55 protein-coding genes, 1 tRNA gene and 1 other RNA gene (2 of these 57 only partly in view) are annotated in these 56855 nt (G+C 70.9%); 44 read left to right on the top strand and 13 right to left on the bottom strand.

Annotated elements, in window-relative coordinates:
* The 8 genes from prfB to NIE79_RS06690 all read left to right on the top strand — a co-directional run.
* On the top strand, positions 1 to 852 hold the 3' portion of the coding sequence (gene prfB / locus NIE79_RS06725) for a peptide chain release factor 2 (RefSeq protein ID WP_238677721.1). 270 nt of this gene lie to the left of the window's left edge; the window shows 852 of its 1122 coding nt (coding positions 271-1122); its start codon lies off the left edge, out of view; it ends in the stop codon at positions 850 to 852.
* Positions 853 to 970: 118 nt separating this feature from the next.
* Positions 971 to 1651: a cell division ATP-binding protein FtsE gene (ftsE, locus tag NIE79_RS06720; protein WP_030331491.1), complete on the top strand. Its 681-nt coding sequence runs from the start codon at positions 971 to 973 to the stop codon at positions 1649 to 1651.
* A 67-nt stretch (positions 1652 to 1718) separates the two neighbouring features.
* Positions 1719 to 2594: a permease-like cell division protein FtsX gene (ftsX, locus tag NIE79_RS06715; RefSeq protein WP_238677720.1), complete on the top strand. Its 876-nt coding sequence runs from the start codon at positions 1719 to 1721 to the stop codon at positions 2592 to 2594.
* A gap of 149 nt (positions 2595 to 2743) precedes the next feature.
* Positions 2744 to 3223 carry an SsrA-binding protein SmpB gene (gene smpB / locus NIE79_RS06710; RefSeq protein ID WP_124854050.1) on the top strand — a complete coding sequence of 160 codons (480 nt, stop codon included), beginning with the start codon at positions 2744 to 2746 and terminating at the stop codon, positions 3221 to 3223.
* Between the two features lie 104 nt (positions 3224 to 3327).
* Positions 3328 to 3703, top strand: a transfer-messenger RNA (tmRNA) gene (gene ssrA / locus NIE79_RS06705).
* A gap of 71 nt (positions 3704 to 3774) precedes the next feature.
* Positions 3775 to 4452, top strand: a complete 678-nt coding sequence (locus NIE79_RS06700) for a hypothetical protein (protein ID WP_238677719.1) — start codon at positions 3775 to 3777, stop codon at positions 4450 to 4452.
* Between the two features lie 172 nt (positions 4453 to 4624).
* Positions 4625 to 5134, top strand: coding sequence for a hypothetical protein (locus tag NIE79_RS06695; protein ID WP_238677718.1), 510 nt, complete (start codon positions 4625 to 4627; stop codon positions 5132 to 5134).
* A gap of 45 nt (positions 5135 to 5179) precedes the next feature.
* Positions 5180 to 6133 (top strand): hypothetical protein, encoded by a 954-nt coding sequence (locus NIE79_RS06690; protein ID WP_238677717.1) that lies wholly within the window; start codon positions 5180 to 5182, stop codon positions 6131 to 6133.
* Positions 6134 to 6139: 6 nt separating this feature from the next.
* Here NIE79_RS06690 and mdlC read toward each other — a convergent pair whose 3' ends face one another.
* A complete protein-coding gene (gene mdlC, locus NIE79_RS06685) occupies positions 6140 to 7735 on the bottom strand; it encodes a benzoylformate decarboxylase (protein WP_238677716.1) in 1596 nt (531 codons plus the stop codon).
* A 321-nt stretch (positions 7736 to 8056) separates the two neighbouring features.
* Between mdlC and NIE79_RS06680 the strand changes: the two genes are divergently transcribed.
* Positions 8057 to 8647: a YqgE/AlgH family protein gene (locus NIE79_RS06680; RefSeq protein ID WP_112582369.1), complete on the top strand. Its 591-nt coding sequence runs from the start codon at positions 8057 to 8059 to the stop codon at positions 8645 to 8647.
* An 88-nt stretch (positions 8648 to 8735) separates the two neighbouring features.
* A tRNA-Ala gene (locus NIE79_RS06675) sits at positions 8736 to 8808 on the top strand.
* Between the two features lie 71 nt (positions 8809 to 8879).
* On the opposite strand, the gene NIE79_RS06670 is transcribed toward NIE79_RS06675, so the two are convergent.
* Positions 8880 to 9566 (bottom strand): helix-turn-helix transcriptional regulator, encoded by a 687-nt coding sequence (locus tag NIE79_RS06670; RefSeq protein ID WP_238677715.1) that lies wholly within the window; start codon positions 9564 to 9566, stop codon positions 8880 to 8882.
* Between the two features lie 479 nt (positions 9567 to 10045).
* On the opposite strand from NIE79_RS06670, the gene NIE79_RS06665 reads away from it, so the two are divergent.
* The 6 genes from NIE79_RS06665 (at position 10046) to NIE79_RS06640 (ending at position 15437) form a co-directional block, all read left to right on the top strand.
* On the top strand, positions 10046 to 10753 hold the full coding sequence (locus tag NIE79_RS06665; protein WP_238677714.1) for a LuxR C-terminal-related transcriptional regulator: 708 nt from the start codon (positions 10046 to 10048) through the stop codon (positions 10751 to 10753).
* Positions 10754 to 10987: 234 nt separating this feature from the next.
* Entirely contained in the window at positions 10988 to 11647 is a 660-nt protein-coding gene (locus tag NIE79_RS06660) for a sporulation delaying protein family toxin (protein ID WP_238677713.1), read from the top strand.
* A 31-nt stretch (positions 11648 to 11678) separates the two neighbouring features.
* Complete coding sequence (locus NIE79_RS06655) at positions 11679 to 12320, top strand: SdpA family antimicrobial peptide system protein (RefSeq protein ID WP_238677712.1); 642 nt, start codon at positions 11679 to 11681, stop codon at positions 12318 to 12320.
* The gene (locus NIE79_RS06650) at positions 12317 to 13429 is read left to right on the top strand and encodes a sporulation-delaying protein SdpB family protein (protein ID WP_238677711.1); all 1113 of its coding nucleotides are present in this window, start codon (positions 12317 to 12319) and stop codon (positions 13427 to 13429) included. The genes NIE79_RS06655 and NIE79_RS06650 overlap by 4 nt, the downstream gene beginning before the upstream one ends.
* Before the next feature lie 73 nt (positions 13430 to 13502).
* Positions 13503 to 13841, top strand: a complete 339-nt coding sequence (locus tag NIE79_RS06645; RefSeq protein WP_238677710.1) for an SdpI family protein — start codon at positions 13503 to 13505, stop codon at positions 13839 to 13841.
* An 81-nt stretch (positions 13842 to 13922) separates the two neighbouring features.
* Positions 13923 to 15437: a phytoene desaturase family protein gene (locus tag NIE79_RS06640; protein WP_238677709.1), complete on the top strand. Its 1515-nt coding sequence runs from the start codon at positions 13923 to 13925 to the stop codon at positions 15435 to 15437.
* A 73-nt stretch (positions 15438 to 15510) separates the two neighbouring features.
* Here NIE79_RS06640 and NIE79_RS06635 read toward each other — a convergent pair whose 3' ends face one another.
* Positions 15511 to 15633, bottom strand: coding sequence for a 50S ribosomal protein L36 (locus tag NIE79_RS06635; RefSeq protein WP_030490864.1), 123 nt, complete (start codon positions 15631 to 15633; stop codon positions 15511 to 15513).
* Between the two features lie 124 nt (positions 15634 to 15757).
* Between NIE79_RS06635 and NIE79_RS06630 the strand changes: the two genes are divergently transcribed.
* On the top strand, positions 15758 to 16666 hold the full coding sequence (locus NIE79_RS06630; RefSeq protein ID WP_238677708.1) for a lytic polysaccharide monooxygenase auxiliary activity family 9 protein: 909 nt from the start codon (positions 15758 to 15760) through the stop codon (positions 16664 to 16666).
* Between the two features lie 27 nt (positions 16667 to 16693).
* Here NIE79_RS06630 and mgrA read toward each other — a convergent pair whose 3' ends face one another.
* Entirely contained in the window at positions 16694 to 17689 is a 996-nt protein-coding gene (mgrA, locus tag NIE79_RS06625; RefSeq protein ID WP_238677707.1) for an L-glyceraldehyde 3-phosphate reductase, read from the bottom strand.
* Between the two features lie 70 nt (positions 17690 to 17759).
* On the opposite strand from mgrA, the gene NIE79_RS06620 reads away from it, so the two are divergent.
* The 8 genes from NIE79_RS06620 (at position 17760) to NIE79_RS06585 (ending at position 26300) form a co-directional block, all read left to right on the top strand.
* Positions 17760 to 18740 (top strand): aldo/keto reductase, encoded by a 981-nt coding sequence (locus tag NIE79_RS06620; protein ID WP_238677706.1) that lies wholly within the window; start codon positions 17760 to 17762, stop codon positions 18738 to 18740.
* 5 nt (positions 18741 to 18745) lie between these two features.
* Positions 18746 to 19243 carry a hemerythrin domain-containing protein gene (locus NIE79_RS06615; protein WP_167493680.1) on the top strand — a complete coding sequence of 166 codons (498 nt, stop codon included), beginning with the start codon at positions 18746 to 18748 and terminating at the stop codon, positions 19241 to 19243.
* A 55-nt stretch (positions 19244 to 19298) separates the two neighbouring features.
* The gene (locus NIE79_RS06610) at positions 19299 to 20543 is read left to right on the top strand and encodes a sensor histidine kinase (protein ID WP_238677705.1); all 1245 of its coding nucleotides are present in this window, start codon (positions 19299 to 19301) and stop codon (positions 20541 to 20543) included.
* On the top strand, positions 20540 to 21190 hold the full coding sequence (locus tag NIE79_RS06605; protein WP_238677704.1) for a response regulator transcription factor: 651 nt from the start codon (positions 20540 to 20542) through the stop codon (positions 21188 to 21190). Before NIE79_RS06610 ends, NIE79_RS06605 begins: the two co-directional genes overlap by 4 nt.
* Before the next feature lie 76 nt (positions 21191 to 21266).
* Positions 21267 to 22334 (top strand): hypothetical protein, encoded by a 1068-nt coding sequence (locus NIE79_RS06600; RefSeq protein ID WP_238677703.1) that lies wholly within the window; start codon positions 21267 to 21269, stop codon positions 22332 to 22334.
* Between the two features lie 57 nt (positions 22335 to 22391).
* The gene (locus tag NIE79_RS06595; RefSeq protein ID WP_238677702.1) at positions 22392 to 23852 is read left to right on the top strand and encodes a sigma 54-interacting transcriptional regulator; all 1461 of its coding nucleotides are present in this window, start codon (positions 22392 to 22394) and stop codon (positions 23850 to 23852) included.
* A gap of 2 nt (positions 23853 to 23854) precedes the next feature.
* The gene (locus tag NIE79_RS06590; RefSeq protein ID WP_112641981.1) at positions 23855 to 25807 is read left to right on the top strand and encodes a VWA domain-containing protein; all 1953 of its coding nucleotides are present in this window, start codon (positions 23855 to 23857) and stop codon (positions 25805 to 25807) included.
* 28 nt (positions 25808 to 25835) lie between these two features.
* Positions 25836 to 26300: a hypothetical protein gene (locus NIE79_RS06585; protein WP_238677701.1), complete on the top strand. Its 465-nt coding sequence runs from the start codon at positions 25836 to 25838 to the stop codon at positions 26298 to 26300.
* A 109-nt stretch (positions 26301 to 26409) separates the two neighbouring features.
* Here the strand turns inward: NIE79_RS06585 and NIE79_RS06580 are convergent, their stop codons facing one another.
* On the bottom strand, positions 26410 to 27417 hold the full coding sequence (locus tag NIE79_RS06580) for a GlxA family transcriptional regulator (protein ID WP_238677700.1): 1008 nt from the start codon (positions 27415 to 27417) through the stop codon (positions 26410 to 26412).
* 1 nt (position 27418) lies between these two features.
* Here NIE79_RS06580 and NIE79_RS06575 point away from each other — a divergent pair, with 1 nt between their 5' ends.
* Positions 27419 to 28774, top strand: a complete 1356-nt coding sequence (locus NIE79_RS06575) for an MFS transporter (RefSeq protein ID WP_274523691.1) — start codon at positions 27419 to 27421, stop codon at positions 28772 to 28774.
* 22 nt (positions 28775 to 28796) lie between these two features.
* Here the strand turns inward: NIE79_RS06575 and NIE79_RS06570 are convergent, their stop codons facing one another.
* Both NIE79_RS06570 and NIE79_RS06565 read right to left on the bottom strand, forming a co-directional pair.
* Positions 28797 to 29510, bottom strand: coding sequence for an RICIN domain-containing protein (locus NIE79_RS06570; protein WP_238677698.1), 714 nt, complete (start codon positions 29508 to 29510; stop codon positions 28797 to 28799).
* Positions 29511 to 29574: 64 nt separating this feature from the next.
* Positions 29575 to 30045 (bottom strand): aminoacyl-tRNA deacylase, encoded by a 471-nt coding sequence (locus tag NIE79_RS06565; RefSeq protein ID WP_238677697.1) that lies wholly within the window; start codon positions 30043 to 30045, stop codon positions 29575 to 29577.
* A gap of 93 nt (positions 30046 to 30138) precedes the next feature.
* Here NIE79_RS06565 and NIE79_RS06560 point away from each other — a divergent pair, with 93 nt between their 5' ends.
* The 8 genes from NIE79_RS06560 (at position 30139) to NIE79_RS06525 (ending at position 39038) form a co-directional block, all read left to right on the top strand.
* Positions 30139 to 31536, top strand: a complete 1398-nt coding sequence (locus NIE79_RS06560; RefSeq protein ID WP_238677696.1) for an FAD-binding oxidoreductase — start codon at positions 30139 to 30141, stop codon at positions 31534 to 31536.
* Positions 31533 to 32876, top strand: a complete 1344-nt coding sequence (locus NIE79_RS06555; RefSeq protein WP_238677695.1) for a class I SAM-dependent methyltransferase — start codon at positions 31533 to 31535, stop codon at positions 32874 to 32876. The genes NIE79_RS06560 and NIE79_RS06555 overlap by 4 nt, the downstream gene beginning before the upstream one ends.
* A 100-nt stretch (positions 32877 to 32976) precedes the next feature.
* Positions 32977 to 33534, top strand: coding sequence for a winged helix-turn-helix domain-containing protein (locus NIE79_RS06550; protein WP_238677694.1), 558 nt, complete (start codon positions 32977 to 32979; stop codon positions 33532 to 33534).
* Positions 33527 to 34396: an SRPBCC family protein gene (locus tag NIE79_RS06545; RefSeq protein WP_238677693.1), complete on the top strand. Its 870-nt coding sequence runs from the start codon at positions 33527 to 33529 to the stop codon at positions 34394 to 34396. The genes NIE79_RS06550 and NIE79_RS06545 overlap by 8 nt, the downstream gene beginning before the upstream one ends.
* 179 nt (positions 34397 to 34575) lie before the next feature.
* Positions 34576 to 34809, top strand: a complete 234-nt coding sequence (locus NIE79_RS06540) for a zinc-ribbon domain-containing protein (protein ID WP_030331435.1) — start codon at positions 34576 to 34578, stop codon at positions 34807 to 34809.
* Positions 34810 to 35149: 340 nt separating this feature from the next.
* Positions 35150 to 37405, top strand: coding sequence for a putative bifunctional diguanylate cyclase/phosphodiesterase (locus NIE79_RS06535; RefSeq protein ID WP_238677692.1), 2256 nt, complete (start codon positions 35150 to 35152; stop codon positions 37403 to 37405).
* A 50-nt stretch (positions 37406 to 37455) separates the two neighbouring features.
* Positions 37456 to 38214, top strand: a complete 759-nt coding sequence (locus NIE79_RS06530) for a MerR family transcriptional regulator (RefSeq protein WP_238677691.1) — start codon at positions 37456 to 37458, stop codon at positions 38212 to 38214.
* 53 nt (positions 38215 to 38267) lie between these two features.
* A complete protein-coding gene (locus NIE79_RS06525; RefSeq protein ID WP_238677690.1) occupies positions 38268 to 39038 on the top strand; it encodes a hypothetical protein in 771 nt (256 codons plus the stop codon).
* A gap of 7 nt (positions 39039 to 39045) precedes the next feature.
* Here the strand turns inward: NIE79_RS06525 and NIE79_RS06520 are convergent, their stop codons facing one another.
* On the bottom strand, positions 39046 to 40362 hold the full coding sequence (locus tag NIE79_RS06520) for a serine hydrolase (RefSeq protein WP_238677689.1): 1317 nt from the start codon (positions 40360 to 40362) through the stop codon (positions 39046 to 39048).
* Between the two features lie 157 nt (positions 40363 to 40519).
* Here NIE79_RS06520 and NIE79_RS06515 point away from each other — a divergent pair, with 157 nt between their 5' ends.
* A complete protein-coding gene (locus NIE79_RS06515; protein WP_238677688.1) occupies positions 40520 to 40804 on the top strand; it encodes a putative quinol monooxygenase in 285 nt (94 codons plus the stop codon).
* Positions 40805 to 40826: 22 nt separating this feature from the next.
* Here NIE79_RS06515 and NIE79_RS06510 read toward each other — a convergent pair whose 3' ends face one another.
* On the bottom strand, positions 40827 to 42368 hold the full coding sequence (locus NIE79_RS06510; protein WP_238677687.1) for a gluconokinase: 1542 nt from the start codon (positions 42366 to 42368) through the stop codon (positions 40827 to 40829).
* A gap of 170 nt (positions 42369 to 42538) precedes the next feature.
* Between NIE79_RS06510 and NIE79_RS06505 the strand changes: the two genes are divergently transcribed.
* The 7 genes from NIE79_RS06505 (at position 42539) to NIE79_RS06475 (ending at position 48612) form a co-directional block, all read left to right on the top strand.
* Complete coding sequence (locus tag NIE79_RS06505; RefSeq protein WP_238677686.1) at positions 42539 to 43690, top strand: DUF3761 domain-containing protein; 1152 nt, start codon at positions 42539 to 42541, stop codon at positions 43688 to 43690.
* A 45-nt stretch (positions 43691 to 43735) separates the two neighbouring features.
* Positions 43736 to 44269: a WapI family immunity protein gene (locus tag NIE79_RS06500; RefSeq protein ID WP_238677685.1), complete on the top strand. Its 534-nt coding sequence runs from the start codon at positions 43736 to 43738 to the stop codon at positions 44267 to 44269.
* Positions 44270 to 44317: 48 nt separating this feature from the next.
* Positions 44318 to 45592: an RNA polymerase sigma factor gene (locus tag NIE79_RS06495; RefSeq protein WP_238677684.1), complete on the top strand. Its 1275-nt coding sequence runs from the start codon at positions 44318 to 44320 to the stop codon at positions 45590 to 45592.
* Positions 45593 to 45707: 115 nt separating this feature from the next.
* Positions 45708 to 46376 (top strand): DUF998 domain-containing protein, encoded by a 669-nt coding sequence (locus tag NIE79_RS06490; protein ID WP_238677683.1) that lies wholly within the window; start codon positions 45708 to 45710, stop codon positions 46374 to 46376.
* A gap of 32 nt (positions 46377 to 46408) precedes the next feature.
* The gene (locus NIE79_RS06485) at positions 46409 to 46789 is read left to right on the top strand and encodes a YciI family protein (RefSeq protein ID WP_238677682.1); all 381 of its coding nucleotides are present in this window, start codon (positions 46409 to 46411) and stop codon (positions 46787 to 46789) included.
* 93 nt (positions 46790 to 46882) lie between these two features.
* The gene (locus NIE79_RS06480; protein ID WP_238677681.1) at positions 46883 to 47344 is read left to right on the top strand and encodes an alpha/beta fold hydrolase; all 462 of its coding nucleotides are present in this window, start codon (positions 46883 to 46885) and stop codon (positions 47342 to 47344) included.
* Positions 47345 to 47475: 131 nt separating this feature from the next.
* Positions 47476 to 48612 (top strand): epoxide hydrolase family protein, encoded by a 1137-nt coding sequence (locus NIE79_RS06475; protein WP_238677680.1) that lies wholly within the window; start codon positions 47476 to 47478, stop codon positions 48610 to 48612.
* 71 nt (positions 48613 to 48683) lie between these two features.
* On the opposite strand, the gene NIE79_RS06470 is transcribed toward NIE79_RS06475, so the two are convergent.
* The gene (locus NIE79_RS06470; RefSeq protein ID WP_238677679.1) at positions 48684 to 49391 is read right to left on the bottom strand and encodes a hypothetical protein; all 708 of its coding nucleotides are present in this window, start codon (positions 49389 to 49391) and stop codon (positions 48684 to 48686) included.
* Between the two features lie 153 nt (positions 49392 to 49544).
* Between NIE79_RS06470 and NIE79_RS06465 the strand changes: the two genes are divergently transcribed.
* A complete protein-coding gene (locus NIE79_RS06465) occupies positions 49545 to 50765 on the top strand; it encodes a hypothetical protein (RefSeq protein ID WP_238677678.1) in 1221 nt (406 codons plus the stop codon).
* Between the two features lie 39 nt (positions 50766 to 50804).
* Here NIE79_RS06465 and NIE79_RS06460 read toward each other — a convergent pair whose 3' ends face one another.
* Positions 50805 to 51242 (bottom strand): VOC family protein, encoded by a 438-nt coding sequence (locus NIE79_RS06460; RefSeq protein WP_238677677.1) that lies wholly within the window; start codon positions 51240 to 51242, stop codon positions 50805 to 50807.
* 247 nt (positions 51243 to 51489) lie between these two features.
* Here NIE79_RS06460 and NIE79_RS06455 point away from each other — a divergent pair, with 247 nt between their 5' ends.
* Positions 51490 to 53616, top strand: a complete 2127-nt coding sequence (locus tag NIE79_RS06455; RefSeq protein WP_238677676.1) for an MMPL family transporter — start codon at positions 51490 to 51492, stop codon at positions 53614 to 53616.
* A gap of 26 nt (positions 53617 to 53642) precedes the next feature.
* Here the strand turns inward: NIE79_RS06455 and NIE79_RS06450 are convergent, their stop codons facing one another.
* Entirely contained in the window at positions 53643 to 56726 is a 3084-nt protein-coding gene (locus NIE79_RS06450) for a DEAD/DEAH box helicase (RefSeq protein ID WP_238677675.1), read from the bottom strand.
* Between the two features lie 54 nt (positions 56727 to 56780).
* Positions 56781 to 56855, bottom strand: the end of a protein-coding gene (locus NIE79_RS06445; RefSeq protein WP_274523704.1) for a phosphotransferase family protein. The gene runs 840 nt beyond the window's last position; only the last 75 of its 915 coding nucleotides appear in the window; its start codon lies off the right edge, out of view; it ends in the stop codon at positions 56781 to 56783.

Here is a 56855-nt window from a genome sequence, read left to right as displayed (position 1 = left end):
GACCCGGGTGTGCTGACCGAGGTCGAGTCGGAGATCACCGGGCTGACCAAGGCCATCCAGGAGATGGAGATCCGCACCCTCCTCTCCGGCGAGTACGACTCCCGGGAGGCGCTGGTCGCCATTCGGGCCGGCGCGGGTGGCGTGGACGCCGCGGACTTCGCCGAGATGCTGCTGCGGATGTACCTGCGCTGGGCGGAGCGGCACGGCTACCCGACCGAGGTCTACGAGACCTCGTACGCCGAGGAGGCGGGCCTCAAGTCGGCCACCTTCGCGGTCAAGGTGCCGTACGCGTACGGCACGCTCAGCGTCGAGTCGGGCACGCACCGGCTGGTCCGGATCAGCCCGTTCGACAACCAGGGTCGTCGGCAGACCAGCTTCGCGGGCGTCGAGGTTCTGCCGGTCACCGAGCAGACCGACCACATCGACATCCCGGAGAACGAGGTACGGGTCGATGTCTACCGTTCCTCCGGGCCGGGTGGGCAGAGCGTCAACACCACCGACTCGGCGGTGCGCCTGACGCACATCCCGACCGGCATCGTGGTGACCTGTCAGAACGAGAAGTCCCAGTTGCAGAACAAGGCCTCCGCGTTGCGGGTGCTCCAGGCCCGGCTGCTGGAGCGCAAGCGCCAGGAGGAGCAGGCCAAGCTCGAGGGGCTCAAGGAGCACGCGGCGGGCTCGTGGGGCGACCAGATGCGCTCCTACGTCCTGCACCCGTATCAGATGGTGAAGGATCTCCGAACTGAGCAGGAGACCGGCAATCCGAGCGGGGTCTTCGACGGCGATCTGGACAGCTTCATCGAGGCGGGCATCCGTTGGCGCAAGCGACGGCAGCTCGCCGGCGACGGTGCGTGACGGCGCGCGGGCGGAGCGCGTCGTCGATCTCCAGGTAGGAGCCTGATTCGACGACTCGTGCCGGATCGGCGGGGCGTGGGGCTTGGCTCAGTTGTTACACCGCGTAGACTCACCACCCGTGATTCAGCTTGAGCAAGTGACGAAGACGTACCCGAAGGCGTCCCGGCCTTCGCTCGACAACGTGTCCGTCTCGATCGAGAAGGGCGAGTTCGTCTTCTTCATCGGTCCATCCGGCTCCGGCAAGTCCACGATCATCAAAATGCTGCTGCACGAGGTGGCCCCCAACAAGGGCCGCGTCGTCGTCAACGGCAAGGACGTCACGTCGATGCGCTCGTGGAAGCGACCCCACTTCCGGCGTTCGATCGGCTGTGTCTTCCAGGACTTCCGGCTGCTGCCCAACCGCACCGCCTACGAGAACGTGGCGTTCGCCCTCGAGGTGATCGGCAAGACGAAGGCGGTTGCCCGCCGGGTCGTGCCGGAGGTGCTGGAGTTGGTCGGGCTCGGTGGCAAGGAGCACCGCTATCCGCACGAGCTCTCCGGTGGTGAGCAGCAGCGGGTCGCCGTCGCCCGGGCGTTCGTGAACCGTCCGCTGATCCTGCTGGCGGACGAGCCCACCGGAAACCTGGACCCGGACACTTCGATCGAGATCATGCGCCTGCTGGACCGGATCAACCGCACCGGCACGACCGTCGTGATGGTCACCCACGACTCCAACATCGTGAACCAGATGCGCCGCCGCGTCGTTGAGATTGAGAGCGGTCGCATCGTGCGTGACCAGGCCCGCGGCGTCTACGGGTGAGCCGGCGCTCCACCCCTGCGCAGCCTGACGACGAACACCTCATGCCGGAGACCCGGAGGAAATCCCGATGCGCGTGAAATACGTCCTGTCCGAGGTACTGGTCGGACTGTGGCGCAACGTGACCATGTCCATCGCGATGATCATCACGATGGCGGTCTCGCTGACCATGCTCGGCGCCAGCGGTCTCATGTACCGCCAGGTCGACGACATGAAGGACCTCTACTACAAGAACATCGAAGTCTCGATCTTCTTGACCCAGGAGGTGACCGAGCAGGAGCGCACCGACCTCCAGACCAAGCTCGATGGCGACCCCCTGGTCAAGGACGTCTTCTACGTCAACAAGGACGAGGCGTACAAGCGCTTCAAGGAGATGTACCAGGACGCGCCGGACCTGGTGAACGCCGTGAAGCCGGACCAGCTGCCCGAGGCGTTCCGGCTCAAGCTGAACAACCCGGAGCAGTACAAGGACGTCTACGACCAGTACAAGGACACCGCGGGCGTCGAGGAGATCATCGACCAGAGTCGACTGCTCGACAAGATCTTCAACATCCTCACCTCGATCCAGAACATCGCCCTGGCTGCCGCCATCGTGATGGCGGTCGCCGCCCTGCTGCTGGTCGCGAACACCATTCAGGTGGCCGCGTACAGCAAGCGGCGTGAGGTGGCGGTCATGAAGCTGGTCGGCGCGTCCAACTGGTTCATCCAGGCGCCGTTCGTGCTGGAGGCCGTGGTGGCCGGCCTGATCGGTTCACTGCTCGGTCTGGTGGCCCTGGTCGCGGCGAAGTATCTGCTCTTCGACGGGTCGTTGAGCGCGTTGCAGGGCCTGCTCTCGCCGATCACCTGGGGCGACATCCTGTTCATCTTCCCGCTGATGGCTGGCGTCGGTGGTCTGGTCAGCGCGGGCACCGCCTGGATCACCCTGCGCTTCTACCTGCGGGTCTAGGCACCGTACGGGTCGTCCCGTCGTCTCCCGAGGACCCTCCCGCAGCCGGAAATAAACGGCGCGGGAGGGTCCTTGTTGTTCGGGTAGCATGATCGGTTGTCCGGCCGGGGTGAGCCCGGCCGCGAACGCCAGGAGAGGGGGTGGCACCGATGCCACGGGAAAAGGGGCGCAAGGTCGTCGCCTCCAACAAGAAGGCGCGTCACGACTACGCCATCTTCGACACGTACGAGGCGGGCATGGCGCTGACCGGCACCGAGGTGAAGTCGCTTCGGGCCGGGCGTGCGTCACTCGTCGACGCGTTCGCGCAGGAACGTGACGGCGAGTTGTTCCTGCACGCGATGCACATCCCGGAGTACACCCAGGGCACCTGGACCAACCATGAGCCCCGGCGTACCCGCAAGCTGCTGCTCAACCGGGGCGAGATCGACAAGCTCCTCGGCAGGACCCGCGAGGGCGGTTTCACCATCGTCCCGTTGCAGGTCTACTTCTCGGACGGCTGGGCCAAGGTCGAGATCGCCCTGGCCAAGGGCAAGAAGTCGTACGACAAGCGTCAGGACCTCGCCAAGCGGGACGCGGACCGGGAGATCGCCCGGGTGTCCGGTCGACGCGGCAAGGGCATGGACGACTAGTTCATCCCGTTTGTCCGGGTCGGCGCGCCGGCCCGGGGCTCGGGATGAAAGCTGTTGCGGCAGGCGTTAGTCTTGTCAGTGCCGCCACATCGGCGGCCTGTCGAGGGGGTGACTGGTTTCGACTTCGTACGCAGCGACAGGGGAAGCGAGCCGAGGAAGCCGACGTCGTCTCGAGAATCGGTCGTCGGAAACTTATAAGCGCCAAGCAAAATCGCGCTGACTTCGCTCTCGCCGCCTGAGGCGAGTAGCTAAGTCTGTCGGCCTGGGAACGCCTTCGTCCCAGTAGCCGGCATCAGCTAGGAGGCTGGCCAATCGGACCCGGTCGCGGGGTCCGTGCGGCGAGATTAATCAGCGACTGGGCCCGTCACACCAACTTGCTCGCGTGAGCGGTGGGGCCGAGTAGAGGCACAGCGAGCTGCGCTCGGAGAAGCCCTGACAAACCGGCGAAGGACCCGGGTTCGATTCCCGGCACCTCCACCACCTCGAACGAAGCGCCCCGGCCCACCAGCCGGGGCGCTTCGTTGTGTCGAGAGGGTCTTAGGCTGCCCCCTGTGACCAACCAGGAGCTGCGCCTGTCGGTCGGCGCGTCGCCCGGCCAGCGCGTCGTGGCGGTGGTGGCCGGCGTTCTGCTCACGGCCGTCGGCGCGGCGTTCGTGGCGCTGCCCCTCGTCGCCGACGGGCTGTTGCGCCGACTGACCGGCCCGGGTGACGCGTTCGCCTCCTATGAGGAGGCTCGCGACCTGCCACCGGGGCTCCTGCCGCCGGCGCTGCGCGACTCCGCCGACCCGAACCAGTCCGGTCCCAGCCCGTTCATCGGCCTGTGTGGCCTACCCTTCGTCCTGCTCGGCCTCTACCTGGTGCTGCGGGTGCTCCGCACGGCCGCCTGGCTGGACGGCAGCCGGGCACGGGTACGCGGTGCGCTGCGCACCCGCACCGTCGACCTCGCCACCGCCGGGATCGAGTCCGGCGCGGTGTCGTACCGCGAGGCGGACGACGACGGTCCGGCCGGCCAGCCGCAGGTGCGGGCCGTCCTCGCGACCAACCCGGGGAGTGCCCGGAGGGTCACCATCCCGCTGCGCGGCATGGGGCTTCCCGTGCTGCCGCCGTCCGAGCTTCGGGCGCTGGCCGAGGCGATCACGACGGGTCGACCAGGCGATGAGCGGGCCGGCGACGCGCGTGCCGTGGCCGACCACCTGCGCCGACTGGCACAGCACCAGTCGACCGACTGAGGCGGTCGTACGGTCCCAGGCGGCCTGTGCGGCGCTGAGGGCGCACCATCGTGGCTGGTGGGGCCAGTGGGTTCAACGGGGCAGAAGAGACCGCTCAGGGCTCTGGACAGGGCGTGTCGGGCAGCCTCACCATCGCGGTACGGGGTAGCAGCGCCGCCGCGCGGGAGGTGCCATGGTCACCGGTCCGGTCCAGCAGCCGTCACTCGTCACCCGACCGCGCGTCGCGCATCCGGCGGGGCTCCCCGCCGATCCACATCCCATCGGTCTACCCGGCGAACCGCGCCCGGCCGGCCTCGCCGGTGACGCGCACGCCCTCGGCCGGGCCGTCGCCGTCGCCAGCACCGAGCCGCGTTGGCGCGACGACGTTCTCCTTCGGCTGCGTCCGGTGCGCCAGGGCTTCGCCGAGCACGTCCGGGTCACCGAGGGCCCCACCGGCCTCTACCGGGAGTTGCTCACCCAGTCGCCGCGACTGGTCCACGGCGTGCGGCTGCTGACCCGGGAACACGTGGCTATCGTCGCCGCGATCCTGGCGGTCCAGCAGATCGCTGAGCGGCCCGAGACGCCCCCCGATGAGCTGCGACACCGGGCCGGGCACCTGCTGCGGAGGTTGGCCCGGCATCGGCGGCGTGGCGCCGACCTGCTCTGGGAGGCGTACCAGACGGATCTGGGTGGCGAGACCTGAACCCGGGTCGGGAACCGGTCGGTCGGCGGAGGCGTCGAACCGTACATGAATCGGCCTGCCCTGCTGCTCGTGCTCCCGTTGCTGCTCGTGGCGGGATGTGCCGCGACCGACGCCGGTCCGGCCGGCGGCCCGCGCAGCCCGACGCGCGGCGCGGAGGCGTTCGACCAGCGGGCCGCTCAGATCGCCGAGGCATGGCGGCCGGGCCCCGACTGGCGCACGGGCTACGTGCCGTTGGAGGGGCCGACAGTGCTCACCGGGGATCCGAGCTTCACCCCCGAGACCGAGGCGGCATTCCGGGCCGGGTGGTACCGCGAGCAGGTCGGCATACCGCCCACCCGGGTCGGCGGCGAGATCCAATTTCCGGACGGACGGCTGACGCTGCCGTTGGTCAGCGCCGCCGAGGCGTACCGGCAGCTCGACCAGGGTGACCCACTGCCCTGCCCGGGGCGGCCGAAGCAGCCTGGCCGGCCGACCCCCGGCGGCCCCACAGTCGAACCTGGGCCCGACGGGTGGACCACGAGCAGCACGCAGACCGCGTGTCTCCCGCTCACCGTCACCGGTGTCACGTTCGGCGCCGTGCCGGTGCGCACGAGTCGGGGCGTGGCGCAGGTCCCGGCCTGGCTGTTCACCATCAAGGAGCTGTCCACCCCGGTGGTCCGGCTCGCCGTCGCGCCGACGGCGGTCACCCCCGTCCCCGAGCCCACCGCGCCGGCCCGGCCGCTGCCGGACGGGTTGGTGGCGGCCCAGGACCTGGCCGCCGTCGACGGCGCACGGCTGACCGTGCGGCTCGGCGTCGGCGCGTGCGACACCGGGATCACGCCGCTGGTGTGGGAACGGCCGGACGTCGTGGTGGTCGGTGGCGGCGTCACCCGGGCCACCGGCGAATGCATCGCCCTGCTGAAACTGGAGCCGGTCACCGTCACCCTCGCGGCGCCGCTGGGCAGCCGGCCGGTGCTGGACGTCTTCACCGGTGCCCCGTTGTCGACAGCACCGCGCTGACCCGGCTCAGAGGATGCTGGGCACGTCGGTGCTGATCGGTACCGGCAACACAGTGGGCCGGTCGGCGCGCAGCCCGGTGGCGAGCGCCGCGCCGAGCTGATCGGGGGTCTCCACCACCTGAGTGGCACAGCCGTAGCCGGCCGCGATCGCGACGACGTCCAACCCCGGCAGGTCCAGGCCGGGCACCCCGGGAGTGTGCTTCAGCTCGGCGAACGCCTTGAGGATCGCGTACTGCTGATTGACCGGGACGACGACCACCACCGGCAGTGCCAGGCGCGCGGCCGTCCAGAGTGCCTGCACCGAGTAGTGGAAGGAGCCGTCGCCGATCACCGCCACCACCGGGCGACCGCGCCCGGTGTCCCGCTCGGCCAGTGCGATGCCGATCGCCGCCGGCAGGCCGTAGCCGAGGCCGCCGCTGGCCATCGTGAAGTACGACGCCGGGCGGGTGATCCGCAGCTGACGACGCAGCGCGGACAGATTTGATGGTGACTCCTGGACCAGCACGCCGTCGGTCGGCCAGTGTGCGGCCAGGGCGGCGAACATGGCGTCCGCGCTCAGTGGGGTGCCGACCTCCGGCGGTGGCAGTGCGTCCCGCCGCGTGGGTGCCGGCCGGTCGCTCGGCGGCACCCGTTCGACAAGCGCGGCCAGGGCCAGCCCCGGGTCGCTGAGCAGGCTGTCACCGACCGGGGCTCGCGCGGCCTCGTCGGGGTCGTCGGTGATGTGCAGCAGTCGGGCGCCGTCGGGCAGGTGCCCGCCCGGCACGTACGGGTAGTAGCGGAACACCGGGGCGCCGACGACCAGCACCGTGTCGTGCCCGCTGAGCGCCTCGGCGAGCGGACCGATCGCGTACGGCAGCACGCCGCGGAAGTGCGGGTGGTCCTCGGGGAACACCGCCCGCTCGGTGGCGGGAGCCGACCAGACCGGCGCGGCGAGCCGCTCCGCCAGCGCGACAGCTGTCGCCCAGCTCGCGGAGCGGTCCACCCCCGGCCCGTACACGAGCACCGGGTTGCGGCTGCCGGCCAGCACCCGGACGAACTCCTCCAACCGCTGCGGGTCCGGCGCGAACCGGGTGGCCACCGTTCGCGGCGCGGGCGGCGGGTCGGCCGGCTGGGCCCAGTCGTCCATCGGCAGGGAGAGGAAGACCGGCCCGGCCGGTGGCTGCACCGCCGTCGCGTACGCCCGCAGCATCGCCGCGGGGATGTCCTGTGCCCGGGCCGGCTCGTAGGCCCACTTCACGTAGGGCTGCGGAAGCTCGGTCGGTCGGCGGCTGGCCAGCCGGGGTTCCAGGAGCAGCATCTCCCGGGTCTGCTGGCCGGCGGTGACGATCAGCGGAGTCTTGTTGTGCCAGGCGGTGACCAGGTTGCCCATGCCGTTGCCGGTGCCCGGGGCGGTGTGCAGGTTGACGTGGGCGGGCACCCCGTTGGCCTGGGCGTAGCCGTCGGCCATCGCGACTGCCGTCGCCTCGTGCAGCGCGTGGACGTAGTGGAAGTCGGCGGGGAAGTTCTGAAGGAACGGCTCCTCGGTGGAACCGGGGTTGCCGAAGACAGTGGTCATACCGAGGGTGCGGAGCACGTCGTACGTCGCGTCCCGGACAGTTGCCATCGCACCCGCCTCCGTGTCGCGGGCAGGGGCAACCGCGGTCGCCCTCCCGATCAGCCGAATCTATCGGGATGTGACGGACCTTTCGGGCGTTTCACGGCCGTCGGTGGCCCCGATCGGTCGATCACCGGGAGGTCCGCCGTCGGGTGCGTCGACCCTTCGTCTTAACTGTCCGATCACCCGCCGGTCAGACCTTAGCCAGCACCCAGCACGCAGGCTATGGTGCCAGGCATGGCGTTGACAGGGCGGCTGAACCCGATGCGGCGGGCGGATCCGGTCGATGACCGGCCCCCGACGCGGGCTCACGGTTGACGGGTGTGTGGCATGCAGGGAGAGGGCCAGGCGATCGGCGGACGAGCGATGGAGTCGATGACCGGGCGGCTGCTGGTCGCGACTCCGGCGCTCAAGGACCCGAACTTCGACCGTACTGTGGTGCTGCTGGTCGCCCACGAGCCGGGCGGCGCGCTCGGCGTGGTGTTGAACCGGGCCACCGAGGTGCCGGTGGCCGAGGTGCTCGGTGACTGGAGCGACCTGGCCCGTCACCCGGCGGTTCTCTTCGAGGGGGGCCCGGTGCAGCCCGACTCGGCCATCTGCCTGGCCCGGATGCGGCACCCGATGCGCCGGGTGAAGGGCTTCCACCAGGTTTCCGGGGCGGTCGGCACGATCGACCTCTCGGTCGACCCGGAGCGGCTGCGGGAGAGCATCGGCGGCATCCGGGTCTTCGCCGGCTACTCCGGCTGGGGCAGCGGCCAGTTGGAGCAGGAGATCGCCGACGGGTCCTGGTTCGTGCTGGACGGGCTGCCCGGGGACGCCTTCGTCGACCGGCCCGACGACCTGTGGCCGATGGTGCTGCGCCGGCAGGGCGGGATGATGGCCGCCGTCGCGCACTTCCCGCCGGACGTCGCGCTCAACTGACCCGGGTCGGCGGGGGACCCCGCGAGATGACCATGCGGGCCGGTCTGTGTATAGTTTCCCAGTGCCCGGGCGACCGGGACGACAGCAAGGGGCCGTGGCGCAGCTGGTAGCGCACCACACTGGCAGTGTGGGGGTCAGGGGTTCGAGTCCCCTCGGCTCCACCCTTGAGAAACGCCCTGGTCGGGATAATCCGACCAGGGCGTTCGCTGTTGCTGCCCGCACCTGCTGCCGCTCACCGTAGTGGCGTCAGCCACCCCCGCTCCTGAGCCAGCAGGGCGAGTTGGAAGCGGCTGACCGCCCCCGCCGTCTGCATGAGCGAATTGACCTCGCGCCGGATGGTGCGTTCGGTGAGATCCAGTCGCAGGGCGATGGCGGCGTCGGTCAGCCCGGCGGCCAGGCACGTCAACACCGTCGCCTGCCGAGGGCCGAGCTGCTGTGCGGGCAGCTCACCGACGCTGGCCTCGCGCCAGAGGGCCTCGAAGACCTCTGCGATGGTGGAGACGTGGGCGCGTTCCTGTAACAGGATCGCGTAGCGACCCTTGCAGCCGGTGCTGACCGACATCAGGGCGATCCGGCGATCCACCAGGAGCAGGGACAGCGGGGTGGAGGGAACGCCGCGGATGCCGAGTCGAGGGCGGCGCGGGGCCGACAGGTGGCTGTTTGCCGCACCGACGACGCGGATCTCGGCGGCCTCGTTCTCAAGCAGGTTGAGCGGCATCAACAATTCCGGCGAGGCGGGATCGGCGACGATGCTGGCTTCGTTGCGGCATTCTCGTAGAAGGGACCGTGCCTCGTGCTGGTAGCGCTTCAGGTCGACCGTCTCACCGCCGTTCTGGCGGACCTGCCGGAATACCGACGCGAAGTCGTGCAGATATCGGGTCGGTGAGGCCGATCCGCACCCGTTCTGGACTTCGATCATGAGGCAACAGAATAGCAGCTTCTAAAGCGTGGTCGACCGGGCTGCCGGCGGTCCTCGAAGGGTCTACCGTCGGGTCGAGGCGGCGACCTTCGCTGCTCATCGTCCGGCGGAGACGTGTGATCGCGGCAGCACGGGGCCCTGAGGGTCGAGCCGCTCCCGGCCGCGTTGATTCATCGCGATCAGGGAAAACTCGGGTATCCCCGGATAGGCTTAATGGCAGAACATGTCGGATATGTTGCTCCGACGTTACGGCGATGTCCTAATCAGGACAGCCAGTTGACCATGACCGTTCGGCCATGATGGTCTCTCCTGCGACAGGGAATAGGCATGCGTCAACGTCACTGCCCACCTCGTCAGGTGGTCGGACCGGACGCTCATTCGTCACTCTGCCGATGAACCCTGGCCGGGCGATTTGTGTAGCAGGTCGCAGCGCACGGCACGCCGATGTTCCTTGCGAATAGACCAACGGGGAAAACTGCATGAGCGCGCCTGGGAAAATAAAGATTCTTGTCGCCAGTGAACACCCGCCGGTCCGTACCGCCATAGGGCTGTTGCTGAATTCCACGCCGGGCATGTCGGCGGTAGCGGAGGCCGCCGACGGAGCTGCCGCCACGATGGTTGCCCGGCGGATCCAACCGAACGTCATCCTGCTCGACTTCGACTCAGATCCCGGCCACTGCGTCGACACCACCGCGCGCCTGACGAGCGACCCGGCCCTGGGTGGCATCGGTGTGCTCGTCTTCACCGCCCGCAGCGGCCCGGAGCAGTCTGTCCGGCTGCTCCGGGCCGGCGCTCGCTCGGTGCTGAGCAAGGAGACCTCGGCCGAGGGGCTACTGGACGCCATCAGGGTGGTGGCCGCCGGCAGCCTGGTGCTGAGCCCGGATCACGCCGGAGGTGTCCTACGCCACGTCGGTCGCAGTGACGGCGAGACCTGTGCGGCGATGGCCGGGGAGGTCGGGCTGGGCCTGCTGAGTCTGCGTGAACGCGAAGTCCTCGCACTCGTCGCCCAAGGCTACAACAACACCGAGATCGCGCGGCGGTTGCACATCAGCGATCTCACCGCGAAGACCCATGTCAGCCGGATCCGGGTCAAACTCGACGCTCGTGACCGGGTGCAGCTCGTCCTGCGGGCGTACGCAGCCGGACTGTCCCTGCACGCCACCGCCGAATACGGCCAGTCGGCGTAGTCCGTACTCGAAAGGAGTACGGAAGGTGTCAACTCCGGTACGACGACAGCCGCGGCGCACATCCCTAACGTTCTGTACACACCGGATCACCGCCGAAGCTGACAACCACCGCGCAGCGGGCCGGGACGGGGAACCAGTGCGACCACTCGTCAGGGCGGCCGTGCACGCCACCCGTCCCCGGTTCGACTCGCCTGGTGTTCGTCGTGCCCAGGCGGGCGAAGAGAGGAAGGGTAGTTGCGAAACAAGCGTAAGACGGTAGTCACCGCGCTCCTGGCTTCCGCCATGGTGCTCGGCTCGCTCCCCGCGTACGCGGCGGAGAGCGCACCGACCGGTAGCTCCACGTTCGCGGTCGGTGTCGATCGGGAACAGGCCGCTGCCGCTGAGGGCGAGCGGATCTTCCGCGCGATCTACAGCGGTGCGGGCGACGAGCAGCTGCGGATCCCGCGGATCGCCGCGGCCGATGCCGCAGTCGAGCCGCACGGCAAGGCGTGGAACGAGCTGGTCCAGCAGATATCCCTCGCCGAGCCGGGATATCTGGCCGAGTTCGGCCGTCAGATGCGTTCCGGTGACCCGTACCTGGTCACCGAGGCGCTTGAGGGCGGGCAGGCGCGGATCGAGGCGGCCATCAAGAAGCTGTACCCGGCTGCGAGCACCAAGCAGACGGAGAGCGACATGGGCGCCAACTGCACCGTCGGTGCGGTCGCCTGTGCCGTGGTGGCGGTCGCGGTGTCGACCGGCGGTGCTGTCCTCAACTACGTCGCCGCCGTCAACGTCGTCGCGATCGTCAACGCTGGGACCTGGGTCAACGGGTTCTGGGGCATTGCCAGGCCGGACGAGAACAGCCCGGGTGGTGAGGCGTTCATCCGCGACCTGACCGTCCGACTGGCCGACTGACGAACACTGAGCAAGGAAGTCAGTGATTCCTGTGAGTATTCACGAACAGGACACGGGGCGGGCGGAGCTGGAGAAGCTCCGCCCCCTCCCCGGTCTGAGCATCCGATCCGGGCGGGACGTCGCGCTGACAGTGCTCTGGTTGGCCGTCTGCCTCGCGATCGTGGCGATGGCGGGGCTGAGTCGGCTCTCCGAGTCCGCCATCGGGCGCGAGTTGCCGAACAGCATCTCGAACGGTTTCCTCCAGGGTTTCCCGCAGGGTTGGTCCTTCTTCACCAAGGACCCGCGCTCCGAACAGGTGCAGGGCTACACCCGGGAGGCGCCGGGCAGGTGGAAGACCATCGACCATGGTCACAACAACGGGGTTGGCAGCGCCTTTGGGATCAGCCGGAAGACCCGGACGCACGGGCTTGAGCTGGCCTTCATGACCAAGGCACTGGACCAGAATCTGACCAAGCTGACCGAGTGCCGCAGCAGGGAGGCGCTGGACTGTCTGGAGGCCGCCGCCGCCAGCCCGGTCGCCACCGTCCGAAACCCCTCACCCAACCCGATCTACTGCGGAACTGTGGGCCTGGTCATGTACAAGCCGACCTCGTTCGAGTGGCGAGACTTCCCCACCGGCAACGCCAAGGTGAAGGTCGTGACAGTGCGGAGTGAATGCGAGGGCGAGCGGTGAAGCTGCTGCACCGGCAGGTCAGGTCCGATTTCCTGTGGATCGACCCGTGGGGTTGGGCGTACGTGCTGATGCGGACCCTCACCGCTCTCGGCACCTTGCTCACGCTGTCGTTCAACGGCCCGTCGATCCTGTTCCACCCTCGCATCGACGCCGAGCAGCCGCCCGTCTGTGTGGAGCCGCTCGGCACCGTGAGCATGCTCTGCCAGGGGTCTCCCGCACTCTGGCGGTACGTCGGCATCGCAGTCCTGCTCCTGGTGCTCTCCGGTTGGCGGCCGCGGTTGCTCGCACTCCCGCACGTCTGGGTGACCTGGAGCGTCTCGTTCTCCATCTCCCTCCCCGAGGGAGGTGACCAGGTGGCCAGCAACCTGGCGCTCCTGCTGCTCCCGCTCGCGCTCGCGGACGGCCGGCGCTGGGTCTGGCGGGTCGATCCCCACCGTCGGGCCCGGCTGCTATCCAATCCCGTGCTGGACTTCCGCACGATCTTCGGCCTCTCGGTGGTCGTACTCGTACGCCTCCAGGCATGCGTGATCTACCTGGACGCCGCCGTCTCCAAGTTCCGGGTGACGGAATGGCAGGACGGAACGGCGATCTACTACTGGTTCCGGGATCCGCTCTTCGTCCCGGGCGACGTCCGCGACGACATCGCGTTCGCCATCACCTCGACCCCGGTCAGCACCGCTCTGATCACCTGGGGCGGGCTGGCGCTCGAACTCGCGCTGGCGGCGGCCATCTTCGCCGGTCGTCGGAGTCGGCGGGTCCTGCTCGTCCTGGGCCTCGCGTTCCACGGGATGATCGCGATCGTCTTCGGCCTGGTCACCTTCTGGATCGCGATGGCGGCGCTGCTGGTCATGTACCTGGGCTTCGACAACGACTTCCCTGGCCTACGCCGGCGGGCGGCCCAGGTTGGCGCCCTGCTCGCGCCGCTGGGTCGCCGGGCGCGCCGGCGCCCCAATCTGCCGGTGCCCACGTCGCCCGCACCTGTCGAGGCCCGTCCCGACGCCGAGCTCGACGACCTGGTGGGGGTGGCGGCCGACGGCACCCGGGGCGCGAACCGAGAGCCCCGCGACGCGGACGGGCCGGGGGCACCCGTCGGCGCGAATAGCACCTAATTGGGAGAGATTGTACAATGACGCTAACTGATGCGTCAGGAGGTGGACATTGCTGGCCGGAGCATTCATTTCTGTGGTTTACGCATTCCTCGGGTGGCTCGTCGCCTTCAGCGCCCGGGCCTCCCTGCGGCCGTCGGTGAACATGTACCGCAGCCCCGGGGTGCGGACCGCCGCGACCATGAAGTCGACCGAGCACTGGTACGCGGCACACCGCCGGGTCGAACGCCCGCTCTACCGGACCGGGATCCTGTTGGCCGTGCTGTCGCCGCTGCCAGTCGTCCTCGGCGCGGCCTTCGGTGATCCGCCGGTCATCGGGGCGGTCCTGGTGCTCGCCGTGCTTGTCGTTCCCTACCTGCTCTACCTGGGCTACGTCGGCAACCGTGCCGCGCTTGCGGTGGACGATGGGCGTTGAGCGCTCACCCCGACGACGAGGCCAGCCGGCGTCACCCCCTGACCGGCCTCGTCATCGAGGGCCTGGGCAACGGCGGTCCGGGTGACGTTCGACAGCGAGGGCCGTCGCGTCCGTACCGACGTGGTCGTTGTTGGCGCCGGCCCGAACGGGCTCGCCGCGGCGCTGGTGATGGCGGGAGCGGGCCTCCAGGTGGAGGTGTATGAGGCCGCGGCGACCGTGGGTGGCGGCGCGCGAACGCGTGAGCTGACGCTGCCGGGCTACCAGCACGACGTCTGCTCGGCGGTCCATCCGATGGCGCTGGCCTCGCCCTTCTTCCGCGCCTTCGACCTGGCGGCGCACGGCGTGAAGCTGCTGCACCCGGAGGTCTCCTACGCTCATCCGTTGGACGGCGGACGCGCTGGCCTCGCCTGGCGGGACCTGCCGCGGACGGTTCACGGTCTGGGGCGGGACGGGCCGGCGTGGCGTAACCTGCTCGGCCCCCTGGTGCGGCACTGGAGCGACCTGGCCGACCTGGTCATGTCGGACCTTCGAAGCCCACCGGCCCACCCCTGGACGGCCGGTCGACTGGCGTTGCGACTGATTCGCCGACTGGTGGCCCGGGGGCCCCTGGACTTCTCCGACGACCTGGCACCGGCGATGTTGACCGGTGTGAACGCCCACGCCATCGCGCCGGCCCGTGGCGTCGGCGCCACCGCTGTGGGCGTGGTGCTGGCCGCACTCGCGCACGGTGTGGGCTGGCCGGTGCCGGAGGGCGGCAGCCAGCGCATCGTCGACGCCCTCGCCGCCGAACTTCGTCGTCGGGGCGGCCGCATCATCACCGAGGCCCCGATCCATGACCTCGCGCAGCTTCCGCCGGCCCGCGCGGTCCTCCTCGACGTGGCCCCCGCTGGTCTGCTCCGCCTGGCTGGCTCGCGACTGCCCTCCGGATATGCCCGGAGCCTGCGCGCGTACCGACGCGGTGGGGCCGCGTGCAAGGTGGACTTCGCGTTGGCCGGTCCGGTGCCCTGGCTGGCACCCGGCTGTGCGCGGGCCGGCACCCTGCACCTCGCCGGCACCCGTGAGGAGGTCGTCGCCGCTGAGGCAGCGGTCGCCGCCGGCCGGCACGCCGCGCGCCCGTTCGTGCTCGCGGCCCAACCCGGGGTGGTCGACCCGTCCCGGGCACCGAAGGGTCGGCAGGTGCTCTGGACGTACGCGCACGTGCCGAACGGGTCGCCGCGCGACGTCCGGGAACAGGTCAAGGACCAGGTGGAACGCTTCGCCCCGGGTTTCCGGGACCTGATCCTGGCCGAACACGTGATCACCGCCGACCGGTGGGAGTCGTACAACCCGAACTATCTCGGCGGTGACATCTCCGGTGGGGCCACCACCGCATGGCAACTGCTAGCGCGGCCGGTGCCCCGGTGGGACCCGTACCGGACCCCGCTGCCCGGGGTCTACCTCTGCTCGGCGTCCACCCCGCCCGGGCAGGCGGTACACGGGATGTGCGGGGTGCACGCCGCCCGCCGGGCGCTGCGGGACAGGTTCGGTGTCCGGGTCGACCCGCTGGCCCTCGTGGCCGGCCGACCGCTGGTGGCAGGACTGCTCAGCCCGCGTTGAGACGTACGCGAAAACGCCCCGACCGGATGACCCGGTCAGGGCGTTGGCGACTAGATGTCCGATAAGGGCTGGATCAGCCCTGACGGCTCTTCCACTGCGGGTTGGCGCGGTTTACCACTACCACCCGGCCGCGACGGCGGACCACCACCGAACCCGGCTTCTGCTTCAATGCACGCAACGAGCTACGTACCTTCATCTCTGCCTCCTCGGTGCAAGCGGTTCCGAGTATCGAAACGCCGCACCCACCCGCCAGATTCCCGGCCGGTCAGCGTCGAACCTTTGCCGTCTCCCGGCCGTACCACTGGGCGGAGGTCACCCTCATGCCCGTACGCCGGCTCCTCGCCACGGTGCTGGTCGCTACCGCGACAGTGCCCCTGGCCGCCACACCCGCAGCCGCCCACGGTGCCCCGACCGACCCGATCAGTCGCGCGGCGGCCTGCGGCCCCGAGGGCCGGTACGCGGCCACCAGCGCCTGCCGGGCGGCGATCGAGGCCGGCGCGGCGGTCCGCGAATGGGACAACGTCCGCGTTTCGACGATCAACGGGCGAGATCGGGAACGGATCCCGGACGGTGAGCTGTGCAGCGGCGGACTGTCCGCGTACCGGGGACTGGACCTGCCCCGCACCGACTGGCCCAGCACCACGCTGACCACCGGCGCGAAGTTCACCTTCCGGTACCGGACCACCATCGAGCACCGGGGCACCTTCCGGCTCTACGTCACCACGCCCGACTACGACCCCGGCAAGAAGCTGACCTGGGCGGATCTGGAGTCGCGCCCGTTTCTGACGCTGACCGACCCGCCGGTGCGGGCCGGGGCGTACCAGTTGGCGGGGCGGTTGCCGGCGGGCCGCAGCGGCCGGCACCTGATCTACACGATCTGGCAGAACTCCAACACCCCGGACACCTACTACTCCTGCTCGGACGTGGTGTTCCGGGGTGCCAAGGCCACCGCCACCCCGGCGAAGGCCGCCGCGACGAAGAGCGCGGCTGCCACCGCGAGTGGGCCGGCAACCACGGAGCCGGCGGTGGCGGCGGCGGCCGACCCGGGCGTGCCGGTGGCGTCGGTGACCAACCTCGGCGACCGGTGGCCGGTGCTGGCCGGTGCCGCCGCCGTGCTGCTCCTGGCCCTGCTGATCGGTGCCGGACGGCGACGGCGCAGCGCCGCCGCGCCGGTGGGCCGGCAGTGCGAGGTGCGCAACCACCGGGCCGGGCGGCGCCGGATCTGGTGACCCGACCCGCCCGGGGTCCGACGGCGTTCAGCCCAGGTGGCGCTCGATCTCGGCCAACTCGTCGGCAGTGAAGTCGAGGTTGTCCAGCGCGGCGATGTTCGTCTCCAACTGCTCGACGCTGCTCGCCCCGATGATCAGGCTGGTCATCCGCGGGTCACGCAGCGCCCAGGCCAGCGCGAGCTGAGCGAGGGACTGACCGCGCCGCTCGGCGACCGCGCCGAGCCCACGGATCGTGGCCATCTTCTCGTCGCTGAGGTCGCTCTCGTTGAGGAAGACGCTGGTGCGAACCCGCGAGTCGGCCGGGATGCCACCCAGGTAACGGTCGGTCAGCAGGCCCTGGGCCAACGGGCTGTACGCGATGCAGCCCGCACCGACCTGCTCCAGCGTGTCGAGCAGGCCGTCGGACTCGGTCCAGCGGTTGAGCATCGAGTACGACGGCTGGTTGATCAACAGCGGCGTACCCAGCTCGCGCAGGATCGCGGCGGCGCGCGTGGTCTGCTCCGAGTTGTAGTTCGAGATGCCGACGTAGAGCGCCTTGCCGGAGCGGACGATGGCGTCGAGCGCCCCCATCGTCTCCTCAAGGGGGGTGTCCGGGTCGAACCGGTGCGAGTAGAAGATGTCGACGTAGTCCAGCCCCATCCGGCCCAACGACTGGTCCAGCGACGAGATCAGGTTCTTGCGCGAGCCCCACTCCCCGTACGGGCCGGGCCACATCAGGTACCCGGCCTTGCTGGAGATGACCAACTCGTCGCGGTACGGCTTCAGGTCGGTGGCGAGCATCCGGCCGAAGTTCTCCTCCGCCGAACCGGGCGGCGGGCCGTAGTTGTTGGCCAGGTCGAAGTGGGTGACACCCAGGTCGAAGGCGCGGCGCACGATGTCGCGCTGCCGTTCGAACGGGCGGTCCGGACCGAAGTTGTGCCACAGCCCGAGGGAGACGGCGGGCAGCCGCAGGCCACTGCGTCCGCTGCGCCGGTAGGTCATGGTGTCGTAGCGGTCATCCGCGGCGAGGTAAGTCACGATCATGAGCCTAGCTCCGGCCCAGCGTGACGCGGATCGGGCGTGGAAACCGGGACATCGGGGTAGTTTCGACGCCATGCGTTTCATTGCGCTCGACACCCCCAAACCGCTGTCCAAGATCGGCTTGGGAACCTGGCAGTTCGGCTCCCGGGAATGGGGGTACGGCCCGGACTTCGAGCGACAGGCGGCGCAGATCGTCCGGCGGGCCGTCGAACTGGGCGTGACGGTCTTCGACAGCGCGGAGATCTACGGCTTCGGACGCAGCGAACGCATCCTCGGCGCGGCCCTCGGCGACGACCGGCCGAAGGTGGTGGTCGCCACCAAGATCCTGCCGGTGCTGCCGGTGGCCGCTGTGGTGCAGCAGCGGGCGGTCGCCTCGGCGGCCCGGCTCGGCGTCACGAGCATCGACCTCTACCAGGTGCACCAGCCCAACCCGCTGGTCGCCGACCACACCACGATGCGCGGCATGCGGACCTTGCAGGACGTCGGACTGGTCGGCGAGGTCGGCGTGAGCAACTACGGGCTGCGCCGCTGGCAGGTCGCCGAAGCGGCGCTCGGCCGGCGGGTGCTCAGCAACCAGGTCCGCTACAGCATGCTGGACCGCGCACCCGAGCAGGACCTGCTGCCGTACGCGCGGCAGGCCGGTCGGGTGGTCATCGCGTACAGCCCGTTGGCCCAGGGCTTCCTCTCCGGCCGCTACGACGCCAAGAACCCGCCGACCGGCGCGGTCCGGCGCGCCAACCCGTACTTCCTGCCGGAGAACCTGGAACGCGGCGCGGCCCTGATCGACACGGTGCGCCAGGTCGCCGACGCCCACGACGCCACCCCCAGCCAGATCGCGCTGGCCTACCTGCTGCGCCACCCGAACGTGCTCGCCATCCCCGGCGCGTCCGGCGTCGAGCAGATGGAACGCAACGCCGCCGCCGCCGACATCGACCTGGCCGACGACGAGTACACGGCGCTGGCCGAGGCCGCGAAACGCTTCCGCCCGGTCACCGGCATCGCCGCCATGCCGGCGATGCTGCGTGCCCGGTTCGGCAACCCAACCGGAAAGTGAGCACAGTGGACGACATCACCGCGCTGATCCTGGACGACCACGCCGCCTTCCGGCGTGGCTTCGCCCGCCTCGACGACGCCCGCGACGAGCAGGAGATGCTCGCCATCTGGGACGCCCTCGCCCTGCACCTGGACATCCACGCCGAGGCGGAAGAGGCGATCCTCTACCCGCACCTAGTCAAGCACGGCGACGACGGCGAGGACGAGACCGCCGACGCGATCGGCGACCACAACAAGATCCGCGACGCCGTCGCCGAGGCGAAACTGCACCCGGTCGGCTCGGACCAGTGGTGGGAGGCGGTCGGTACCGCCCGCCGGGAGAACAGCGAACACCTGGCCGAGGAGGAGGACGAGGCGCTGCCCGACTTCCGCCGGCACGCCAGCACCGAACTCCGCGCCGAACTGGGCCAGCGCTGGCTGACCTTCTACGGCGAGCACAAGAACGGTCGCAACCTTCCGTTCCGCGACAAGGACCCACAGCAGTACGTCGCCGACCACCGCTGACATCTCCCCGGCGCGGGGGAGTCGCCGGGCCCCGACCGGGCAGCAGAATGACGAGGTGACAGTCCGAGCGGCGCTGGCCCCGCTGGTCGCCGGCACCACCTGGCGACGCGGCGTGTTCCTGCTGCTCGGCGGCGTGCTGGCGCTGCCGTACGGGCTGCTCGCGGTGACCTTCGCCCAACTGCTCGCCGACTCGGCGATCCCGCGCCCGCTGGTCTACGTCCTGCTGGTCATCGCCGTGCTGATCGCCGTCGTCCCGTTGCTCGTGGACGGCAGCCGGGCCCTGGAGATCGCCGCCGTGCGAGCCCTGCTCGGCGTCGACCTGCCCGAACCCGCGCCCGGGCACCACGGCGACCGGGAGACCCGGCTGCGCAGTGCGCTCTGGATCGCCACCCACCTCATCGTCGGCGCCGTGGTGATGATCGCGCTGTTCAGCGCCCTGCCGATGGCGCTGGCGTTCATCGCCCAACAGTTCGGCGTCGGCACCGAGCTGACCAGCCGGGAACAGTTCGGGCCACTGGACGGGCAGGACAGCGGCTGGCTGACAGTGGCCGGGGTGCTCCTGCTGGTCGGCCTCGGCTACGCCGTCGCCGGGCTCGGCGCGCTCGCCGGATCCATGGCACCGGTGCTGCTCGGCCCGGCCCAGGCGGAGCGGATCGCCGCCCTCGAAGCACGGGCCGCCCGGCTCGCCGAACGCAACAGGCTGGCCCGGGAGCTGCACGACTCGGTCGGTCACGCGCTGACAGTGGCCACCCTCCAGGCCGGGGCGGCCCGCGAGGTCCTCGACACCGACCCCGAGTTCGTCCGGCGGGCACTCACCGCCATCGAGGACGTCGGGCGGACCGCGATGGACGACCTCGACCACGTGCTCGGGCTGCTCCGGGAGAACGGACGTGACCGGCCCGTGGTGGCGCCGCAGCGTACCCTCGCTGACCTGGACCGGTTGGTCACCGACGCCCGCGCTGCCGGCCTGGCCGTGCACGCGCAACGCGCCGGAGACCCGGCCCGGGTGCCCGCTGTGGTCTCCCGGGAGGGCTACCGGATCGTCCAGGAAGGACTGACGAACGCGGCCCGGCACGGCCACGGGCCGGTGACGGTACGCCTGGACCTGCACAGCGACGCACTGGAGCTGGAGCTGGTCAACGCGGTACGCAACCCCGACCGGGCCCAGCGGGAGCGGGGCGGCCGGGGCCTGGACGGCATGCGGGAGCGGGTGCTGCTGCTCGGCGGCCGGCTCACAGTGGGCCCGGACGGCGACCGGTGGCTGATCCGGGCCCGTCTGCCCTACGAGGAGACGACATGACCACCGGAGTGCTGATCGTCGACGACGACGAGCTGATCCGGGTGGGGCTGCGAGCCATCATCGACGCCCAACCCGACCTGCAGGTGCTCGCCGAGGCCGCCGACGGCGCCGAGGTGCCGCCGCTGGTCGCCCGGCACCGACCCGACGTGGTGCTGATGGACGTGCGCATGCCCGGTATCGACGGCATCCAGGCCACCCGGCACCTGCTGGCCACCTCCGCCGACCCGCCCCGGGTGCTGGTGGTCACCACGTTCGCCAACGACGAGTACGTCTACGAGGCGCTGCGCGCCGGCGCCTCGGGGTTCCTGCTCAAACGGGCCCGCCCCGCCGAGGTGGTGGAGGCGGTCCGGGTGGTGGCCGCCGGCGAGTCGCTGCTCTTCCCGGCCGCGATCCGCCAACTGGTCGGGGCGTACGGGCCGGCGGGCGGCGACCGGTTGAGCGCCGCCCGGCTCACCGAACGCGAGGCCGAGGTGCTGCGGTTGATGACCACCGGCCGGTCCAACCCGGAGATCGCCGCGCACCTGGTGGTGGGGGTGGAGACGGTCAAGACGCACGTCGGCAACGTGCTGGCCAAGCTGGGCGTCCGCGACCGTACGCAGGCTGTCATCGCCGCCTACGAGTCCGGCTTCGTCACCCCGTCCGGCTGATCGGTCCCTCCACCGGGGGAGAGGGTTCACCGCCGGCCGGGAGGGAATCCGGCGGCTGTCCGTCGAGGCTGAGAGCATGACAACGATCACTGCCTCCCCAACCCGTACCGACTCCCGCTGGCCGGACCGGCTCGCCCCACTGGCCGCCGGTTGGCTCGGCCTGTGGGGCGTGCTCGCCCTGATCGGCACCCTCACCGGCGCCGGCTACCCGTTCGGCCCGAACGATCCCCACGGCGGCGACGTCAGCCTGCTGCGCCTGGTGCCGGTGGAGGTGGCCACCCCGCTCTTCGCCGGCGTACTGCTCAGTGCCGCGGTGGCCGCCCTGGCCATGAGCCGCCCGGCGGCGCGCCCACCCGGCCCGCTGCGGGCGCTGCTCGCCGGCTACGGCTGGGCTGTCGCGTTCGTGCTCGTCCTGGTCGTGCCGGATGTCCGGGTGCTGATCGTGCTCGGCTACCTCCCGATACTCATCGTCGGCGCGCCGTTCGGCTGGCCGCCAATCGACTACGCCGACGTCTTCAACTGGGCGCTGTTCGGCCGGTTCGCGGCGCTGGCCGGCGGGCTGTTGCTGGCCGGGGCGGTGCTCGCCTGGCAGCGCCGCACCGCCGGGGACTGCGTGGGGTGCGGCCGTGGCGACACCGACCGAGGGTGGACCACCCCGGCCGCCGCCGCGCGCTGGGGCCGGTGGGCCGTGGGCATCGCGGCGGTCATCCCGCTGATGTACGCGCTGACCCGGTTCGCCTGGGCGGCCGGCATCCCACTCGGCATCTCCCGCGAGTTCCTGACCGAGATGCAGGACACCGGGATCGTCTGGGCCGGGTTCGGGCTGGCCGCCTTCGCCACCGTCGGCGCGATCCTCACCCTCGGCCTGGTGCAGCGCTGGGGTGAGCGGTTCCCGCGCTGGATGATCGGCCTCGCCGGCCGGCGGGTGCCGGTGAAGCTGGCCGTGGTGCCGGCCACCCTGGTCGCCATCGCGGTGACCGCGGCCAGCCTCGGGATGATCGGCCAACCGGAATTCTGGACGGGGATCGACCTGGCCGGGTTCCCACAGCGGCTCTGGCCGGTGTGGGGCGTGGCGCTCGGCGCGGCCACCTACGCGTACCACCTACGCCGCCGCGGCACCTGCCGGCGTTGCGACAGGGGCTGAGGGTGACAGCGGGGGTGCCCCCCGATGCCCGGGGCGCCCCTGCGAATGTGAGCTAGCGTGGGTCGGGTGACTGCGCCTACCCCGGTAATCCCGGTTCCACCGGCCGACCTGCCCGGCACGCTCGGCGCGCTACGGGCGGCCGGTCACCAGTACCGCACCGTCAAGCAGGAACTCCGCGACAACCTCCTCGCCCGGATGCGCTCCGGCGAGACCCGTTTCCCCGGCATCGTCGGCTACGACGACACAGTGCTGCCCGAGGTCGAGCGGGCCCTGCTCGCCGGGCACGACATGGTGCTGCTCGGCGAGCGCGGCCAGGGCAAGACCCGGCTGATCCGCTCACTGGGCGCGTTGCTCGACGAGTGGACCCCCGTTCTGCCCGGCTCGGTGCTCAACGAGCACCCGATGCACCCGCTCACCCCGGCGTCGCGCGCCCAGGTCGCCGAGGCCGGCGACGAGCTGCCGATCGGCTGGCTTCACCGCTCGATGCGGTACGGCGAGAAGTTGGCCACCCCGGACACCAGCGTCGGCGACCTGATCGGCGACGTCGACCCGATCCGCATCGCCCAGGGGCGTACCCTCGGCGACCCGGAGACCATCCACTTCGGGTTGGTGCCGCGCACCAACCGGGGCATCTTCGCCGTCAACGAGCTGCCCGACCTTGCCGAGCGCATCCAGGTGGCGCTGCTCAACGTGCTGGAGGAGCGGGACATCCAGGTTCGCGGCTACCAGCTGCGCCTGCCACTGGACCTGCTCCTGGTGGCCAGCGCCAACCCGGATGACTACACCAACCGGGGCCGGATCATCACTCCCCTCAAGGACCGGTTCGGCGCGGAGATCCGCACCCACTACCCGGTCGACCTGGAGCTGGAGCTGGCGCTGATCCGCCAGGAGGCCGACCTGGTCGCCGAGGTGCCGGAGCACGTGCTGGAGGTGCTGGCCCGCTTCGCCCGCGCCGTCCGGGAGTCGCCGTCGGTGGACCCGCGTTCCGGTGTCTCCGCCCGATTCGCCATCGCCGCCGCCGAGACGGTCGCCGGTGCCGCGCTGCGTCGCGCCGGTCTGCTCGCCGCCTCCGGCACCCCGGACGGACGGCCCGAGGTCGCCGTCGCCCGCGTCGGTGACGCGGTGTCGGTGACCAGCACGCTGCGCGGCAAGGTCGAGTTCGAGAGCGGCGAGGAGGGCCGGGAAACCGAGATCCTCGCCCACCTGTTGCGTACCGCGACCGCCGAGACGTTCCGGGCCCACCTGGCCGGGCTGGACCTGTCCGGGTTCACCGCCCTGGTCGAGGACGGCGCCGCGATCGAGACCGGCGAGTTGGTCAGCGCCGCCGAGCTGCTGCGCCAGGTCGGCACCGTACCCGGGTTGGCGAAGGTCCTGGACCGGCTCGACCTGGGCGACGCGCCCACCTCGGAGGTGGCTGCTGCGGCCGTCGAGTTCGTGCTGGAAGGGCTGCACCTGACCCGGCGGCTCGGCAAGGACGTCACCGACTCGGGGCGCACCGTCTACGGCGGCCGGGGCTGACCGTGGCCGGCAACCGGTTCCGTTACGGGCAGTGGAACGGCGGGCCCGACCCGCTCGCACCCCCGTACGACGTGCGCGAGGCGGTGGACGCTGTCGGTGCCGAGGTGCTGGCCGGCGGCAGCCTGCGGGAGGCGCTGCGTGATCTGCTGCGTCGTGGCCCGCAGGGGCGGGGTGGCCTGGACGACCTGGCCGCCCGGGCTCGGCGGCTGCGCCGGGAGGCGCTGCGCAGGGGCGACCTGGACGGGGCGGTGACCCGGGCCCAGGCACTGCTCGACCAGGCCCTCGCCGCCGAGCGCGACGAGCTGCGGGGTCGCGACGACGACGCCGCGCGGTTCGCCGAGGCGGTGCTGGACAATCTGCCCCGCTCGACGGCGCGGGCTGTGGAGGAGCTGTCCGGCTACCAGTGGGCCAGCGACGACGCCCGCCGCTCGTACCAGCAGATCCTCGACCAACTCCGCGACGACGTGCTCGGGCAGCGCTTCGCCGGGCTGCGCGACGCGGTGCGCGCCTCCGCCGATCCGGCCGCCCAGCAGCGGCTCGCCGAGATGATGGGCGATCTGAACGACCTGCTCGCCCGGCACGGCCGCGCGGAGGACACCACCGACGCATTCGCCGAGTTCATGCGCCGTCACGGCGACTTCTTCCCGGAGAAGCCGGAGAACGTCGACGAGTTGATCGACGTGCTGGCCCGTCGGGCGGCGGCCGGTGAGCGGCTGATGAACTCGCTCTCCGAACGGCAGCGCGCCGAGTTGGCCGGCCTCATGCAGCAGTCGCTCGGCGACCGCCTCGCCGGGGAGTTGTCAGCGCTCGACGCGAACCTGCGGGCGCTGCGACCCGATCTGCGTTGGGGGCGGGGCGAGCGGGTCCGCGGCGACCAACCGTTGGACTACGCCGACGCGGCTGGCGCGCTGGGTGAGATCGGCGACCTGGACGACCTGCTGGACCAGCTCGACCAGGAACACCCGGGGGCGACCCTCGACGACGTGGACGTCGACGCGGTGGCGCGCACCCTGGGCCGGGACGCGGCCGACGATGTTCGCCGGCTGCGCGATCTGGAGCGGGAGCTGCGCCGGCAGGGTTGGGTGAGCCGGGACGCCGAGGGGCTCACGCTGAGCCCGAAGGCGTTGCGCCGGCTCGGCGGGACCGCGCTGCGGCAGGTCTTCGCCGAGCTGACCGCCGGGCCGCGCGGCCAGCACGACCTGCGCTCGGCCGGCGCGGCGGGCGAGGTCAGCGGCGCGTCCAGGCCCTGGCAGTACGGCGACGAGCAACCGTTGGACGTGGTCCGCACGTTGACCCGGGCGGTCAGTCGGGCCGGGCCGACGGTCCCGGTGCAGCTCGCTGTGGACGACTTCGAGGTGGTGGAGACCGAGAGACGGGCCTCGGCCGCTGTGGTGCTCTGCGTCGACCTGTCGTACTCGATGATCTCTCAGGGTCGTTGGGGGCCGATGAAGCAGACGGCGCTGGCGCTGGCACACCTGATGGAGACGCGCTTCCCGCAGGACGCCCTCCAGATCGTGGGCTTCGGCAGGGAGGCGATGACGCTCACCCAGCAGGAGTTGGCGGCCGTGGAGCCGGACATGGAGCAGGGCACCAACCTGCAGCACGCGCTGCGGTTGGCGGGCCGGCACCTGCGCCGGCACCCGGACGCCGAGCCGATCGTGCTGGTGGTCACCGACGGCGAGCCGACCGCACACCTGGACCCGGACGACGGGGAGGCGCTGTTCCACTGGCCGCCGCTGCCGGAGACGATCGAGGCGACGGTCCGCGAGGTGGACCGGTTGAGCCGCTACGGCGCCACGCTCAACCTGTTCATGCTCGGTGACGACCCGGGCCTGCGGCGCTTCGTCGACGCGGTGGCCCGCCGCAGCCGCGGCCGCATGTTCACCCCGGACACCGACGACCTGGGCGAGTACGTGGTCAGCGACTACCTCCGCTCCCGCCAATCCCGCCGCTAACCCCCGCCGCTGCGGGTTGACTGGGGGGATGGAGAGCGGGGGATTGCGGCGGGCTTACGGTGCCGTGTTCGCGGAGGTCGACGCTGGCGGGTTCGGTCCGGCTGCGGAGGGGCAGCTCAGTGCCAAGCAGATCGTCGCGCATCTGGTCGCCAACGACGAGCTGATGATCCAGGCCACCGAGGCGTTGCTGGCCGGGTCGCCGTTCGCCTACTACGAGTTGGCAGAGGACATGCACCGCCCGCAGCTCGATGCCCTCGCCGCCGAGCAGGGTGGGCTGCGTGGCCTGGCCGCGCTGCTGCACGGCACCAGCGACCGGTTGTGCGGGCTGGTCGACCAGCTCGGTCTGGCAGCGGAGACCCCGGTCGAGACGCACCTACGCGAGGGCTTCGACCTCATCGTCGACGAGCCGCTGCCCTGGTCCCGCACCCTGGACCTGCACACCCGGGTGCACCTACCAAAGCACCAGGCCCAACTGCACCTGCTCCGCTCATAAGCCGCGACCCCCAGGCCCTCGTCGATCTTGCACTTTCTGTCTCGACAAAAATAGACGTAAGGGATTTTCGGGCAACCCAAAGTGCAAGATCGACGGGGGCCGGGCTGGGTCAGGTTTCGACCAGCTCGGGGCGGGGGTGGAAGGTGCGGCGGTAGGTCGAGGGCGCTACGCCGATGCGTTGGTGGAGTTGCTGGCGTAGGGCGGCCGTGGTGCCGAAACCGCAGCGGTGGGCGATCTGGTCGACGGTGAGTTCGGTCGTCTCCAGCAGCAGTCTCGCGTGGTCGGTGCGCTGTTGCAGCAGCCACTGGGCCGGGCTCAGGCCGGTCTCCGATCGGAAGCGTCGGGTGAAGGTGCGCACGCTCATCCGCGCCTGCTCGGCCAGGTCGCGCAGCGCGATCGGCTCGTGCAGCCGCTGCCGCGCCCACTCCCGGGCGCCCGCCGTGCTGGTGTCGGTCGCCTTCGGCACCGGCTGCTCGATGTACTGTGCCTGACCGCCGTCGCGCCACGGTGGCATCACGCAGCGGCGGGCCGCCCGGTTGGCCACCTCGCTGCCGTGGTCGAGGCGGATGACGTGCAGGCAGAGGTCGATGCCGGCGGCGACTCCGGCCGAGGTGAGCACCCGGTCGTCGGCGATGAAGAGCACCCCCGGGTCGAGGTCCACCCGGGGGTGCAGGCGGCGGAACCGCTCGGCGTACGCCCAGTGGGTGGTCGCCCGCCGCCCGTCGAGGAGCCCGGTGGCGGCGAGCACGAACGCCCCGGTGCAGATCGACATGACCCGGGCACCCCGCTCGTACGCCGCGCGCAGCGCCTCGGTCACCTCCGGCTCGACGACGCCCGCTGTCAACGCGGTGCCGTCGTGGATGCCGGGGACGATCACCGTGTCGGCGGTGTCCAGCAGCTCCAGACCATGGTCGGGGACCACCTGGAAGCCGGCGGTGCTGCGCACCGGCTGCCCGCCCGGGGTGCACACCCGGACGTCGTAGAAGGGTGTCCCGTCGGCGGCCCGGGCGGTGCTGAAGACCTGGGACGGGGTGCCGAGGTCCAGGCCGACCACCTGGTGCAGAGCGAGTACGGCGATCCGGTGCGGGCGAGCACTCATGGCCCGATTATTGCGCATGATGGCTTTCCGGCCACTCGTCGAGGTGGGTGGACCCGCTCAGACTTGTGCCGTGACAAAGAACCGCCGTCTGCATCCCGCCTGGCTGGTCGCCGCCGTCGCCTTCGTGGCGCTGGTCGGCGCTGCCGGCTTCCGCGCCACCCCGTCGGTGCTGCTGCACCCACTGCACGACGAGTTCGGCTGGCCCCTGGCCACGATCTCCGCGGCCGTCTCGGTCAACCTGCTGCTCTACGGCCTCACCGCGCCGTTCGCGGCCGCCCTGATGGACCGGTTCGGCATTCGCCGGGTGGTCTCGGTGGCGTTGCTGCTGGTCGCCGCGGGCAGCGGGTTGACGATCTTCATGACGGCCAGCTGGCAACTTCTGCTCTGCTGGGGTGTGCTGGTGGGGCTGGGCACCGGCTCGATGGCGCTGGCGTTCGTGGCCACCGTCACCGGCCGTTGGTTCGTCCACCGGCGGGGCCTGGTCACCGGAGTGCTGACCGCCGGCGGGGCGGCCGGGCAACTGGTGTTCCTGCCACTGATCGCCATCCTGGTACGCGACCACGGCTGGCGTACCGCCGCACTCGTGGTGGCCGCGGCGGCGCTGGCGGTCGTACCCCTGGTGGTGTGGCTCCTGCGCGAGCACCCGGCGGATCTCGGCCTGCCCGCCTACGGGGCGACCGAGGTCGTCGCGGCGCCGCCGGCGACCGGCGGCGCGGCGACCCGGGCGCTCGGCGCGCTGGCCACCGCGGCCCGGACCCGACCGTTCTGGCTGCTGGCCGGAGGGTTCGCGATCTGCGGGGCGACCACCAACGGCCTGGTCGGTACGCACTTCGTGCCGGCCGCGCACGACCACGGCATGGCCCAGACCACAGCGGCGGGCTTGCTCGCCCTGGTGGGGCTCTTCGACATCGTCGGCACCATCGCTTCCGGCTGGCTCACCGACCGGGTGGACAGCCGCCTGCTGCTCGGCATGTACTACGCGCTGCGCGGATTGTCCCTGTTGGTGCTGCCGAGCCTGTTCTCCGGCACCGCCGAGCCGAGCATGCTGGTGTTCATCGTCTTCTACGGCCTGGACTGGGTGGCCACCGTGCCGCCGACGGTGGCGCTGTGCCGGGAGTACTTCGGTGGCGCCGGGGCTGTGGTGTTCGGCTGGGTGTTCGCCGCGCACCAACTCGGCGCGGCGGTCGCCGCCACCGGCGCGGGGCTGGTCCGGGACCGGCTGGGCGACTACGCGGTGGCCTGGTACGTGGCGGGCGCGCTGTCGATCGGCGCCGCCGGGCTGTCGTTGCTGCTGCGCCGCCGGCCGGGCCGAGGAGTGCCGGAGGCCGTGCTGGCGGCCGCGACCGCGCCCAGGGCGTGGAGCTTCCGGGGCTGAACAACAGCGACGCGTCGGCCGGTCAGCTCAGTGTCCACTGCTGGGCCGGCCGGCCGTCGCACTGTCGCTGCCGGATGTCCTCGCCGGCCTCGACGGCGTCGTCGTCGGCCTGGGCGCATTTATTGCTGTGCGCGGCGACGAGCAGCACCGCACTGGTGCCCGTTCCGCCGAACCGCCACTGCTGGTTGGCCTCGCCGTGGCAGGGGAACTGCTGCAACCGCGCACCGTCGTCCCCACTGCCGCCCTCGACGTCGAGGCACTGCCCGTACGCGGCGTTCGTCAACGTCAGCACGCCCGTGCCGGCCGGGCTGACCACCCACTGCTGCTCCGGGGCGCCGTTGCACACTGCCAACTCGGCCTCGGCCTTCTCGCCGTCACCGTCGAGCCCCAGGCAGAGGCCCGAGGCGGCGCGCAGCACACGGGGCCCGGTGGGCGGGGCGGCCGGCGTGCTGGCCGACGGGGTCGGTGACGGCGCGGTCGGTGCGGTGGGGCTCGGCTCGCCGGCCGATTCGCTGGGCTGCGCCGCGCTGGACGGCGTACCGACCGACGCCGGCACCGCCGGCTCGTCGTCACCGTCGAGCAGCCCGGTGGCGAAGACGACCCCCAGGAGTACGCCGACGGCCCCGACCGCCACCGCGACCCGCAGCAACGGATCGGCCAGCGGGCCGGAGCGCGGTGCCCGGTGACCGCCGTAGACGGTGCCGGCGGGGTCGGGGCGTTCCTCGGGCGCGGACATACGCGCCATCCTCACCCACGACGTCGCGCCGGAGCCAGCCCGGCGGTGCGGCGGTTGGCGAGGCTCAGCGGGTGGGCTGCGGATCGGTGACGTCGGCGACTGTGGCGTCGAGGGCGGCGATCGCGGCGTCGGCGTCGACAGCGATGGCGAGACCACGCTCGCCGGCGCCCAGGGTGATCTCCCGGCCGCGCAGTCGCTCGTCGGCGACCACCGGCCAGGCCGTGCTCGCGCCGAACGGGGTGATGGTGCCGCGTTCGTAACCGGTGGCGGCCAGGGCGCCGGCCGCGTCCGGCATGGAGAGCCGGTGCACCCCGAGCAGGGTGCGCAGCTTGGGCCAGGAGATGACCCGGTCGCCGGGGGTCAGCACGAACAGGTGATCGTTGCCACCGCGCCGGACCACTATCGTCTTGACCACGTCGGGAACGGCCACGCCCCGGGCGGCGGCGGCCTCCGCGAGACTGCCGACCGCACCGTGGCTGACCAGCCGATACGGCAGTTGGGCGGCGTCCAGGGCGGTGATCGCTGGCGATGGCATGCCCGCCACGGTAGCCGTCGGGCCTGCCACCGGACGGGAAACTGCCACCGCCGACATCCCACGGTTTCCAAACGGCGAGCGTAAGGTGATCACATGCGCGCTGAGCGTGTGGATCACCCCATTGACCATGATCAAGCGGTGGACACGCTGCGACGGTCGTACGCCGCGGTGCCCACTGGCGAGCCTGTCCGGCTGGCCAAACGCACCTCCAACCTGTTCCGCCCCCGGTCCGCTCCCCGGACTCCGGGGCTCGACGTGAGTGGCCTCAACGGCGTGCTGTCGGTCGACCCGACCGGCCGTACCGCCGACGTGCAGGGCATGTGCACCTACGAGGACCTGGTCGACGCGACACTGCCGCACGGGCTGATGCCGCTGGTGGTGCCGCAGTTGCGCACCATCACGCTGGGCGGTGCGGTGACCGGCCTCGGGATCGAGTCGACCTCGTTCCGCAACGGCCTGCCGCACGAGTCGGTCCAGGAGCTGGATGTGCTCACCGGCTCCGGCGAGATCGTCACCGCCCGACCCGACGGCGAGCACGCCGAGCTGTTCGCCGCGTTCCCCAACTCGCTGGGCAGCCTCGGTTACGCCACCCGGCTGCGCATCGAGCTGCAACCGGTCGGCCGGTACGTGGCGTTGCGCAACGTCCGGTTCACCCAACTGGAGGCGCTGACCGACGCGATCGCGGAGGTGACCGCCACCCGGTCCTGGGCCGGCGAACCGGTGGACGCGATGGACGGGGTGATGTTCAGCCCCGGCGAGGCGTACCTGACCTTCGCGACGTTCACCGACGCGGCCGACCCGCCCAGCGACTACACCGGTCAGGCGATCTACTACCGGTCGCTGCGCCAGCGCACCCGCGACGTGCTCACCGCGTACGACTATCTGTGGCGCTGGGACACCGACTGGTTCTGGTGCTCGGCGGCGTTCGGCGCGCAGCACCCGGTCGTGCGCAGGCTCTGGCCGGCGCGTTACCGGCGCAGCGACTTCTACCACCGACTGGTCCGGCTGGAGCACCGCCACCAGGTGGCGGCCCGGATCGACCGGCTGCGCGGGCAACCGGCCCGGGAGCGGGTCGTGCAGGACGTGGAGATCCCGCTGGACCGTACTGCCGACTTCCTGCGCTGGTTCGCCGGCGCTGTGGGAATGAACCCGGTGTGGCTGTGCCCGTTGCGACTGCGTGAGCCGGCGGGGCCCGGCTCGGCGCGGTCCTGGCCGTTATATCCGCTGCGGGCCGGGCAGGACTACGTCAACATCGGGTTCTGGGGGAGCGTGCCGGTCGCGCCGGGCGCCGCCGACGGCGACGTCAACCGCACGATCGAACGCAGGGTGTCGGAGTCGGGCGGGCACAAGTCGCTCTACTCCGACGCGTACTACGACCGGGACGCCTTCGATCGCCTCTACGGCGGCGACACGTGGCGCGCGGTGAAAGACCGCTACGACCCGGACCACCGGCTGACGGGACTGTACGAAAAGGCGGTAGCACGAGCATGAGCCTGACCGACAGAGATCAGGGGGCGGCGAGCGTCCCCGCCACCCCACCGGCGGGGGGCCGGCCCACGGGTCCGACCGTCGCGGATGTCATCCGCGCGGTCACCACTGGGCCGTTGCCGGTGCGGATCACTGGGTACGACGGCAGCGCCGTCGGCCCGTCCGATGCCGGCATCACCCTGGCGATCCATTCCGAGCGTGGGCTGTCGTACCTGCTCACCGCACCCGGTGACCTGGGCATGGCCCGGGCGTACGTCAGTGGTGACCTGGCGTTGCAGGGCGTGCACCCGGGTGACCCGTACGAGGCGTTGCGGGTGCTCAAGGACGAGTTGCGGTTACGCCCACCGTCGTTGGCCGAGGGGCTGGCGCTGGTCCGGGGGCTGGGCTGGGAGCGGCTGATGCCGCCGCCGGCACCGCCGCAGGAGGCGCAGCCTCGGTGGAAGCGGGTGATGAACGGGCTGCGGCACTCGCGGGTGCGCGACAGCACTGCCATCTCGCACCACTACGACGTCTCCAACGCCTTCTACGAGAAGGTGTTGGGCCCGTCGATGACGTACACCTGTGCGGTTTTCCGGTCTCCGGACGACACGCTGGAGCAGGCCCAGGCGGCGAAGTACGACCTGGTCGCCGGCAAGCTGGCCCTGAAGAAGGGGATGCGGCTGCTGGATGTCGGGTGCGGCTGGGGTGGCATGGTGCGCCACGCCGCCCGCGAGTACGGCGTCAAGGCCCTCGGGGTGACCCTGTCGCAGGCGCAGGCGCAGTGGGCGCAGGCCGCGATCGAGCGGGAGGGGTTGAGCGAGCTGGCGGAGGTGCGATACCTGGACTATCGGGACGCGCCGGCCGAGCAGTTCGACGCCATCTCCTCGATCGGGTTGACCGAGCACATCGGGGTGCGCAACTACCCGGCCTACTTCGGGGCGCTGCGCAGCCGGCTGCGGCAGGGCGGGCGGTTGCTCAACCACTGCATCACCCGCGCCGACAACCGCGCGCCGCACCGCTCGGGCGCTTTCATCGACAGGTACGTCTTCCCGGACGGTGAGCTGGCCGGTCCGGGTCGGCTGATCAGTGAGGTGCACGACGCCGGGTTCGAGGTGCACCACGAGGAGAACCTGCGCCAGCACTACGCGCTGACGCTGGCCGCCTGGTGCCGCAACCTGGTCGAGCACTGGGACTTCTGCGTCTCGGAGGTGGGCGCGGGCACCGCCCGGGTGTGGGGGCTCTACATGGCCGGGTCGCGGATGGCGTTCGAACGCAACGGCATCCAGTTGCACCAGGTGTTGGCCACCCACAACGGCCCGAACGGCGTGAGCGGCTACCCGCTGCGACCGGACTGGTTGCCCTGATCACCCGCTGAGCGCCGCCTGAGGCCGCGTCGAGAAAGTCGGCGCGGCTTCTCGCGAAGCGATTGACAAAGATGTTTTGTACGTACAAACTGATTTTGCCATGAGAGATGTCCTGTACCTGGAGCAGATCGAGCAGGCCGAAGTCCTGCTCAAGCCGCAGCGCGTCGAGGTGCTGCGGCAACTGGCCGAGCCGCACACCTGCACCGAGGTCGCGGCCCGACTCGACCAGACGCCACAGCGCGTCTACTACCACGTCAAGCAGCTCGTCGCGGCCGGCCTCGTCGAGCTGGTCAACGAACGCAAGGTCCGCGGCATCACCGAAGGCATCTACCAGGCCGCCGCCCGGTCCTACTGGCTCTCCCCGCGGCTCGTCGGCCGGATCGGCCTGCGCCGGGCCCGCGACGAGCTGAGCCTGGGCTACCTGCTCGACCTGATGGAGGAGGTCCAGGCCGACATCGCCGGCCTGGACCGGGCGGCACCCGAGCTGCCCTCGATCGGGGTCTCCGGCGAGATCCGGGTGCCGGCCGAGCAGCGCCAGCAGTTCCTGCACGACCTGCAAACCGCACTTCAGGAGTTGTTCACCCGCTACGGCGGCAGCGAAGGAGATGCCTTCAAGCTGGCCGTCGCCTGCTATCCGAAAGGGAACGACAATGAGTGAGCCGATGAAGGTCCAGGCCCGTCTCTCCGCGCCCGTCGGGCGCGTCCGCCAGGCCCTGACCGATCCGGCCGAGCTGCGTCTCTGGCTGGCCGAGCACGCCGAGGTCGAGCTGCCCCAGCGGTACGAGTTCTGGGGCCGCTACACGCCGGAGGGCGACACCCCGCACCAGCGGCTGCTGCACGCCGACGACGACACGCTGCGCTTCGGCTGGCTGCTCGACGGTGTGGAGACCACCACCGAACTCCAGCTGACCGCCGAGGGCACCGACAGCACCGTGCTGACGCTGATCCAGAGCCACTTCGACTTCGCCGAGGCGATGAGCGGCTCCACCATCCGGGGCGTGCTCCAGACGTACTGGGCGCTGTCCATCGCCAACCTGGCCGCCCACGTGGAGGGCAAGCCGCTGCTGCCGCGCACCGACTTCACCTCCGCCGACCTGCGCGGTGAGCTGGTCATCGCTGCCCCCGCCGACAAGGTGTGGGAGTCGCTGACCAACTCCGAGCAGGCCAGCGCCTGGTTCGGCTACCCGATCGGCATTGAGCCCTGGGTCGGCGGCCGGTACGCCATGGGCGGCTTCGAGAACGGCTACGCGGCCAAGGTCGTCGACCTGGAGCCCGGCCGGCGGATGTCCGTCGACTGGGGCCCGACCGGCGTGACGAGCTGGGAGCTGGCCGAGTCCGGTGGCCGGACCACGCTGACCTTCGTGCAGAGCGGCTTCGACGAGGCCAACCCCCCGTACGGGGCCTGGAGCGGGTCGGTTGCCGGGCTGTTCGAGCTGCGCCGCTTCCACGAGGTGCCGAACTGGCAGCCGATCTGGATCGCCGAGGAGATCCCCGGCCTGGAGCCCGCGCCGGCCAGCTGAGCGTTTCGTCTTGATCGTCTCGCCCTGATCGTGCTCGATCCAGGATGTAGTGGCCTCATTCACCCCGGAGGCCACTACATCCCGGGTCGAGCACGATCTTGTGTGGGTGGGCGCGGGGTCTCGGCGATCCGCTGGCGGGATCTGGTGACTTTTCGCTGTCGAGTGGGTACTGCCGGGCGATGTTCTTCATCTTTGGTCTGCGTACCAAGGTCGACCGGTCCGGTGTCGTGCAGCAGGTCTGCCGCCACTGCGGCAACCAGGCCGCGCAGGTGATCACCCGCCGCTCGACGAAATTCACCCTCTTCTTCATCCCCCTCATTCCCATCCGCACCCGGTACGCGCAGCAGTGCACGTTCTGCGGTGCGGAGTACGAGATCTCCCGGTCCGACGCCGAGCGCCTCCCGGTCGGCTGACCCGACGATGGAACGCTTCCTCTGCTGGCTGATCGGCCGACCAACGTCCTCGGCCGACGTGGCCGTGCACACAGTTGCCCGCCCGCCCTGCACCCCTGGCCGGCGCAGACGCCGCCGCGCCCGCCGTCCGTTGGCCGGCACCGCACTGCCCCGTTCACCCTGGAACCGATCCGCGGGCCGCTGACCTTGACCGAGTCCGGAGGCCGGGGCCCACGGCCGGAGCCGCAGCGGGGTGAACGTTCGGCTCTGGCGGCGTTTCTGGGCGCTGGTTAGGCTTTCGGGGTTTGCCGTGGACCGGCGCCGCCGAGGGTGCACGCACGACGAAAGAGCCGGAGCGACCGTGTCCCGACAGGACGGAAAGCAGGCTGCGGGGACGCTGAACCCCGCCGGCGCGTTCGTCGCGGCTGCGGTCATCCTGCTGGAGGCGGGCTGGCTGGTCGCCGCGTTGCCCGGCGCCGCGCTGGTCAGCGACATCGGCGCGATGCTGGTCGCCGGTTGGGCGACGCTCGCGTGCGTCGGGGTCTCCCGTCGGCATCCGGCGCCGCTGCGCCGGTTCTGGACGCTGCTCGCCCTCACCATGGCGCTCGCCGCCATCGGCCGGGCGATCTGGACGGTGCAGCGGCTCGTCGGCGACGACCTGCCGCACACGCCGGTGGTCGGGGTGGTGTTCACCGCAGGCATCCTGACCGGCACCGCCGCGCTGCTCAGCTCGCCGTCCGCACCGAGGACCGCGGTCGGGCGGGCCCGTACGTTGCTGGACGGGGTGATCGTCGCCCTGGCCCTGGTGCCGATCGGTTGGGTGCTGGTCTTCCGGGGGGTCGCCGCCGCCGAGCTGGCCGACCCGGCGCGCACGCTGGGGCTGCTCTTCCCGATGTTCGACCTGATGCAGCTCACCATCCTGGTCGCGGTCTCCGGGCCGGCCCGACCGATGTGGCGGCCGATGACCGTCCTGGCGGCGAGCCTCACGCTGCGGGTCGTCGCCGACGTCGTCTACGTGTCGTTGGTCGCCCGCGCCGACTACACCGCCGGTCACCCGATCGACCTGTGCTGGCCATTGAGCTACCTGCTGATCGGCCTGGCCACCCGCAACCCGCCGCCCCCGGACTGCGACGGCACCGACGACACCGCCGAGTCGCCGCTGCCGCCGTGGTGGCGGGTGGCGCTGCCGTACCTGCCGGTGGGTGGGGCGATCATCGCTGTGGTGCTGGCACGTCGGCCCACCGGGCAGACCCCGCAGCTCGTGTTCGTGACCATGATGGTGCTGCTGGCCGCCCTCGCCGTCCGGCAGGGGTTGGCCGCCAACGAGAACCTCCGGTTGGTGGCCCGGCTGCGCCGGCTCGCGTACGGCGACCAACTCACCGGGCTGCCCAACCGGCTGTTGTTCAACCGGCGGCTGCGCCTGGCCCTGCGCGACGGGCGACCGGTGGCCGTGCTGCTGCTCGACCTGGACGGTTTCAAGCAGGTCAACGACCGGTTCGGGCACGCCACCGGCGACACCCTGCTGACCGGGCTCGCGGCTCGGATGCACACCGCCGTGAACGGCGACGGCACCATCGCCCGGCTCGGCGGCGACGAGTTCGCGGTACTTGTCGACGGCGAACGGCCGGTGTCACCCGAACGGCTCGCCGAGCGGCTGCTGGACGCGCTGCGGCCCTCCGACGACGAGGAGGACGTCGGGGTGCACCCGTCGGCGAGCATCGGCATCGCCGAGTACGGCCCGCAGCACGCCTCCCACACCGACCTGCTGCGCGACGCCGACATCGCCATGTACGCGGCCAAGGCGGCCGGGAAGTCCGCGTACCGCACGTGCACGCCGGCGTTGCGTGAGTCGGCCGTCTCCCGCGCCGAGTTGATCGCCGACCTGCGCCGCGCTGTCGACGAGGACCAGCTGCACCTGGAGTTCCAACCCATCGTCGACCTGGCCACCGGCGCGGTGCGCAGCGCCGAGGCGCTGGTGCGCTGGCGGCATCCTCGGCTGGGGATGTTGCCGCCGGCGAAGTTCCTGCCCCTGGCCGAGGAGACCGGGCTGATCCTGCCGATCGACCGCTGGGTGATCCACGAGGCGTGCCGGGCAGCCGCGACCTGGCGGGGCCGGGCGCCGGAGGCGACAGTCGCTGTGAACATCGCCGCCGCGCACCTGCGCCGGCCGGACCTGATCGCCACTGTCACGGCGGCCACCAGCGCCGCCGGGCTGGCACCGCGGGCGTTGACCCTGGAGCTGACCGAGTCGGCGCTGATCGAGGGCACCGAGGCGGTGCTGGAGCGGCTGCACCAACTCCGGGAGCTGGGCATCCGGATCGCCATCGACGACTTCGGCACCGGTTACTCGTCGCTGAGCTACCTGCACCGCATCCCGGCCACCGAGCTGAAGATCGACAGGTCGTTCGTGGCCCGACTGGGCACCGACGACCGGGCGTACGCCACGGTGGAGATGGTCACCCGCCTGGCCGGCGCGTTCGACCTGGCTGTGGTCGCCGAGGGGGTGGAGACCGAGCGTCAGCACGAGGCGGTCGCCGCGATCGGCTGCCCCCGCGGCCAGGGCTATCTGTACGGGCGGCCGGACGCCCCCGCGATGGTGGGTCAGAATCGGAGTTGACTCTCACGTAACGGCAGGCAGGAGCCTGGTTCCCGGAAGGGAGGGGGACCATGGCGTACGCGGTGGGTCAGGTTGCGAAGGTGGCCGGCGTGACGGTGCGGACGCTGCACCACTACGACGAGATCGGGTTGCTCTCGCCCAGCGGGCGCACCTCGGCCGGTTACCGCCGCTACGACGACGCGGACCTGCAACGGCTGCAACTCGTCCTGTACTACCGGGAGCTTGGTTTCCCGCTTGAGGAGATCACCGCGATCATCGACGACCCGGCGGCCGACCCGGCCGCGCATCTGCGCCGGCAGCACGAACTGCTGACGGTACGGCTCAAGCGGTTGCAGGAGATGGTCACGGCGATCGAGTTCGCGATGGAGGCGAGCAAGATGAACATCCAACTCACGCCGGAGGAGCGGTTCGAGGTCTTCGGTGACGTCGACCCGGAGGAGCACCAGGCCGAGGCGGAGCGGCGGTGGGGTGACACCGACGCGTACCGGGAGTCGAACCGGCGGGCCGCCAGCTACACCAAGGACGACTGGCTGCGGCACAAGGCGGAGAACGAGGACTGGGGTCGGCGGATCGTCGCCGTGCTGGCCTCGGGCGTGCCGGCGGACAGCCCGGAGGCGATGGAGCTGGCCGAGGAGCACCGGCAGCTGATCAGCCGCTGGTTCTACGAGTGCTCGTACGAGATGCAGACCGGGTTGGCCGACATGTACCTGGCCGACGAGCGGTTCACCGCGTACTACGAGAACATCGCCCCGGGGCTGGCCGCGTACCTGCACGAGGCGATCCACGCCAACGCGATCAGCCGGGCGTGACGGGGTGCGGTCCGGCTAGTCTGGCCGGACCGCACCGCCCGGGGGAGATGACAGTGCAGAAACCGAAGCTGATCGCCGCTGTCGCCGTGCTCGTGGTGGCTGTCGGCGCCGGGGCGTGGGCGATGGTCGCCGCCGGCGACGACGAACCGGACGCGGGTCGTCCGGCGGCGTCGGCGAGCACCGACCCGGTCGGTGTGCTGAAGGCCGCAGCCGCGAAGGCCGACGAGCAGGCGTACAAGCTGACAGTCGGCACCGGCGGTACGGACGGCGACGCCACTGTGCTGCTGTGGGACCCGAAGGCGAAGCGTGGTCTGGAGACCACTTCGCTGAAGGTGCCCAGCGGTGTGGTGAAGATCGAGCGGTTGACCACCGGGCCGGACGTGTACGTGCGGGTCACCGCCCCGGACCGCCGTGTGCCGGTCTGGGACGGCAAGACCTGGTGGCACGTCGGCGCCCCGGGCGCGCCGGCGGCCAAGCAGGGCCTGGACAACACCCGGCTGGCCAGCACGTTGGGCGCGCCGGCGGGGGTTCGGCTGACCGGCGAGCGGGAGTACGCGGGCACGCTGGATCTGCGCCAGAGCGGCGCGGTGCTGGGCAGCGGCGTCGGCAGTGTGCTCGGGGAGCGGGCCGGTGCGGTGCCGTTCACCGCGGCCGTGGACGAGCAGGGTCGGCTGGTCCGCTACCGGATCGAGTTGGCCAGCGAGCAGTCGCAGACCGCCCAGCTCGATCTGACGTACTCGGACTTCGGGCTGCCGGTGTCGGCGGACCCGCCGGCGGCCGACCTGGTGGGCGAGGACCCGCCGGCGAACATTCCCGGCGCCTGAGGTCGGCTCACTCCTCGACCGCCCCGTCGACCGGGGTGACCAGGAAGTCGTAGACGGTGCGGGCCATCCGCCGGACCGTCTCGTCGCCGGTGGCCATGGGGCCGGCGGTGAGGAACGCGACGGCCGTCTCGGTGCCGGGGATCAGGTAGTAGCCGACGTCGTGTGAGGCGTCCGGCAGGTCACCGGTCTTGTGGGCGACCGGCACGCCCGGTGGCAACGCGGCCGGGATCTTCGTGTTCAGGGTCTGTTCCCGCATGAACCCGATCATCAGGTCGCGGGAGGCGGGGGTGAGGATCTCGCCGTCCCAGACCGCGCCGAGCAGTGTAACCACGTCGTCCGGGCTCGTGTAGTTCTCCTCGCCGCGTTGCGCCGCAGCGCTGTCGAGCATCCGGCGGGCCAGGATGGTGGAGCGTTGGTTCATCGAGTCGATCAGCGCGTTGACCGGGGCGAACCCACCCAGGTAGGTGATCAGCACGTTCGCGGCCACGTTGTCGCTGTACTTGATCAGGTACTGCGCGAGTCGGCGCACTGTGACCACCTGTGGGAACGTCTCGAACTGCAGTTGACCGGTGCCGCCGACCACGTCCTCCGGGGTGACCAGTACCCCGTCGTCGAGGAAGACCTGTCCACAGTCGACGCGACGCAGCAGCTCGACGAGGATCCACAGTTTGATGACGCTGGCCGCCTTGGGGCGCAACGATCCGTTGACGGCGATCTGCTGGTCGCCGTAGCGGCCGGACAGGTCGCGGACGGTGACCCCGGCCGGGTTGAGGCTCGCGTCGGCGACCACCCGGGCGAGCTGCCCGCTGAGCGGGAACAGCCGGGCCCCGGCGACCGGGTCGGTGGGTGGCTGCGGGCTGGTGACCACCACACCGGTCAGCGTCGTCGGCGGGCGGTGCCGCTGGATCACCTCCAGCGTGCCCTCGCTGCGCCCGACCAACGGCACCCGGTAGCGGTAGGCAGTCCCTCCGACGACGACTGCGCCGCTGGCCACCCCGGCGGCGACCCGCATGGTCGGGTCGGCGACCCGACCGGTGTCGCCGTCGCAGGCGCGGTAGCGCACGGTGTGCCCGAGCGAGTCGACAGCGAACACCCCGCCGGGAAACGACAGCCAGGACACCTCGCTGGTCGGCGGGCGCTCCGGCGTCGGGTCCACCCCGGGCTCGTGGCTCTCCGCGGCGGGCTCGCGTCCCGGGCCGTCCGCGGTGGCCGGCCCGGTCGTCGCGACCACCGCGAGCGCGACCGCCGCCGACAGCCACTTCAGGGGTACGCGGGCAGAGTTCCCCAGCAGGGAAAATGAGCGCCTCTTGTCGCTTTTTCTCACGTTTGCACGATATGAAGCCCTGGTGGCGGGTGAGGCCGGCGGGACCCCTGTCACCCGTCTGGGCGGCGATGTCCTGACGAGGGTGATGACACAGAGACATCATGATGAGTCACAGGCATCATGCTCATCAGCAACCTCGACTCCTGGAGGCCCCACCGTGTTGATCATCGCAGGCAGCTTGCATGTCGAACCGGAAAGCCGCGACGCCTACCTGTCGGGCTGCGGCCCGGTCATCGCGCAGGCCCGCGCGACAGCAGGTTGCCTCGACTTCCTGCTGGCGGCCGACCCGTTGGAGCCCGGCCGGATCCACGTCTACGAACGGTGGGAGTCCGCGGAGCAGTTGGCCGCGTTCCGTGGCTCCGGGCCGGAGGACGCGCAGGAAGCGGCCATCCTCGACGCCGACGTGCAGCGCTACCTGATCGCCGGCGTCGAGGCACCCTGACCCGACGGCGAGCCGGCACCTGTCACGTCGGCGGCAGGGGTCCGGTGGGCAGGCCGGGTGCCATCCGACGGATCGAGGCGAAGGTCGGCGTGAGGGCCTCGTACAGCTCGGCGAAGAGCGGCAGCAGCGCCGCGTAGGTGGCGGCGGCTGCCGGGTCGGGACGGACCGTCTCCTCGATCCGCACCAGGTCGGCGGCGACGTCGATGCTCGGGATCAGCCCGAGCGCCTCCATGCCGAGCAGCGCGGCGCCGAAGCTCGACCCCTCGTGCGCTGCCGGGAAGCTCACCGGCAGGCCGAGGGCGTCGGCGAGCATCTGCCGCCACAGGCCGCTGCGGGCGAAGCCGCCGCCGGCCCGGACCTCCCGGACCTCGTTGCCGGCCGCGCGCACCGAGCTGAGCACCAGCGCGAGCTGCTGGCAGACGCCCTCCAACGCGGCCCGCACCAGATGTTCGCGGCGGTGTGCGTGGGTCAACCCCACGTACGCGCCGCGCGGCAGGGCGCTCCAGTGCGGTGCCCGTTCGCTGTGCAGGTACGGCAGCATGATGAGCCCACCCGAACCGACCGGCGCGCGGGCCGCCAGGGCGACCAGGTCCTCCTCGGAGTGCTCGCCCAAATCGGGGGCGAGCGCCGCGCCGGCCCACTTGAGCACGATGCCGCCGTTGTTGATCGCGCCACCGACCGCCCAACGCTGCTCGGTCAGCGCGTAGCAGAACACCCCGCCGAGCGGGTCCACGCCGGGCCGCTCGACCATCACCCGCATCGCCCCGCTGGTGCCGATCGAGCAGGCCACCATGCCGGGGTGCACAGCGCCCAGGCCCAGGTTCGCCAGCGGTCCGTCGCCAGCGCCGACCACCACCGGGGTGCGCTCCGGCAGGCCGGTCTCGGCCGCGGCCTGCGGGATCAGGTTGGGCAGCACGGCCGTGGTGGCGACGAGCTGCGGGAGCTGTTCCGCTGTGATGCCGGCGATGGTCAGCGCCTCGCGGTCCCACTCCAGCTTGTGAATGTCGAGCAGGCCGGTGGCCGAGGCGATCGAGTGGTCGGTGACCAGCGCGCCGCAGAGCCGCAGCAGCACCCAGTCCTTGATGCCCACCCAGTGCGTCACCCGCTCGAAGAGTTTCGGCTCCTGCTCGGCGAACCAGAGCAACTTGGGCAGCGGTGACATCGGATGCATCGGCGTGCCGGTACGCCGGTGTAAAGCCAGCCCCGACGGCACCGCCCGCAACCGCTCGGCCTGCCGGGTGGACCGCGAATCGGCCCAGGTCACCGAAGGGGTGAGCGGATTGCCGTCCCGGTCCAACCCGATCAGGCTGTGCATGGCGGAGCCGAACGACAGCCCGGCCACCGGCTGGACCAGCTCGGCCACGACCATGCTGATCGACTTGAACACGGCTTCGAGGATGAGCTGCGGGTCCTGCTCGGCGTAGCCGGGCTGCGGGTTGTCGAGCGGGTAGCCGACCAGGTGGCTGCCGAGCTGCCGCCCGTCGGTGTCGTACGCGACGGCCTTCGTGCTGGTGGTGCCGATGTCGACCCCGATCACGACCCCGGGCAGCGTGACTGCCGGCACGACCGTCACCCCCTCAGGAAACGTGAATCGACGCAAGAGTATCGCCCTATCGTGTTGGTTGCTCCGCCGATCGGGTAGTTCGCCCGATTCGGCGTGTCCGGGCGCCGCGCCGGACCTGTTAAACCTCGTGACACCCCCAGATTGGTGGCCAGCGCGGCGAAGGGGTCGGCGTGGCGAAGACTGATTCGACGGGTTCCACATGGCGGTACCGGTGGGCGCACCGGCAGAACGTGCGGCGGGTCAGCACGTACCGCGGCGCTGAGGCGGCGTGGCGGCGACGCGACGACGAGTTACGGCGGCTACGCGCCCTGGCCGCCGACTTCCAGGGCTCGGCAGCCGCAGGCGCCGGGCTGGCGTTGGAGTTGGCCGCCGACGAGGTGGTGCTCTGGGCACTACCCGCGGCGCAACTGGTCGAGGTACGGCACACCACGGTGCTGCCCGCGCCGGACCTCGCTGTCGCCCCGCGAACCGGGCCGCTGCGCCCGCGCCGCCCGGACGGCGTACGCGTCACCGACGCCGGCATGGCCGTGATCACCAGCCGTCGACTCGTGCTGCTCGGCGGGCGGGGCCGGCGCGACTGGGCGTACGGCCGGATAACCGGCCTGGCCCACGACCCGGCGGCGCCGGTCACACTGATCCAGGTGCTGGACCGGCGGCGTACCTCCGGGTTGTTGCTGCCCACCAACGCCGCGCCGGACTTCCGGTTCAAGCTCACGCTGGCCTTCGCCGACGCGATCGAACAGCGCGCCGCGGTGATCGCCCAACTCGACGAGCTGATCGCCGAGCACGCCCAGCTCAAGCCGTTCCGGCCGGCAGTGAACACCCCGGCGCAGGCCCGGTTCTCCGCGCGGGTGCCGGGTGGCCGCAGGACCATCGCGGTGGCGGCGGCCATCGCGCTGCTGGTGCCGGCGGCGCTGATCGAGTCGGACCCGTCCGACCCGACAGGTGGCGCGGAGGTCGCCGCCGCCGCCACCCCGGCACCCACCACCAGCGGGGCACCCGGGCTGATCCGCCCGGCCGGCCCGGCGCTCGCGCTGAAGACCCCGCCGCCGAAGCCGACGAAGTCCCCGCGCCCGTCGCCCAGCGCCACCCAGGGCCCGCGCTGCGGGGCGCCGGAGAACCCACTGGGGTACGGCTTCTGTGGCGGCACGCGGATCCGCAAGCCGGCCGCCGAGGTGTGCGACTGGTTCGACTGCGTACCGGAGTTCTGGGCCGGACGCGGTTACCTCGTGCAGTGCCGCGACGGTTCGGTGAGCCTGGCCGGCGGTCGGTCCAACGCCTGCGCCGAGCACCAGGGCGTGCGGCGGACCATCACGAAGTGACCGATTCGGGGGCTGAAGTCCGCTTCACTCGGCCAGAATGATCGAGTGGAGATCCGGTCTGACGATGGCGCTCGGGTGCGGGTACGCCCCGTCGGCTACCAGCCTGGCATCGACCCGCCCGACGACCCCGACGGGGCCACGCCCGGCTGGCACGACTGGCTGCTCATCGAGGTGGACGCCCGCACCGCCGACGGCCAGACCTGGTCACACCACTACCCGAGCCTCATGGTCGAGGAGGCCCGCGCGCTCGGCGGCTGGCTGCACGGGCAGGCCACCGCCGCCCTCGGGCTGAGCGCGCCACCGGCGATGGTGCGCTTCACCGAACCCAACCTGGCCCTGCGCAGCCGGGTGCTGCGCCGCCGCCGGCTGGAGCTGATCGTGGAGTTCTCCGCCGAGTCGCTGCCACCGTGGATGCGCCGCCCGTCCACAGCGATCTACCCGCTGATCCTCACCATCTCCGCGGACGCCCTCGCCACCGCCGCCGAGCACTGGGCCGAGCACTGCGAGGCGTACCCACCGCGTACCCAGTCGCGGTTTCCGACCCACGGCCCGCAGCCGTACCGTCGGCGAGCCGGCTGACGCGGCCTTCCTTGTCCCAACGGGACCAGCCTGCTGTGATGGGCGGTCATGGGGGACGAGCAGGTGCACCGCACGGTCGAGGCGGTCTGGCGGATCGAGGCCGGACGGGTGATCGCGGCGCTGGCCAGCCTGGTGCGTGACATCGGCTGGGCCGAGGAGTTGGCTCAGGACGCTCTGGTGGCCGCACTGGAACAGTGGCCGCGCGACGGCGTGCCGGCCAACCCGGGCGCCTGGCTGACCACTGTCGGCAAGCGGCGGGCGATCGACGCGTTGCGCCGCCGGAATCTGCTGGAACGCCGGGTCGCCGATCTCGGGCGCGACCTCGGCGACCAGCAGTTCACCCCCGACTTCGACGCCGCCTTCGAGGAGAGGATCGACGACGACCTGCTGCGGCTGGTCTTCACCGCCTGCCACCCGGTGTTGTCGCCGCAGGCACGGGCGGCGCTGACGCTACGCATGCTCGGCGGTCTGAAGACCGAGGAGATCGCGCGGGCCTTTTTGGTGCCCGAGACGACCGTCGCGCAGCGGATCACCAGAGCCAAGAAGACCCTCGCCGAGGCGAAGGTGCCATTCGAGGTGCCCGGCGCCGCCGAGCGCGGCGAACGGCTCGCGTCGGTGCTGGAGGTGATCTACCTCATCTTCAACGAGGGCTACTCGGCGACCGCCGGAGGCGACTGGATGCGCCCTGCCCTCTGCGCGGATGCGCTACGCCTGGCCCGCGTCCTGCAGGGGCTGATGCCGGACGAACCGGAGGTGCATGGGCTCGCCGCGTTGCTGGAGATCCAGGCCTCCCGCACCGCCGCGCGGGTCGGCCCCACCGGGGAGCCGATCCTGCTCATGGACCAGGACCGGGAGCGCTGGGACCGGATACTGATCCGTCGGGGTCTGGCCGCCCTCGACCGGGCCCGAGCCGCCGAGGGCGCACCCGGCCCGTACACCCTCCAGGCGGAGATCGCGGCCTGTCACGCTCGGGCGCGTACCCCGCAGGAGACGGACTGGGCGCGGATCGCGGCCGGCTACGCGGAGCTGGCCCGAGTCGTACCGTCGCCGGTCGTGGAGCTGAACCGGGCCGTCGCGGTCTCCTTCGCCGACGGCCCGGCCGCCGGACTGGAACTGGCCCAGGCGCTGGTCGACGAGCCGGCGCTGGCCGGCTACCACCTGCTGCCCAGCGTCCTCGGCGACCTGCTGGCGAAGCTGGGCCGCTACGACCAGGCGTGCGCCGAGTTCGAACGGGCCGCCGAGCTGACCGGCAACGAACGCGAACGCGCGCTGCTCCGCGCCCGTGCCGCCGACTGCGCCCGCGGCGTCGCGCCAACCGGCTGAAAATTTTCCGAACGTCATGTCGTATCCCGCGCCGGTCGCTCGACGCGTCAGTGGGAGCCGGCTCGAACCGGCACGCGCGGACCGGCGAACGGCCGGCAGAGACAAGGAGATCGACATGACGACGGACGTGATGAGCGCAGGATCCCCAGTGGCGGGCGTCGACTCCCGGCGTACGACGACCAGGGCGCTGCTGGCCGGCGGAGTCGTAGCCGGCCCGCTCTTCGTGGTGGTGGCCGCCGCTCAGGTGCTCACCCGCGACGGGTTCGACCTGAGCCGGCAGCCGCTCAGCCTGCTGGCGCTGGGTGATCTGGGCTGGATCCAGATCGCCAACTTCGTGCTGACCGGGCTGCTCGCCCTGGCCGGCGCGGTCGGGTTGCGCCGGGTGCTGCGCGGCGAGCCGGGGGGAACGTGGGGGCCGGCGTTGATCGCCGTGCACGGCCTCGGCCTGATCATCGGTGGGGTGCTGGTCTCCGACCCCAGCATGGGCTGGCCGGCCGGCGCGCCGGAGGGCACGCCCGACACCGTGAGCTGGCACGCCGTCGGCCATGGCGTGGGCGCGGCGCTCGCTTTCGGCTCGCTACCCATCGCCTGCCTGGTCTTCGCCCGCGCCGGGTGGCGGGCCGGACAGCGTGGTTGGGCGGCATTCTCCGTCGGTAGCGCGCTGGCTGTCGTCGCGATCCTGGCCTGGCCCGACCAGGACAACCTCAGCGTCCGGATGGCACTTGCCTGCGTCGTCGTCTTCGGCTGGCTGACCACACTCTGCGGCCGGCAACTCGCCAACTGACCACTGTTATTCGACAACGGAAGGACCGACCGATGCGCTACATGATGATGCACAAGCTCGACGAGACCCTGCCGGAGGCATTCAACCCGAGCGCGGAGTTCGTCGCCCGGATGGAGGCCTTCATGAAGGAGGTCGCGCAGTCCGGAATCCTGGTCGCCGCCGAAGGGCTCTGCCCGACCGCCACCGACGCCACCCGGATCACCGTGAGCGGCGGTAAGACCACTGTCACCGACGGGCCGTTCACCGAGACCAAGGAGCTGATCGCCGGGTTCGCGTTGGTGGACGTGCGCTCCCACGAGGAGGCCCTGGAGTGGGGGCGACGGTTCGCCGACGTCTTCGCCGAGACGATCGGTGAGGTGGAGGTCGACATCCGTCGGGTCTACGAGGCGCCCGAGCCCGGCCAACCGGCCTGACCCGACCGCTCGCGTGCCGCCGCCCAGATCTGCCGGTGCGGCGGCACGGCGCGCGACAGTGTCGGACAGGTGTGATGCCTCTGCGGCATATTGATGCCTCACAGTCATCACATCCGGGCGGACCGCCGTGGGCACGGACGCACCCCCGACGTCGACGGCCCGATCAGCTACGAGCTGATGGCTCAGGACACCATCGCCTTCCTGGAGCGGGTGGTCGGCGAGCCGGCGTACCTGGTCGGGCACAGCGACGGCACTCCGGTCGCGCTGCTGGTGGCACTGCGCCGCCCCGACCTGGTCCGCCGGCTGGTGCTCGCCGCCGGCGTGTTCCACCACGACGGCTGGATCGACGGCGCCATCGACTTGGACGAGGAAACCGTCGAGTTCTTCGTGCAGTACCACGGCGAGGTGTCCCCGGACGGGCCGCAGCAGTTCCCGATCGTCAAGGACAAGCTGGACCGCATGCACCGCGAGGAACCCACGCTGACCGTCGCCGACCAGCCCGACCTGTGCAACCGCCTCATCATCGACTTCCTGACCGAGCCGGTGAACGGGTAGGATGATCTTCGTCAGCCACGAGGAGGAGGTGAGCCCGGTGAACACCCATCATCATTCCTGGGCGCTCTTCTCGGCCGTCCCCCTCAGCTGACCTCTCACGTCGGGGAGCGCCCTCCTTTCTCGGAGGACAAATGTCTTTCTCTTCCTTCCGCATCGACGTACCCGATGCGGTTCTCGACGACCTGCGGGCCCGACTGGCCCGTACCCGATTCACCGACCGCAGCGGCAACCGGCCGTGGCAGGGCGGCGTCGATCCCGACTATCTGCGGGGCCTGGTGTCCTACTGGCAGGGCGGGTTCGACTGGCGGGCTCGTGAAGCCGGGCTCAACGCGTACCCCCAGCACCTGGCCCTCGTCGGCGGCCGGAAGCTGCACTTCCTGCACGTCCGGGCCGCACGCCCGGCCGGTGCACCCGCGCCGTTGCCGTTGCTGCTCAGCCACGGCTGGCCCAGCAGCTTCGTCGAGATGCTGCCGCTGGTCGACCGGCTGACCGATCCCGACCGGCCCGGCGGCGCGTTCGACGTGGTGGTGCCCTCACTGCCCGGCTTCGGCTTCTCGGAGGCGCCGAACGAGCCGGTGACCCGGGCGCTGCTGGCGCGGACGCTGCACGAGCTGATGACCGACGTGCTGGGCTACGAGCGCTACGGCGCCTTCGGCGGCGACGTCGGGGGAGTGGTCACCGGCTGGCTCGGTGCCCTGTACCCGGAGCAGGTGGCCGGCATCCACATGATCCATCCGCCGTTCCCGGCCAGCTTCGACGCCCGCCCGCTGTCGCCGGCCGAGCAGGCGTACCTCGACGCCGAAGCCGCGTACGACGAGACCGACGGCGGCTACAGCGCCATCATGGGCACCCGCCCGGACACCCTCGCCGCGGCGCTCGCCGACTCACCCGCCGGGCTGGCCGCGTGGCTCGTCGACAAGTACCGGGACTGGAGCGACAACCACGGTGACCTGGCGAACAGCATCGACCGGGACACCCTGCTCACCATCATCACGCTGTACTGGGTGACGGGCACGATCGGCTCGTCGTTCCGGCAGTACGCCGACTTCGACCACAACACCCCACGACCAATGATCACCGTGCCCGCCGCGTTCACGGTGAGCACCGAACCCTCGCAGATCAACTTCCCCCGCTCGATCGCCGAGCGGGCCTGCACCGACATCCGGCACTGGCGCGAGCCGGGCCGGGGCGGGCACTTCATGCCGCTGGAGGAGCCGGATCTGCTCGCCGGTGAGCTGAGGGAGTTCTTCACCTCGCTGCGCTCGTAGTTGCTCTAGTTCGCCTTCCCTGTTTGCCTGGCGGCTGCTCTGGTCTCACCGGAGCGGCCGCCGGCGCCGGGCTACGCGCTGCCGAGTGACGCCTTGGCGGCGTCGATGGCATCGAGCAACTGCTCGTTGTGTTCGAAGCCGTCCTCGACGACGGACATGTTCACCCCGCATTCGCGCTGCCGCGCCCGCAGCAGCGTCTCCTCCACCGGGGCGATCGGGAAGGCCAGCGGATCCAGGCCGGAAACGCGGTTCACGCTGTCCGCGTCCTCGATCTGGAGCCACTTGTTGTACTCGCCCTCGTAGACGATCAGACCGGCGGCGATGCCCTGGGTCCACTGGTCGAACAGAGTGGCCAGGCTGGTGGCGGCACGCACCGAGTCCCACGCGTCGGGCGAGATCTCGTAGCGCCAGATCTCACCCTCGTGCTCGCTAGCCAGGACGAAGGTGAAGATGGCGTACTCGAAATGGAACAGCGGCAGTTGCTGCCGCCAGGGGAACGGCGTGCCGATCGCCAGCCCCAGATCGTCCAGCGCGTCCGGGCCTTCCGGCCAGGACATCAGCCATCCGCCGTTGGGCAGCAACCGCCGCTCGGGCCAGCGCTGCGACTGCAACCAGGTCAGCTGCTGTGCGATGTGGTCCACACCGAAGATCCGGTGGACCACGTCCGGCGGTTGCCCGGTCGGCAACTCGCCTAGGTCGGGCCAGTCGAGACCGGCAGCCGTCGCCGCGAGGCGATAGTCGCGTACCGCGTCCCGCAGCACACCCATGTCATCAAGCATCAGGAAGCTCCTCGCCCGCCGGGGTCCTGGGCAGGCTAGCTTCACCGCACCGACTCTGGTGTCCGTCAATACTCTCCTTTCGGGCGCAACGGGATGCATCGATCCTGGTCGCGTTGCCTGTCACGTACGTGAGCGGTTGTACCGCGTGTGACAGTGACCTCTGTGTCCTGCGCCCCCTGGCGGATCGCCTGGGCCGAGCGCGAGAACGAGCGCCGGCAGCGCGCGTACCGCGACGCCACCGACGCGTGGCGGCGCCGCGACGACCACCTGGCCCGGCTCCGCATCGAAGCCGCCAGCTTCCTCGGGTGTACGCAGCCCCGCACCGGCCTACCGGTGGACCTCGACGACGACGAACTCGTCTTCCGCGTCCTCCCCGTCGCCCAGCTTGTCGAGGCCGAGGCGCGGCACATCCCCGGGCTGCCCAGGCCGGGCGGCTTCTGTTCCTTCGCCGAGGCTTCGGGCGAGGCGCTGCCGGCGGGCCTGCGTGTCGTCGACATCGGGATGGCCGTCGTGACCAGCCAGCGGGTGGCCTTCGGTGGCCGTGAACACCGCCGCGAGTGGCGGTACGCGGACCTGGTCGGCCCCGCCCACCACCCCGACGTGCCGGTCACCCTGCTGCCCGACCGGGGCCGACTCCAAGGGCTGCTGGTCCCGGCGAATGCCTCGGTGAACTTCCGCTTCTACCTCACACTCGCGGCTGCTGGCGATCGTGCCGCCGTCATCGCGCAGGTCGACGAGCTGCTGGCCGCGCACCGAGCCGACCCGCCTGCGCCCCTTCTGTTGGTGGACCCCGACGACGCACCGCTGACCGCGGTACGCCCCGACCGGCGGGCGCTCGGCGCTGCCGCCGTCGCTGCAGTGGTGTTCGTGACGCTCGGCCCGGGCGCTCTGGGGCCCGGCGCGTCAGGTCCTGGCGCGCCGGTGCCCTCGGCGGAGATCGTCGCCCTGGACGTGCCAAGGGTTGGGGCGATCCTCGTTCCGATCGGTCCCGTCGGGCCGGTGGCGCCCAGGTCGCGGGTCGGCTCGGCCGACAGTGCCGTGTGGAGCCCACCGAACGTGTCGTCCGTTCGGCCGCTTGCTGTCTCCACAGTGGCGGAAGCCACTGTCGTGGTGGCCCTGCCGCCGGCCCTGCCGCCAGCCGTCGTCCCGACCCCATCGGCCAGTTCGCTGCCGACGCCTGGGCTGGTCCCCACCACGGACCCGCCCGCGTCAGCCCTGCCGACGCCGCCCGTCGCGTCGGTCTCGCCGACGCCGACCCCGACTGTTACGGCGACCGCGACGCCTTCGCCGGATCCGGGGCTGCTGGCGATCTGCCTGGATCCCCTTCAACTGCCGTTGCTGGACCCGCTGCTCTGCCCATCTCCGGCGCCCTGATCAAGGGTTTTGCGGCTTTCAGTGCTCGCGGCGGTTTGCTCAGTTTGTGGCGCTGAAGTCGGGGACGGTGAGGGAGCCGTCGTCCGCGAGGGTGAAGCCGGGGTTCCAGGCGATCTCCCAGAGGTGACCGTCCGGGTCGGCGAAATAGCCCGCGTAGCCGCCGTAGAAGGTCTCCCGGGCCGGCTTGGTCACCGTGGCACCCGCCTCGGTGGCCGTGGTGATCACCTCGTCCACCTCTTCGCGGGATCGGACGTTCTGGGCGAGGGCCACCCCGCCGAAGCCGTCGGTGCCCGGGTCGGCGATGCCGGCGTCGTCGGCGAGCTTGTCGCGGCCCCACAGAACGACCGCCAGGCCACCGGCCTGGATGAAGACCGTCTCCTCAACCTCCTGGCCACGCCAGCCAAGGTGCTCGTAGAACGCCTTGGCGCGCGCCAGGTCGCTGACGCCAAGGGTGATCAGGCTGATCCGCTGCTCCATGCCCCCAACCTAGTGCGTGATCAGTCACCAGGTGTGGTACCCGGACGGCTGCCTGGTCATCGGCGGCGAGGCTGAAAAGCACGCGCCCGACACTCCCGTGCGTCCGAAAAGGATTAGGCGTGACGGTACGCTGCATGTCGGTAGCGCAGGGTGGTGATCGGGGCGTCTGTGGGCGCCTCGGCCACCAGACGTCGGTTGTGCCGGAAACACGGGGGGAACCATGTTCGAGCGGCTGGGCAGATTCGTCGTGGGCAGAGCGTGGTGGGTGATCGCCGGGTGGGTGGTCGCGGCAGCCGCCATCATCCTCACCACACCGTCCCTGAGCGACATCACCTCCGCCGACCAGGAAAGCTTCCTGCCTCGCTCGTACGAGTCGGTGCAGGCCACCGAGCTGGGGCAGAAGGCGTTCCCGCAGCAGGCCACCGCGACGGCGACCATCGTGGTCAAGCGCGCCGACGGTCAGAAACTCACGTCGGCGGACGAGGCGAAGGTGGGCCAGCTCGCCCAGTCGCTCAAGGCCAAGAACATCCCGCGCACGTCCGGCTACCTGACCGGCCCGCCTGCGGTCGCACCGGACAAGTCGGTGCAGATCATCAACGTCGGGCTCGACGCCCCCACCCCCGACGACCCGGCACTGCTCGACGCCGTGCGCGACCTGCGCGCGGACATCGGCCCGGAGCTAGCGAACAGTGGGCTGACCGCAGGCGTGGCCGGTGACGTGGCGAGCTTCGTCGACAACGAGGACACCTTCAACAACGCCTTCGCTGTGGTCGGCGTCGCGACGATCATCCTGATCATCGGACTGATCCTCGTCATCTTCCGCAGCCCCATCGCGGCGCTGCTGCCCGTGGTGGTCGTCGGCGTCGTCCTGAGCATCACGACGGGTCTTGTCGCCGCCGCAGGCAAGGCATTCGACCTCAGTGTCAGCCAGGATCTGCAGACGATCCTGCTGATCGTGCTGTTCGGCATCGGCACGGACTACATCCTGTTCCTGCTCTTCCGCTACCGGGAGCGGCTGCGCGCCGGCGACGACAAGCGCACCGCGATGATCGTCACCGTCCAGCGGGTCGGCGAGGTCATCACCTCGGCCGCCGGAGCGGTCATCGTCGCGTTCCTCGTGCTGCTCCTCGCCTCGCTGGGCTTCTTCGGCTCCCTCGGTCCGGCGCTCGCGATCGCGGTCGGCGTCATGCTGGTCACCTCGCTCACCCTCATCCCGGCGGTCGTCTCCCTGCTCGGCCGTTACGTCTTCTGGCCCTCGAAGGCGTGGCAGCGTGCGCCCAAGGCCACCATCTGGCACCGGCTCGGCAACACGGTCGGGCGCCGGCCGGCGCTTGTCGCGGCGGCCTCCGGCGTCCTCCTGGTCGCGCTCGCCGCGGGCGTGCTCGGCTACAAGGCCGACTACGACTTCAGCGCCGGCTTCCCGCAGGACACCGAGTCGGCGAAGGCCGCACAGGACCTACAGCGCGGGTTCGCCGCCGGTGCGCTCGCCCCTACCGAGGTCTACCTGACTACCAGCAACGGGTCGCCGTTGAACGAGCAGCAGGTCAACGACTTCGCGGCGGCCGTGGCGAAAGCCCCGGGTGTGGGCCAGGCACAGCCCCCGGAGCGCAGCACCGACCCGAGTGTGGCCCGGGTCAACCTGCTGCTCAACGAGAACCCGGTCTCCAACGAGGCGATCACCCTCGTCCGCGACGACTTGCGCAGTGCCGTGCACGCGGCGGCCCCGCCGGGCACCCGGGCGCTGGTCGGCGGGACCACCGCGATCTTCGCGGACATCAACTCGGCCAACAACCGGGACCTGTCGGTGATCCTGCCGGTCGCGGCCGGCCTGATCGCGCTTATCCTCGCGCTGCTGCTGCGCAGTCTGGTCGCGCCGATCTACCTCGTGATAGCGGTGCTGCTCAACTTCGCCGCCACGCTGGGTGCCACTGTCTACCTCTTCCAAGGGTTGCAGGGCGAGCCCGGTGTCACCTTCCAGCTGCCGATCATCCTTTACCTCTTCGTGGTGGCGATCGGGACTGACTACAACATCCTGATGATCGCCCGACTACGCGAGGAGGCGCGGGAGGGCAATGAGCCGCACCAGGCCGCCGCCATCGGGGTCGAACACGCCGGCCCGACGGTCGCGGCAGCAGGCTTGATCCTGGCCGGGACGTTCGCGGTGCTGCTGCTTGCTCCGATCTCGTTCCTGCAGCAGATGGGCTTCGCGGTGGCGATCGGCATCGTGCTGTCGGCGTTCGTCATGTCGATGTTCTTCGTGCCAGCGCTGACCGCGCTGATCGGGCACAAGGCGTGGTGGCCGGGCCGCGGCGACGAGCGACCGGCCGGCGGGCCGCACGTCCCGCCGGAGCCGGAGGCCGTGGCGAAGGGGTAGCCGGGCGAGCGGACGGACGGCCGATATCAGGCGGCGATGGCCCGAGCTGCGGCGTACGTGTCGGCGGGCAGCGCGTGGTGCAGCTTCCAGAGGATGCGCATGGGTCGGTCGCCGGTGTGCTCCTGGTACGTCATCGGCCCGGCGTAGAGGTACGGCGGTGCGCCCAGGTCGCGGTCGGCGATGCGGGTTTCCCGGACGAAGAGGTGCACTGTCGAGCCGCCCGACGTGTAGCGCTGCCCGGTCGTCGACGCCGCAGAGGTGGTGCTCTGTGACTCCCACTGGAACAGGGTGTCGGTGATGGCCCGGTCGGCGTACATCGTGGTGGGGGAGTAGTGCGCCTCGGACTTGACCAGGGTGACGAAGAACAGGTCGGCCTGGGCGTCGGGCAGCCACTTCACCCCTTCGCGCAGCGACCCGGGGTTGGTCATCCCGAAGGCGGCGCATGCCTCGTTGCGGCTGTACCGGGCGTGCACCCGCAACGGCACCGCACCTGGAGTGGCTGTCGGCGTGACGCGGTGAATGCGGTCCCGCAACACCTCGGCGACCTGCCGCAACTCGGCGCAGCGGGCCGGTTCCTTCCACAGCCGCGCCAGCCGTTCGTCGCGCGACGCGAGGGGCGCGTTCGGCCCCCAGAGGCTGAAGTGCAGCATGTCCAGCAGCCGGCCGCTCCCCGCGTACACCTGCTGACCTGGCGCGGGCGGTCCGGAGGCGACCCGGGTCAGCAGGTCTAGCCGGTCGATGTCGTCGGTGTGCAGCATGCGACCGATGGCCCGGCCCAACTCACGGTCATCGGGACCGGGTGTGGACGTCTCGATGCCGGCGAGGCGCCGCAGCCCGGTCCAGCCGCCAATGCTGGCCGATCGGTACACGTCCTCGATCTCCAGGCCGGTCTCGCGGAGGAACGTCACCAGGGTGACGTCGCCGAGCTGCCGCAGCTCAGACACGAGGCCGGCCTTCGAGGTGGGCAGGGCCGATCGCAGGTTGGCGAGCACGACTTCCTTCGCCACCCGGTCCAGCTCGACGTGGCAGCCACTCGGAAGGCTCGGGAAGTCGTCGCGGACCGCCTCGGTGATCGCCCGCCGGCTGACCCCGGTCAAGGCACGCCAACGCAGGTCGAAGCGGAAGTTGGCGTGCTGCCCACCCATGAAGTCGAGCACCGTGAGGCAGGGCTTGTCGTCGTCGAGGCGCAGGCCACGGCCGAGCTGTTGCAGGAAGATCGTGGCGCTTTCGGTGGGCCGCAGCATCAGGATCGTGTCGACCATCGGCAGGTCAACGCCCTCGTTGAACAGGTCCACCGTGAAGAGCACCCGCAGCTTGCCGGCCTTGAAGTCCCGCAACAGCGTGGCCCGGTCGGTGCCGGCGCGCGAGGTCACCGCCGCCGCCTCGACGCCGTGCTTCCTGAACGAGTTGGCCATGAACTCCGCGTGCCCGATGCTCACGCAGAACCCGAGCGCGCGCATCCGACCAACGTCCACCTTCTCGCGGACCGCGCGTAGCACAGTCCGCGCCCGCGCATCGTTGCCGGTGTAAACGGTGCTCAGCTGCATCGGGTCGTAGCCCTGGCCGCGCTTCCAGGTGAGGTGCGAGAGGTCCTCGTTGTCGTGCAGCCCGAAATACTGGAACGGCGACAACAACTGCCGCTCCAACGCCTCCCACAGGTGCAGCTCAACGGCCGCGCGCCCGTCGAACCACCGGCGCACGTCGCCGCCGTCGGCCCGGTCGGGGGTCGCGGTCAGGCCCAGGAGTACGCGGGGACGCAGCCGTTCCAGCAGCCGCGTGTACGTCGGCGCTTCCGCGTGGTGGAACTCGTCGACGATCACCATGTCGTACGCCTCGGGGTCGACCTCGCGGCGGTGCAGCGACTGGATGGAAGCGAAGACGTGCTTCCAACCGTTCGGCTTCTCGCCCGCGACCAACGTCTCGCCGAAGCTGCCGTCCCCCATGACCTGCCGGAACGTCGACAGACTCTGCCGCAGGATCTGCTCCTGATGAGCGACGAAGAGCAGCGAGTCGGCTCGTCCCGCCTTGTGTAGCCGGCGGTAGTCGAGGGCGGCGACCACTGTCTTACCGGTGCCGGTCGCCATCACCACCAGGTTGCGCCAGCGCCCGTGCACCAGGCGCTCGGCGTCCAGGTCCGCCAGGATCTCGGCCTGATACGGGTACGGGCGCACGTCCAGGTTCGAAATCTGGGTCGGTGCTTCGTCGCGGCGCTCCCCACTCAACGCGTGGCGTAGCCGTTCGGCGTCCCTGGCCGCGTCGTACGTCTCGAACGCCGGATCGTTCCAGTAGTCCTCGAACGTCGCGGTGAACGTGTCGATGACGTGCGGCTGTTCCATGTTCGAGATGCGGACGTTCCACTCCACGCCGTCCACCAGCGCGGTCTTCGACAGATTCGACGAGCCGACGTAGGCGGTAGTGGTGCCGTTGTTGCGGCGGAACAGCCACGCCTTCGCATGCAGGCGGGTCGTCCTTGTTTCGTACGACACCTTGATCTCGGCGCCCAGCTCGGCGAGCCGGTCTAGCGCTCGCTGATCGGTCGCGCCGAGGTAGGTGGTGGTGATGACGCGGACCTTGCCGCCTCTGGCGATCAGCTCGCGGATGGCCGGCTCGACGATGCGCAGGCCGTGCCACTTGATGAACGCGCAGAGCAGGTCGACGCTTTCGGCCGACGCCATCTCGTGGTTGACCTCGTGGCCGATGCGGGGCTGGTGACGGCCATTGACGAGCAGGGCGCCGGTGGAGAGGGGAGTTGTGGGGCGCTGCGGGAAGGCGGGTTCCGCGGGTGGGGTTGGTGGGGCGGCGATGGCGTGGAGCAGGTGTTTGGCGTCGGTTACCTGGTCCTGTTGTGTCGCTGCCTTGGGGCTCAGGGTGGCGATGGCTTCGGCGATCTGGTTCGCCATTGCGATCTGGTGATGGAGCTTGTCGTCTCCGTTCGGAACGGAGTGGAGGGCTCGGGCGGCCAGGGTGGCGATGTGGCGGGCGAGGGTTTGGTGGGCGTCGGCGGGGTCGAGTTTGTGATGTTGGATCAGGGCGGGGTCGACGTGTTGAAGGCGATCGGCCAGCTCACGGGTGATCAGGTGCTCGTAGACACCCCGCTCAAGATCCGTCATCCACGCAATCTAGTTGGTCGTGACGCTTTGAGGCCGACCCTGGCTCACGTCACTTCACGTGTGTCGGCTCGCCGACAGACGTAGTTGATGACGGCTTGGCGCGAGACCTGCGAAGGGCTTCCAACGGGC

This window comes from Micromonospora trifolii (genome assembly GCF_022229005.1).
Taxonomy (GTDB): Bacteria; Actinomycetota; Actinomycetes; order Mycobacteriales; family Micromonosporaceae; genus Micromonospora; species Micromonospora trifolii.
Note: the sequence above shows the minus strand (reverse complement) of the source record. Positions and strands in the feature narration are given on the sequence as shown.

Coding starts and splice junctions, on each gene's coding strand:
- ftsX (WP_238677720.1), top strand. CDS start 1,719: ATGCGCGTGAAATACGTCCTGTCCGAGGTACTGGTCGGACTGTGGCGC.
- smpB (WP_124854050.1), top strand. CDS start 2,744: ATGCCACGGGAAAAGGGGCGCAAGGTCGTCGCCTCCAACAAGAAGGCG.
- NIE79_RS06695 (WP_238677718.1), top strand. CDS start 4,625: ATGGTCACCGGTCCGGTCCAGCAGCCGTCACTCGTCACCCGACCGCGC.
- NIE79_RS06690 (WP_238677717.1), top strand. CDS start 5,180: ATGAATCGGCCTGCCCTGCTGCTCGTGCTCCCGTTGCTGCTCGTGGCG.
- mdlC (WP_238677716.1), bottom strand. CDS start 7,735: ATGGCAACTGTCCGGGACGCGACGTACGACGTGCTCCGCACCCTCGGT.
- NIE79_RS06680 (WP_112582369.1), top strand. CDS start 8,057: ATGCAGGGAGAGGGCCAGGCGATCGGCGGACGAGCGATGGAGTCGATG.
- NIE79_RS06670 (WP_238677715.1), bottom strand. CDS start 9,566: ATGATCGAAGTCCAGAACGGGTGCGGATCGGCCTCACCGACCCGATAT.
- NIE79_RS06665 (WP_238677714.1), top strand. CDS start 10,046: ATGAGCGCGCCTGGGAAAATAAAGATTCTTGTCGCCAGTGAACACCCG.
- NIE79_RS06635 (WP_030490864.1), bottom strand. CDS start 15,633: ATGAAGGTACGTAGCTCGTTGCGTGCATTGAAGCAGAAGCCGGGTTCG.
- NIE79_RS06630 (WP_238677708.1), top strand. CDS start 15,758: ATGCCCGTACGCCGGCTCCTCGCCACGGTGCTGGTCGCTACCGCGACA.
- mgrA (WP_238677707.1), bottom strand. CDS start 17,689: ATGATCGTGACTTACCTCGCCGCGGATGACCGCTACGACACCATGACC.
- NIE79_RS06620 (WP_238677706.1), top strand. CDS start 17,760: ATGCGTTTCATTGCGCTCGACACCCCCAAACCGCTGTCCAAGATCGGC.
- NIE79_RS06605 (WP_238677704.1), top strand. CDS start 20,540: ATGACCACCGGAGTGCTGATCGTCGACGACGACGAGCTGATCCGGGTG.
- NIE79_RS06600 (WP_238677703.1), top strand. CDS start 21,267: ATGACAACGATCACTGCCTCCCCAACCCGTACCGACTCCCGCTGGCCG.
- NIE79_RS06585 (WP_238677701.1), top strand. CDS start 25,836: ATGGAGAGCGGGGGATTGCGGCGGGCTTACGGTGCCGTGTTCGCGGAG.
- NIE79_RS06580 (WP_238677700.1), bottom strand. CDS start 27,417: ATGCGCAATAATCGGGCCATGAGTGCTCGCCCGCACCGGATCGCCGTA.
- NIE79_RS06575 (WP_274523691.1), top strand. CDS start 27,419: ATGGCTTTCCGGCCACTCGTCGAGGTGGGTGGACCCGCTCAGACTTGT.
- NIE79_RS06570 (WP_238677698.1), bottom strand. CDS start 29,510: ATGTCCGCGCCCGAGGAACGCCCCGACCCCGCCGGCACCGTCTACGGC.
- NIE79_RS06565 (WP_238677697.1), bottom strand. CDS start 30,045: ATGCCATCGCCAGCGATCACCGCCCTGGACGCCGCCCAACTGCCGTAT.
- NIE79_RS06560 (WP_238677696.1), top strand. CDS start 30,139: ATGCGCGCTGAGCGTGTGGATCACCCCATTGACCATGATCAAGCGGTG.
- NIE79_RS06555 (WP_238677695.1), top strand. CDS start 31,533: ATGAGCCTGACCGACAGAGATCAGGGGGCGGCGAGCGTCCCCGCCACC.
- NIE79_RS06550 (WP_238677694.1), top strand. CDS start 32,977: ATGAGAGATGTCCTGTACCTGGAGCAGATCGAGCAGGCCGAAGTCCTG.
- NIE79_RS06545 (WP_238677693.1), top strand. CDS start 33,527: ATGAGTGAGCCGATGAAGGTCCAGGCCCGTCTCTCCGCGCCCGTCGGG.
- NIE79_RS06540 (WP_030331435.1), top strand. CDS start 34,576: ATGTTCTTCATCTTTGGTCTGCGTACCAAGGTCGACCGGTCCGGTGTC.
- NIE79_RS06530 (WP_238677691.1), top strand. CDS start 37,456: ATGGCGTACGCGGTGGGTCAGGTTGCGAAGGTGGCCGGCGTGACGGTG.
- NIE79_RS06495 (WP_238677684.1), top strand. CDS start 44,318: ATGGGGGACGAGCAGGTGCACCGCACGGTCGAGGCGGTCTGGCGGATC.
- NIE79_RS06490 (WP_238677683.1), top strand. CDS start 45,708: ATGACGACGGACGTGATGAGCGCAGGATCCCCAGTGGCGGGCGTCGAC.
- NIE79_RS06485 (WP_238677682.1), top strand. CDS start 46,409: ATGCGCTACATGATGATGCACAAGCTCGACGAGACCCTGCCGGAGGCA.
- NIE79_RS06480 (WP_238677681.1), top strand. CDS start 46,883: ATGCCTCACAGTCATCACATCCGGGCGGACCGCCGTGGGCACGGACGC.
- NIE79_RS06475 (WP_238677680.1), top strand. CDS start 47,476: ATGTCTTTCTCTTCCTTCCGCATCGACGTACCCGATGCGGTTCTCGAC.
- NIE79_RS06470 (WP_238677679.1), bottom strand. CDS start 49,391: ATGCTTGATGACATGGGTGTGCTGCGGGACGCGGTACGCGACTATCGC.
- NIE79_RS06460 (WP_238677677.1), bottom strand. CDS start 51,242: ATGGAGCAGCGGATCAGCCTGATCACCCTTGGCGTCAGCGACCTGGCG.
- NIE79_RS06450 (WP_238677675.1), bottom strand. CDS start 56,726: ATGACGGATCTTGAGCGGGGTGTCTACGAGCACCTGATCACCCGTGAG.